Below are 43,798 nucleotides of genomic sequence, written 5' to 3'. Positions count from 1 at the left end.
TCGGGTGGCTCCAAAGAGGACAACCGAGTGCAACGGCGCCCGCGCCGGCGTTGTAACCCACCTGTTCGGAAGCCCCGCCAGGCCGCACCCGCGGGGCTTCTCATCGAGTGCCGCTCTCACACGCCTGTCACCAACTGCCTCGACTCCCCCGGACCGGGAGCCTCTGACCTGGCATTCCGCGCCCGTTTTGGACTGCCCGGACGCCCATGGACGGTATTTACAACCTGTGCCATGTGGTATCGCACACGCAGGCGACTCCCATAAGGCGTCGCCCTTCCTGCCCTCAGTTCCTCCCACGCACACGAAGCCGAGGGACAGGAAAGATCCGGACCATACGCGGACCAACCGAGACGCAAAGCCCACCGCCTACACCCTGCAGTTCAGGGGCTCGCAAGCGCTGAACCACCAGCAGACGAAGAATCTGCTGGGCCGAACGCGTACCACGCGCAGGCGCAACGCCTTGCCCTTGCCCGCAGAGCCGAGCGGCAAAGCCGGGTCGACCTCTCGGTCAGGTCGCCTACCACGCAACGTCCCTGAGCCGATCGGCCCCAAGATGTCCGAGTTCAACGGAGCGTAGTCGGCACCAAGCCAGCACGGGAGAGGTGAGCACGGGTGATGACGTGGGCTTGCGGTCAGCACCAAACCAGCACGGGAGTCAGCACCGCACCGTCAAATCACCCCGAACTGTGCGTCCCGGACAGCACTCGTTTCGACCACCTTCGAGCCCCTGAACCGCCCTTCCGTGAGCCGGCATGGTGGCCGCACGCATAGCCAATACTCGAACTATGTTGCCCCACCACATGGGCCCCTGACCTGCATCTTCCTACCGTGTGCCGACACGTACCCGTCCCCACCGCACACGAGGAAGTGGCGAACATGGCCTCCGGAATCACCGCTCCCCCACCCCCCGCCAGCCTCCCCAGAATCGTCGCCGCCAGTCTCATCGGCACCACCATCGAGTGGTACGACTTCTTCCTCTACGGGTCCGCCGCCGCACTCGTCTTCAACAAGCTGTTCTTTCCGGACTCCGACCCGCTCGTCGGCACCCTGCTGTCGTTCCTCACGTACGCGGTCGGGTTCGCCGCCCGTCCGCTCGGGGCCCTGGTCTTCGGGCACTACGGCGACCGGATCGGGCGCAAGAAACTGCTGGTGCTGAGTCTGCTGCTGATGGGTGGGGCGACCTTCGCCATCGGACTGCTGCCCACGCACGCCACGGTCGGGAGCGCCGCGCCCGTCCTGCTCACGACGTTGCGTCTGGTGCAGGGTTTCGCCCTCGGCGGTGAGTGGGGCGGCGCCGTTCTGCTTGTGTCGGAGCACGGTGACGCGCGGCGCCGCGGTTTCTGGGCCTCCTGGCCGCAGACCGGGGCACCCGCCGGGCAGCTCCTCGCCACGGGTGTGCTGTCACTGCTCACCGCCGTGCTGTCGGACGACGCGTTCGGCTCCTGGGGATGGCGCATTCCGTTTCTCCTTTCCGGAGTGCTCGTGATCGTCGGTTTGTGGATTCGTCTGTCTGTCGATGAATCACCCATGTTCCAGCAGGCGTTGGCGCAGGCCGAGGCCCGCAAGGAGGCCAGGGAAGCCGAGGCGGAGAAGCTGCCGCTGGTGTCCGTGCTCCGCCACCACTGGCGGGACGTTCTGGTCGCCATGGGCGCGCGCATGGCGGAGAACATCAGCTACTACGTGATCACCGCCTTCATCCTCGTCTACGCCACCACGTCGGCCGGTGTCTCCAAGCAGACGGCCCTCAACGCCGTCCTCATCGCCTCCGCCGTGCACTTCGCCGTCATCCCGGCGTGGGGCGCGCTCTCGGACCGGATCGGTCGTCGGCCCGTCTATCTGCTGGGCGCGGCCGGCGTCGGCCTGTGGATGTTCCCGTTCTTCTCGCTCATCGACGCGGGCGGTTTCGGCAACCTCGTCCTCGCCGTGACCGTCGGACTGGTGCTGCACGGGGCGATGTACGCGCCTCAGGCCGCCTTCTTCTCGGAGATGTTCGCGACTCGTATGCGCTACTCGGGGGCGTCCATCGGCGCCCAGTTCGCCTCGGTGGCGGCAGGCGCGCCTGCCCCGCTCATCGCGACCGCGCTGCTGTCCGACTACGGCAGTTCCACACCGATCGCCCTCTACGTCATCGCGGCCGCCGTCGTGACCCTGATCGCGGTGGGCGCCGCGAAGGAGACGCGGAACCGCGATCTCGCCCGGGTCGATGCCACGGCGGATGCCGAGCCGGCGGGAGCGAGGGCGGCGGACGCACGTACCGCCTGAGTCGACGCCTGACCGCAACCGGCCCCCTGCGCCCCTGCGCGCCGGGGGCCGGTGCGTGTGCGCGTACAGGGAGCGGATCAGCGTCTGGAGGTCGAGGACAACCGGTGCAGCCGCAGAGCCAGTTGTATCTCCAGGGCGCGCGCCGGGCTCTGCCAGTCGTCGCCCAGGAGGCGGCCCACCCGCTCCAGGCGTTGCGCCACCGTGTTCACATGGACGTGCAGTTCGTCCTTGGTGCGCGCCGGGCTCATCCCGCAGGCGAAGTACGCGTCGAGGGTGCGCACGAGGTCGGTGCCGCGCCGTTCGTCGTAGGCGACGACCTGGCCGATCGTCCGCTCGACATAGCCGGTGATGTCCCGGTCCCCGGCGAGCAGCAGCCCCAGGAATCCGAAGTCCTCGGCGGCGGCCCCGTCACCGGCGCGGCCGAGCAGGCGCAGGGCCTCGAGGCAGCGCTGTCCCTCCGTATACGCGGCGGCCACGGCGTCCGGGCGGGCGGCGAGGTCCTCGACGGGTGCGGAGGCGCCGACGGTCACCACCTCGTGGACGGCGGTGCCGAGCTGCCGGGCGGTGCGGCGGGCCAGGTCGGTCGCGGTGTCGCCCGGGCCCAGGGGCAGCAGCAGGACCGTACCGCCGTCGCGGGCGGCGGCGAGACCGTGGCGGGTGGCAGCGAGGTGGGATGCGGCGGACCACAGGCGGCGACGTGCGGCCGCCTCCTGGTCGGCATCCACCACCGCGCCGTCGAGGCGGGCTGCTAGCACCACATGGGTGGCGCCGAGGTCGGCACGCAGCCGGGCGGCACGCTCGCGCAGCAAGCGCGGGTCGCGGTCCCGGGCGTCCAGTAGGTCGTCCAACAGCTCACCGCGGACGCGATGTTCGGCCTCGGCTGCCGAGCGGCGGGCGAGCAGCAGCAGCGAGGTGACCATCGCGGCGCGTTCCAGAGTGCGCTGGTCGACGGGGTCGAGCCCGGGGTGGCCGCGCAGCACCAGCGCGCCGAGAAGCTCGCCGCCGGCCGTGACGGCGGCGATCCAGTCGTCCCCGTGCCGTACGGCGTGGCCTTCGGCGCGGGACGCCTCCAGGGCCGCGGTCGGGGCGGCGTCCTCCTCGGTGAACTCGACCGTGCCGTCGAGGACCTGGGAGACCGCCGCGGCCACATCGTGGACGCCGCCGCCGCGCAGGACAAGTTCGGCGAGGCGGTCGTGGACGTCCGAGGCGCGCTCGATGACCGCGCTGCGGTCGCGAATGATCTCGTTGGCGCGGGCGAGCCGGTCAAGGGCCGAACGGGTCTCGGTGAGCAGGTTCGCCGTGTCGATGGCCGCGGCGGCCAGCGCGGCGAACGAGCCGAGGAGAGCGATCTCCTCCCGCTCGAAGACCCGGGCACGTCGGTCGGCCGCGAACAGCACCCCGATGGCCTGCGGGCCGATCATGAGGGGCACGCCGAGGATCGCCACAAGCCCCTCGTCGCGGACCCCCGAGTCGATCGTCCGGGTGTGCTGGAAGCGATCGTCCTCGAAGTAGTCGGGCGTCACATAGGGCCGGGCGGTCTGGGCGACGAGTCCGCCGAGCCCCTCGCCCATGCCGAGGCGCAGCTGCTGGAAGCGTGCGGCGACCGAGCCCTCGGTGACCCTCATATAGGTGTCGCCCGCGGCCTCGTCATTCAGAGTCAGATAGGCGACGTCGGTGCTCAGCAGCGAGCGAGCCCGCTGGACGATCGCCTGCAGGACGGCGTCGAGGTCGCGCAGGCCGGCCAGGTCGTGGGCAGTCTCGAAGAGCGCGGACAGCTCCGCCTCGCGACGGCGTCTGCCCTCCATCTCCGCGCGCACGCGCAGCGCGAGCCGCTTGGCCTGCTCGAGCGCGCCGATGCGCTCGGGTGGCAGGCCCTCGGCACGGGCGAGCAGCACCGGCTGCTCGTACGCGTCGGCCGACGCACCCCGGGCCAGGAGCTCCAGGAACGGCGCCTCGGCACCGGTGCCGGGGCGCTCCGCGGACTGTACGTGATCGCGAGACATGGTCACAGGATGACCCACACCCGGGCCGGGGCAACCCGCCCTGTGGATAACTTCCGGCACCTCCCCGCTCAGTGCGCCGTCCAGCCGCCGTCGAGGACCAGCGACGTACCCGTGACGAAGGACGCCTGCGGGCTGCAGAGGTAGGCCACGGCCTCGGCGACCTCCTCGGGTTCGATCAGCCGTTTGACGGCGCTGTCCTGAAGCAGCACCTCGGACAGCACGCGCTCCTCAGGGATTCCGTGTGCCCGTGCCTGGTCCGCAAGCTGCTTCTCGACGAGGGGTGTGCGTACGTACGCCGGGTTCACGCAGTTCGACGTGACCCCGTGCTGGGCGCCTTCCAGGGCGGCGGTCTTCGAGAGGCCTTCCAGCCCGTGCTTGGCGGCGACGTACGCCGACTTGAACGCGGAGGCGCGCAGCCCGTGGACCGACGACACGTTGACGATGCGGCCCCAGCCCTGTCCGTACATGTGGGGCAGCGCCCCGCGGATGAGCCGGAACGGGGCCTCCAGCATCACCGTCAGGACGGTGTGGAAGACATCGGGCGGGAACTCCTCCAGGGGCCGCACCAGTTGGAGCCCGGCGTTGTTGACGAGGACATCGGTGCCCGCGGCGGCGAGTTCGGCGGCGTCCAGGTCGGTGAGGTCGAGGACACGCGGCTCGACGGTGCCCGTGAGGCCGCGGGCCGCATCGGTGAGGGCGTCGAGGCCGGACGCGTCCCGGTCGACGGCTCTCACTTTCGCGCCGGCGGCGGCGAGCCGCAGCGCGCAGGCACGGCCGATCCCGCCGGCGGCACCGGTGACGAGGGCGGTGCGTCCGCCGAGGTCGAGCGAGCAGACGTGGGGGCCGGGGTGGGGGTGGGGCACGGTCATGTGTCGACCCTAAGCAGCGCCCGTGCCCCACCCCATATGGTCACCGCCCATACTTCACCCTGGATTCGTGGGGTCGAACCATGTGGGTGCATCCGACAGTGCCTGCTTGATCCGGTACAGTCCGAACTCGTTCAGCTCCGGCAGCGCATCCACGGTGAACCAGCCGACCTCCAGCGACTCGTCGTCGTTGACCCGGGCCTCGCCGCCGACGGCCCGGCAGCGGAGCGTGATGTCCATGTACTGGCAGATGTCGCCGTTGGCGTAGGTCACCGGCTCCAGGGCCTGGACGAGGACGACGCGTTCCACGACGCACCGCACCGCCGTCTCCTCGTACACCTCGCGCACGGCGCAGGCCGCCGGCTGCTCCCCGGGCTCCGGGATGCCGCCGATCACCGCCCATTTGCGGGTGTCGGTACGGCGCCCCAGCAGCACTCTGCCCTCGTCGTCGAAGACGATGGCGGTGACACCGGGGAGCCAGAGCAGCTGATGGCCGGCGGAGGCCCGGAGGGTCCGGAGGAATTCGGGAGTAGCCATGGCCCGACCCTAACGGGCCGGTTCCGTCAGTTCCGGCTCATCGAGACGGATGTCCTGCATGCCGCGGTCACGTCGGCCCCGGACCGCTGCCACCGCAGCCCAGCACAGGCCGCCGGCCGCGACGAGCACGATGACCATCTCGGGCAGGGTGCCGAGCCGTGTGGCGGGGGTCTCCGAGGAGCGCAGCGGCACCTTCTGGACGAGGGAGTCGGCCACGAACATCCCGGTCCGCTGGGTGATCTTCCCGTCCGGCAGGATGATGGCGCTGACGCCGCTGGTCACCGGCACCGTGACCGTTCGGCTGTGCTCGACGGCGCGTACGCGGGACATGGCGAGCTGCTGGTAGGTCATCTCGCTGCGGTCGAAGGTGGCGTTGTTGCTGGGCACCGAGATCAGCTGCGCGCCGTCCGTGACGGTGCTGCGCACGGTCCAGTCGAAGGCAGCCTCGTAGCAGGTGACGAGCCCCACCTTGGCGTCCGCCATGGTGAACACGCCCGGCTTGCGTCCCCGGGTGAAGTCCTGGCGCACCATCGCGGTCCAGTTCTTGTTGATGGTGCCGAGGAACGAGCGGAGCGGGAGGTACTCGCCGAACGGCTGGATCTGCCGCTTGTCGTACGTGTCGACCGGGCCCTTGTCAGGGTCCCAAAGGATCTGCTCGTTGTAGAGCTTGCCACCGCGCTCCACCACACCGCCGACGGAGACCGGCACGCCTATCGCCTTGGCCGCACCTTCGATCACGGCGGCGGCGTCGGGGTTGGCGAACGGGTCGATGTCGGAGGAGTTCTCGGGCCACAGCACAAGGTCGGGCCGCGGGACCTTGCCCGCCTTGACCTTCGCGGCCAGGCGCACGGTTTCCCTCGCGTGGTAGTCGAGGACGGCGCGCCGCTGGGCGTTGAACTCGAGGCCGGAGCGCGGAACGTTGCCCTGGATGACGGCGACGGTCGTCGTGCCGTTCTCGGCCTTGTCGCTGACCAGGGAGCGCGCGGCAACGGCTCCCACCACCGGAACGGCAACGCTCAGCAGGGCCGCGACGGCAGCCCCGCGCCGCAGCACGCCCCCCGCGCGCCGCCCGTCCATGACGAGGCGCACGATCTCGCACAGCCCGAAGCCGCACAGCACCACCGCGAAACCGAGCACGGGTGTGCCGCCGACCGCGGCGAGCGGCAGAAAGATGCCGTCCGCCTGGCCGAAGGCGATCTTCCCCCAGGGGAAGCCGTGGAAGGGTGCGCGCGCGCGTGCCGCCTCTCCCGCGATCCAGAGAGAGGCCGCCCACACCGGCCAGGCGGGCAGCCGGGAGACCAGCACGATGCCCGCGCCGACGAGCGCGACGAAGATCGCCTCGATCGCGACGAGCGCCAGCCAGGGGCCGGGACCGACCTCGACGCCGGTCCACACGAGCAGCGGCAGCAGAAAGCCGAGACCGAACAGATAACCGAGGCCGAGGCCCGCCTTCCAAGTGCGGTCGCGCAGGGTCCAGCCGAAGACGGCGAAGGCCGGGAGGGCCAGCCACCACAGGGTCCGGGGCGGAAAACTGACGTAGAGCAGCACTCCGGAGAGTGCCGCGGCGACGGCCGGAACAAGGCGCCGCACCCGGTGGACACTCCTGGGTGCGGGTTCGGCCTGGGGCTCGAGCTGTTCCGGCTCGCCCACGGAAGTTGCGGTGACGGTCACTCGGGGAGTGTACGGCGCGTGACCAAGGCACCGACAGCGCCGTCCGCCCCGCACCTCGAGCGTTCCGTCCGCCCTTCAACCCCTTTGCCCACCCCTTCTGCTGCATCGTTCCTGCACAACCCGTCCACAAACCGGCGCATCACCCGTTACCGTGTGCCCGAGCCTCTGACGTGCGGCCGGATACGGCAGGGACGGTCGGGGCCCGTCACAGGGGAGCGGCGGGGTGGGATCCACGGGGACGGAGTCCGCGGCCGGGGCCGCGGACGCGGAAGACGACAGACGAAACGTTTCGGATGCGACGGGCTTTCTGGTGCTCGGCGCCTGCGCGGCCTGGTCTCTGATCACGGCCGCCGCACACGGGGGCCGGCCCGAAGGCGTCCTGCTCGCGGTGCTCGCGGTCGCCGCCGGGTATGCGTCGGGGCGGATCCTCGGAGCTCTCCTGCCGGTCGTGGCACCCGCCGCGGGCGCCTTGGCAGGTCTCGTACTCGCGGTCGCCGCCCCGCACGCCATGGCGGACCCGCAGTTCGTCTCGCCGCTCGGGCAGACCGGGGCTGTCGCCGCGCTGCTGACACTGTCCTCGGGGGCGGCGTGCTGCGCGGCATGGGCGGCACGCGCCGCGGTGCCGCGCCTCGCACTTCGGCTGTCGGCCGCCGCAGTCGCGGTGGTCGCGGCGGCGCTCGGCTCCACGACGGGTCTCGTCGCCTCCACCGGGGTACTGCTGTGCTCGCTGGCCGCCGACCGCATGCGGCGCCGCGCCCCCGCGCTGACGGCCCTCGCGCTCGTGGCGGCCCTGGTGACCGGGACGACCTGGGCGCTCGCCGAGGACGTAATGCCGGCGGGCCTGACGACCGTCCTGCAGGACCAGCTCGGCCCGCACCGCGTCCTGCTCTGGCATGACGCTCTCACCCTGGCCCACCGGGATCCGGCGCTTGGCGCGGGACCCGGACGGTTCGGCGAGCTGAGCCCCACGGCCACTCAGTCGCTGGTGCCGGACGGCAAGCCTCATTCCGCGCCGCTGCAGCTGGCCGCGGAACAGGGGCTGATCGGCGTGGCACTCCTCGCGGCGGTCTTCTGCTGGGTCCTGTACGCGCTGTGGCGAACTCCGCGACCCACACCGATCGCGCTCACGGCGGGCGCCACGCTGACGGCACTGGCGGTGATCGCGACGGTCGGCAACGCACTGAGCTTCACGATGGTGACAGCGGAGGCGGGCCTGCTGGCCGGGATCGCGACGGCCCGACCGCTGGCGGACGAGGGCACGGCGGGGAGGGATCACGCGGAGGAGTGACTCGGGGGTGCGTTTCCGCGCAGGTCAGTGCGTGGCCCCGGGCAGACTCGGGTGCAGCCGTTCACGGATGACCCGCACCGCCGTCTCGGCGTTGTCCACGGTGATCGTGAAGGTGTGACCGTCCCAGAGGCGCAGGACGAGGCCCTCACCTCGCCGTACGACGACGGCGGTGCCCTTCTCGGGCCGCCAGCGGTAGCCCCAGCCGCCCCATTGACGCGGGGTGACCCTGGGGACGAATTCGGCACCGGCGACGAGCGAGAGGGGGATACGGCGGCGCGGCACACCGATGTGGCCGCAGCGCACCTCGAGGCAGTCCTTGTCGACCTTCACGGCGACGTGCACGAACGCGAGCGTGCCGAAGAGGACCAGCAGCCCGGCCGCGATGCACCCGACGACGGACATGACGAGCGGGGCGATGCCGGATGTCCACGCGGAGTCGACGGCCAGCTCGATGCCGAGCGCCATGCAGGCGGCTCCGCCGAGCGCCAGCAGCCACTGCGCACGGTTGGTGGCGCGCCCGGTCCAGATTTCGGGCTCGCCATGGGGGTGGTCCCTCATGTCTTGAGGGTACCGAGCTTCCTGAGCGCGGGCACGAGGTTGCGGACAGTCACTGGTCCCGGCGGCGGTTCAGGGGGACCCTTCGGGGCACAGAGGCCGGGCCGACGGCCCGCTCTCACCGCGCCGGACTGACCGCCTGCAGAAGTCTGCCCTCGTCGTACGTCAGCGCCTCGGGAGGCAGCACTCCCTCCCGGCCGCTCAGCAGCACCGTCAAACCGCCCTCTGCGGAGGCTTCCGGCACCGGGTTCGCCCCGATGCGGCGCAGCGCCTGCGCGACCACCGCCCCCGCGGTCCCGTGCAGGATGAGCGGCGGGAGCCCGGGCTTCTGCACGGCCGCACGGATCCGGTGGGCGACCAGTTCGTAGTTGGTGCAGCCGAGCACGATGGTCGTGACGTCGTCGGGGGTGAGCGCGGCGGCCGCGGAGATCGCGGCGTCGATCGCCGCTTCGTCCGCGTGGTGCACGGCATCCGCAAGCCCCGGGCAGGGCACCTCGGTGACGGTCACGCCGTCGGCGAAGTCCCGGATGAGACCACGCTGGTAAGGGCTCCCCGTGGTGGCGGGCGTGGCCCAGATCGCGACGGGTCCGCCGCCCGCGGCAGCCGGCTTGATCGCCGGAACCGTACCGATGATCGGCAGGTCCGGTTCGAAGCGGGCACGCAACTCCGGCAGGGAGTGCACGGACGCGGTGTTGCAGGCGACGATCAGGACATCGGGACCGTGTGCGGCGGCGGCCTCGGCGACGGCCAGGGCGCGCTGCGTGATGTCTTCCGGGGTGCGCGGCCCCCAGGGCATCCCGTCGGGGTCCCAGGAGAGCACGAGATCCGCGTCGGGCCGCATACGGCGTACCGCGGCAGCAGCGGGAAGCAGGCCGAGTCCGGAGTCCATGAGCGCGATCTTCACCCGGCAACCATAGTCGATGCCCTCGAACGGACGGCCTCGGTGGGGCAGACTGCGACGGGTGAGTGCCGTTGTCTGGATCGTCGTCGCGTCACTGGCCACCTGGTTGTGGCTGCTGCTCGGCCAGGGCTTCTTCTGGCGTACGGATCTGCGGTTGCCGCCGCGCCGGGAGCCCGACGCGTGGCCGTCCGTGTGCGTCGTCGTCCCGGCGCGGGACGAGGCAGCCGTACTCCCGGACAGTCTTCCCTCGTTGCTGGCGCAGGACTATCCGGGGCGCGCCGAGGTCTTCCTGATCGACGACGGCAGTTCGGACGGAACGGGGGAGCTGGCCCGCGAGCTGGCGCAACGGCACGGCGGGCTGCCGCTCACCGTCGACTCCCCGGGCGAGCCTCCCGCGGGCTGGACCGGCAAGCTCTGGGCCGTACGCCATGGAATCGGCCTCGCACGCGCGCGTGCCCCTGAGTATCTGCTCCTGACGGACGCCGACATCGCCCACGCGCCCGACAGTCTGCGCGCGTTGGTGGCGGCGGCGCGTACCGGCGGCTTCGATCTCGTCTCGCAGATGGCCCGGCTTCGGGTGGAGAGCGTGTGGGAGCGGCTCGTCGTGCCCGCCTTCGTGTACTTCTTCGCCCAGCTGTATCCGTTCCGCTGGATCGCGGTGAGGGGATCACGGACCGCGGCCGCGGCGGGCGGCTGTGTGCTGCTGCGCGCCGATGCCGCCGAGCGCGCACGGATTCCCGACGCCATCCGGCAGGCCGTCATCGACGACGTGGCGCTCGCACGGGCGGTCAAGAACAGTGGCGGCCACATCTGGCTGGGGCTCGCCGACCGGGTCGACAGCGTGCGTCCGTATCCACGGCTGCACGACCTGTGGCGGATGGTCTCGCGCAGCGCGTACGCCCAGCTCCGGCACAGTCCGCTGCTGCTCGTCGGTACGGTGCTCGGGCTCGGCCTCGTCTACCTTGCGCCGACCGTGGCGTTCGTCGCCGGGCTCGTCACCGGCAACATCGCGGCGACGGTGATCGGCGGGCTCGCGAAGCTGGTGATGACGGTGACGTACGTCCCGATGCTTCGCTACTACCGTCAGCCGCTGTGGCTCGCGCCGCTGCTGTCGGTCACCGCGTTCCTGTACCTGCTCATGACGGTCGATTCGGCGGTGCAGCACTACAGGGGTCGCGGTGCGGCCTGGAAGGGCCGCACCTACGCGCGCCCGGACGCCGCGTTCGACGAGCAATGAGCCGGCCGCACGGGCGACGGGCCGGTCACTTCCTGCCGGGGGTCCAGTTCATGCCCCACCCGTAGGCATGGTCGATGGTGCGCTGCGGGCTGACGCCGCGGTCCGGGACCAGGTAGCGGGCCTCGCGCTGGACGACCAGGTCGCCGCCCGTGTTCGTGATGAGGGCGAGGGCGCACACGGTCGAGGGCACTGTGCACTCGTCGAGGAAGAATTCGACGGGTGCGCCGTACTGCGGCTGGAGGGTGACCGTGGCGTGCAGGTCGGCGAAGGAGCGGGCGCCCTCGTAGATGGTCACGAAGATGAGGATGCGCCGGAAGCTCTGCTTGTGGTCGAGGTTGATGGTGAGGTTCTCGCCGGTCTCGACGGCGCCGGTGCGGTCGTCGCCGTCGAGGTGGATGTACGGCGGCTGGTGCAGCGCCCCGAAAGCGTTGCCGAGGGCCTGGACGACGCCCTTGCTGCCGTCGGACAGCTCGTACAGGGCGCACAGGTCCAGGTCGAGGTCCGCGTGCATGGCGACCGCCCGGCCGCGCTTGCTGCCCCATCCCGTGAACTGCTTGCGCACCTGCCAGTTGAGGTTCACGCGCATGGCACCGGACGTGCCGCCCTGCTTGGCCAGCGAGACCACGGGTGCCTGCTTGGTGAGCGTGACCTTGGTGAGGCGGACCGGGGTCGACGGCGCCGAGGGCGGAACGGGAGGCGGGGGCGGCGATGCGCCGTACGGGGTCGTCGCCGGCGGCGCGGTCACCGGCGGATGAGGCATGGTGAACGGCGGCGCGGGCTGCTGAGGCATGGTGACGGGCGGTCCGGTCGGCGAAGACAGGCCGGCCGACGGGCTCGTCGGTGCGTTCGGCCAGTCGACGCGGGTGGCGGGCGCGGGCGGCGGCGCCGCGTGCTGCGGTTCGTCCACCGTGATCCCGTAGTCCGTGGCCAGCCCCTCCAGCCCGCTGCCGTAGCCCTGGCCGACGGCGCGGAACTTCCAGGCGCCCTGGCGGCGGTAGAACTCGCCGAGCACGAACGCGGTCTCGACGGTCGCGGCCGGGTCGAAGCGCGCGATCTCCGTACCCTGCTGGGCGTCGAGCACACGGATGTACAGACCGGGCACCTGCCCGAACGTGCCGCCGTCGGAGGAGGCGGCGAGCACCACGGTCTCGATCATGGATTCCATGCGCGCGAGGTCGACGAGGAGCGTGTCCGTCACCTGACCGCCCACGTCCCGTTTGCCCTCATGCCGTACCGCGCCGGAGGAGTGCCCAGGCTGGTTGTAGAAGACGAAGTCGCCGTCCGTGCGGACCTTCCCGGATACCAGCAGCAGCGCGGAGGCGTCCGCATCGGGCACGCCCGGGCCGGAACGCCAGCCCAATTCGACGCGCAGAGCCGTCGTCGGCACCTGAAGATTCGATCCTTTCGGCATTGACATGTCCGCCCCCATCACGTGTCGCCGCGCCGGGACCCAGGCCCGGGCCGTCCATCGGATCCGTTCGGGCCAACCTATTCCCCGGGGCCGCGAACTCCCATGACCCGCGCCGGAAGTCCGCCGCTCAACCCCGGGTAACCCATCAGGAACTCGGCCTTTACACGATCCAAACCCCACCTGCTGCCCTTTTTTGCCAAGTTCGCTCGCATTGGGGATCCCGCGTCACCCAGGGCGCAGAAAACAACCCTCTTATCGGTCTCCCCAACCAGCACATCGTGGGCTTAACTTATGTGCCATGACCTCCCCCCGCTCCACCTATGGCGGCGGTTACTACTCCGCGTCGCCCTTCCCGGACACTCCGATCTACGACTCGCTCGTCGCCGAGCGGGGGACCCCGCAGATCGCTCCGATCCGGGTCCCCTCTGCGTATGAGACGCCGGGCAGCAACCTGCCCGCACTGCCGTCGGCGCTCCCCGCGCTGCCGGCCGCACCGTCCCCCCAGGCCCCCGCCTACGGCTACCCGCAGGTTCCGCAGCCCGCGCCGCTGCAGCAGGCCCCGACGGCGTACATCCCGCAGCAGGCAGCGGGGCCGCGTGGTTACCCGGGTCCCCAGCAGATGCAGCAGCCGCGCCCGATGGCCACAGGCACGGGCTACGAGGCGATGCGCCCAGCGGCGCCCCGCCCGGCCCCTGCGCCGTACCAGGACCCGTACAACAACGGGCAGCAGTACCGCGGATACTGATCCGCCTCACGAGATGAGGCCATCGGTGTCCGATGGCACGATGGCCTCATGTCGAAAGCAGCGCTGCACTCGATTCACGTCCACCCGGTCAAGGCACTGCGGGGCCAGGCACTCCGCGAGGCCGCGGTGGAGCCATGGGGGCTGGCCGGGGACCGGCGCTGGGCGCTGATCGACGAGGCGGGCAAGGTCGTCACCCAACGCGAACATCCGCACCTTGCGCTGGCCGCCGCCGAGCTCCTGCCCGGCGGCGGTATCCGTGTGTCCGCGTCCGGCCTGGACCCGCTGACCGTTGCCGTACCCGATCCCGTCGGTACGACGACCGCGAGATGGTCTGGGGAGAAGATCGAGACGGTCCCGGCCGGATCCGAGGCGGCCGAGTGGTTCACCACGTACCTCGGTGAGGACGTGACCCTCGTCCACCTCGACGACCCCGCCGTCCGCCGCCCCATCGACGACCCGCCGTACGGGCGCCCGGGCGAGACGGTCAGCCTGGCCGATGCCTATCCACTGCTGCTCACCACTCTCGCGTCCCTGGACGCCCTCAACTCCCTGATCGCGCAGGGCGACCACCCCGACGAAGGTCCGCTGCCCATGAACCGGTTCCGGCCGAATGTCGTGGTGGCCGGCACCGCGCCCTGGGCCGAGGACGACTGGAAGCGCATCGCCATCGGCGAGGTCGTCTTCCGGAGCGCCAAGATGTGCGGACGCTGCGTCGTGACCACCACGGACCAGGCCACCGCCGAGCGCGGCAAGGAGCCGCTGCGCACCCTCGGACGGCATCGCCGCTTCGGTAACCAACTGGCCTTCGGGCAGAACGTGGTGCCGGAGACGACGGGTTTGGTCCGCATCGGCGATCCGGTCACTGTCCTCGAATAGCGACGGACCCACGCGCCCGGTCCCCGGATCCCGGGCCCCGGCCGATCCGTCGACCGAGCCGCCCCGCCCCCACTCTCCCGCGCCCCGGTACCCCTTCCGGCACCGGCTTCCGGAACGAGGCCCTCCGAATGAGGGCCGGGAAAGATCCTCGATTCGACGCCTGGTTGGGGAACCCGGGCAACGGATGCGCTCGTTGAGTCTGCATGAGAAGTTCATGAGAGGCCCATGAGGTGGGAGAGGGGTGATTTCGCTCTCTCTTCTCCGGCCGCGGAGGTGAACGGCCGGGCGCGGGGGTTATCACGGACGCTGAAGGGGGTGCGGGACGGTGCGAGCAATCGGCGGTCTCTGGCGTTGGCGGCACAATCCGATGCGCCGTACGACCGATCTGGTCGAGGCGTGGGTGGCACTGGTCGCCCTCCTGCTGATCCTCGTCGTCACACCCGTCGCCGGGGCCGTGATCGGATCGTTCGCCCAGGGCGCCCTGCAGAAGTCCGTGCGGGACCAGCAGCGCACCCGCCATCTTGTGCCGGCCACCGTCGTCAAGAAGCTCAACCGCAGCCCGTTGGAACCGGATCCGGAGTCCTCGACGACGCGGGACGCGCGCAGCCGCGTGCTCGCCGACTGGACCGCGCCGGACGGCACCGCACAGCACGGCACTCTCCTGGCCGACCTCAAGTCCCCCCATCGCGGGGACCACTTCACCGTCTGGACCGACGACCACGGCCGAATAGTGGCCCGTCCCCTGGACAGTGTCACCGCGACGACACACGCCGTGCTGGCGGGATTCGGCGCGGCCATGATGACCGTGGGGCTCATAGAGGGCGGCCGCCGGCTCATCGTCTGGCGCATGGTCCGTCGCCGGTATGCGCGCTGGGACCAGGCATGGGACAAGGCGGGCCCCGACTGGGGCCGGACCGGGACGGGCAGTTGACGGCCTTACGCCTCCGGTCAACCAGCCGCCTCCATGCACGCTACGGTGGACCGGCCGGACCGTTCGGCCGTCCGGCATCTTCGCGAGAACCCGCGTGAGTACGAGGTGGGGGCACAGCAGCGCCATGGCACAGGGCACGGTCCAGGTGACGCACGCCGGCACATCGCGGTGGCGGCGCCGCACGGGTGAGTACGCATCGCTCGCGGCCGCCCTGGAGGCCGCGGGCGACGGCGACGTCCTCACCGTCGCTCCCGGTACCTACCGGGAGAACCTCGTCGTCCAGCGGGCGGTGACGCTGCGTGGGCCCGAGGGCTCCCCCGGCTCAGTGCGCATCGCTCCCGTGGACGGCGTGCCGCTGACCGTACGGGCCTCCGCCATCGTCCAGGACCTGCACGTCGAGGGCCAGGACGCGGCCGCTCCCGCGGTGCTCGTCGAGGAGGGCACGCCCGAGTTGGTGGACGTGCGGATCATGACGCGGTCCGCGGCCGGCATCGAGGTCCGTGGCAGCGCGCGCCCCACGGTCCGGCGCTGCACGGTCGACAACCCGGCCGGCATCGGCATCGCCGTAGTGGACGGCGGCGGCGGGGTGTTCGAGGAGTGCGAGGTCGTGGCGGCGGCGCAGTCGGGCGTCGCGGTCCGCGGCGGCGGGCACCCGCGGCTGGACCGCTGCCGGGTGCATCACACCTCGGGCGCCGGTCTGTCGGCCACCGGTGAGAACTCCTCGCTGGAAGCGGTCGGTTGCGAGGTGTACGAGGTCCGCGGCTCCGGAGTCCAGGTCACCGCCCGCGCCACCGCGCACCTCACGGACTGCGATGTGCACCGCACGACCGCGGACGGCGTCACGCTCGACACGGACGCGGTGCTGACGCTCGCCGACTGCCGCATCCACGACATCCCGGAGAACGCGGTCGACCTGCGGTCCCGCTCGGTGCTCACGCTGACCCGCACCACCGTGCGGCAGTTCGGACGCAACGGTCTGTCGGTGTGGGACCCGGGCACCCGTGTGGACGCCAACCAGTGCGAGATCTTCGACAGCACCGGCGACTATCCGGCGGTGTGGGTGAGCGACGGCGCAACCGCCGTGCTCGACTCGTGCCGGGTGCACGACGTGCCGGACGCCCTGTTCGTCCTCGACCGCGGCTCGCGCGCGGACGTCGTGGACAGCGACCTCACGCAGGTACGCAACACGGCGGTGTCGGTGAGTGACGGTGCCACGGCGCAACTGGACGACTGCCGGATCCGGGACGCAGCGACGGGTGCCTGGTTCCGGGACCACGGCAGCGGCGGCACGCTGTCCGGCTGCACCATCGACGGCACCCAGACGGGCGTGATCGTCACCAAGGGCGCCGACCCCACCATCGAGCGCTGCACGGTGACATCACCGGCGGAAGCGGGCTTCTACGTCTCGGCAGAGGGCCGGGGAAGCTTCCTGAACTGCCGGGTCACCGGCAGCAGCGGCTACGGCTTCCATGTGATCGACGGCTGCCGTGCCACGCTCAAGAAGTGCCGCACGGAGCGGTGTGCGCGCGGCGGGTACGAGTTCGCGGACGGCGGCCCGGGTGCGCCCGGCGGTGGCGGCGCGGTCGTCGAGGACTGCACCAGCGACGAGAGCGCGGGGCTGCGGTCTCCCGTGGCCCGGGAGACCGCGGTGCAGACGGCCCGCCAGTCCCCCGGCCTGCTGGGCGCCATCCCCGGTCAGCGCACCACCGAGCAGGAACCCCTCGTCACGGCCGTCCCGGAACCGGAGGAGCCAGCGCGCACGTCGAAGGCCGTGCTCGGGGAACTCGATGCGCTGGTGGGCCTGGAGAGCGTCAAGCGCGAGGTGCGCGCCCTCACCGACATGATCGAGGTGGGGCGCCGCCGGCAGCAGGCGGGCCTGAAAGCGGCGTCCGCGCGGCGGCATCTGGTGTTCACGGGCTCCCCCGGCACCGGCAAGACGACGGTGGCCCGTCTGTACGGCGAGATCCTGGCCTCGCTCGGCGTGCTGGAGAAGGGCCACCTCGTGGAGGTGTCCCGGGTCGACCTGGTCGGCGAGCACATCGGCTCCACCGCCATCCGCACCCAGGAGGCCTTCGAGCGGGCGCGCGGTGGAGTGCTGTTCATCGACGAGGCGTACGCGCTGTCGCCGGAGGACTCCGGACGCGACTTCGGGCGTGAGGCGATCGACACGCTGGTGAAGCTGATGGAGGATCACCGGGAGGCGGTCGTGGTGATCGTCGCCGGTTACACGGCGGAGATGGAGCGGTTCCTGTCGGTCAATCCCGGAGTGGCGTCTCGTTTCTCACGGACCATCACCTTCGGTGACTACGGCCCCGAGGAGCTGCTGCGGATCGTGGAGCAGCAGGCCGAGGAGCACGAGTACCAGCTGGGTTCCGGGACCGCGGAGGCGCTGCTGAAGTACTTCACGGCGATCCCGAAGGGACCGACGTTCGGCAACGGTCGCACCGCGCGCCAGACCTTCGAGGCGATGGTTGAGCGGCATGCGGGCCGGGTCGCCCAGCTCGCGGAACCGAGCACGGACGACCTGACCCTGCTCTACCCGGAGGACCTGCCGGAGCTGCCCTGAGCCGCGTCCCCAGGCTCCGCACCGGGCTCCGAGGACGCGCCCCGGGGCTCCGCCCCGGATCCTGGAGACGCGCCCCCGGGCTCCGCGCCGGACCCGGAGGACCCGTCCCCAGCTTCCCCACCGACTCCCGACGATGCACCCCCAGGCTCCCGGCCGGACCCGGACGATGCACCCCCGGACCCCACGCCGGACCCGGAAGACCCGTCCCCAGCTTCCCCACCGACTCCCGACGATGCACCCCCAGGCTCCCGGCCGGACCCGGACGATGCACCCCCGGGCTCCATGACGGACTCCGAAAACGCGTCCCCGGGCTCCGGGCCGGACCCGGAGGATGCGCCCCCGGGCTCCCTGCGCGGCCTTGAGGATGCGTTTGCGGGCCTGGGTCCCGGTAAGCCCGACCGCAGTCGCGCCAGCAGCCGTGCGCGCTCCTCGGCGAAGGCGGGGTCCGCCTGGTAGTCGCCGTGTCCGAGGATCGGCGCGGGCAGCGGATGCTCCTTGGTTCGGCCGTATGCGAGCGGGTCCTTGAGGGGTGCGCGGTCCACTTGCGGGCCGCACTCGCCGGGCAGCCGTATCGAGCCGCCGATCGGATCGGTGAGGCGGTACAGATTGCGCCAGCAGTCGACCTCGCGATGCAGGGAACTGAGCGCGGCCGGGCCGAAGTACGCCGGGAACCAGCGCCCGTACCGCTCCAGGGGCGAGCCGTACGTCAGGACGGCCACCCGTCTGCGTACGGAGGGCTCCAGCTGCCAGGCCGCGGCCGCCGCCAGGACGCTGCCCTGGGAGTGCCCCGACAGGACGAGCCGTCCGCCGGTGGCGCGCGTCCAGGTGGCCATGCGCCAGGTCAGGTCGGGCACGGCCCGCTCGGCGTAGCAGGGCGGGGCGAAGGGGTGGGCGGCACGCGGCCAGAACGTGCCGACGTCCCACAGGATGCCGATCGTACGGCGTGCCGCGGCGTCCTTGTAGGCGCGGCGCCCCAGGGTGACCAGGAGAAGGAAGCCGAAGCCGATCAGCCAGGAGCCGAGGGCCTGTGCGGTCTCGGCGACACCCTGGACGAAGGGCTGGGCCCCACGCGTGGCACCGTACGGCGTGTCCTTGGAGACGATGGCTCCCGCCAGGGCCACCGCGCCCAGCAGCAGGGTCACGGCCGAGGTGATGCCGACGACGAGCGGGGTCCGGTCCGTGAGGGTGGCCATCGCTCGTGTGCTCGCGATGCGCAGGGTGCGGGCCGTGTCCGTGGGCTCGCCCGGGTGGTCCAGCTCAACCAGGGCCGTCTCGGCGCGTCGCAGCAGCCAGGTGCGCCAGGACAGCCAGCCGACGAGGACGAGCAGGACGAGCAGCAGTGGCGGGATCGCGGACGCCTGCCAGGTGAGCAGGACGGGCGGGCCGGTCATGGTGTGCCCGGTGCCGTCCAGCCAGTCGGCGACCCGTTGGGCCACGCCCCCGGACATCACACCGCCGAGCGCACAGGCCAGCATCGCCACGGCGGGTCCGGCCAGTCCGCGCATCGCGGTGCGCGTGTCGGGGTGGGCGCGGTAAAGGACGTGCGCCACGACGCCGAGCGCGATGACGAGGAGTCCCTGCGCCAGGGTCAGTGCGCCGAACGTCGTGTCGCCCGGCAGCCGGCCCGCCGATCGCCAGCCGGGGCGGGACCAGCCGGCGTAGACCATGGCCACGACGAGCAGGGCGAGCGCGCCGGTGGGCAGCCACCGCACCAGTGTGCGGTCGAGTTCCTTGTCGAGCCGGTTCTCGGTGCGGCCACGGCTGCACACCACCCACGCCACAACCGCCGCGCCCCCGAGCAGAGTTGTGCCCAGCAGCCAGCCCAGCGCCTCGAGTTCGACCGAACCGTGGCGGCGGTCGTAGTGGGCGGCGGAGCCGCCGAGCGCGGCGGCGACGGTCAGGAACCCCGCGGCGGTGTGCGCGGCGCGCAGCCTGGCCACCAGTCGGCGTCCGTACCAGAACCCGGGGCGGCCCAGGGCGGTGCGATGGGACGGTTCGTCGGGCTCGGGTCTGCGCGACATCGGCTGCTGGGACTCGTATGCGCTCCAGGTGCGGTGCGAGAGGTACCAGAGCAGGCCGGTGAGCGCGGTGGGCACCAGCGACGCCAGGGCGAGCCGCCGTCCCGGCTGGCTCCACCAGCCGCGATCGGAGACGACGGGCGAGAGGAAACCGAGCCACGAGTGACGCCCGGCACACGCGCGCGTGCCCGCACACTGCCAGGCCCCCAGGTCCAGGGCCACCTCGCAGGCGGCGGCGACCAGCAACACGGTCAGGGTGAGCCCGATCAACCGGACGATCACTCCGTACAGGCGCACGGTCCGCTGCCGGCCCGTTGTCGTGGGGCGCATCCAGTGCACGAGGTTGGCCACCATGAACGGCAACAGCAACAGCCACAGGGCGCGGGCGGCGTTCCCGGAGGTGAGGTTGCACCAGACGTAGGCCTCGGGCACCGGACGACCGCGGTGGTCGTCGGGAAGCCGTTCCGCGTCGGCGTCGGAGGCACGCCGGTACACGGCGGCCGTGTCGTCACCGGTGATGCGGACCGTCCGGGGATCGCCCAGCATCTCCTCGGGCGTGGTGCCGCCGACTCCGTGGATCAGGAGTTCCAGGGCAGTCCCGGCCTCGGCGGACCGCTCCCCCGCCTCGTTCCGCTCCCCTTCGTGTTCCCGTGCACGCTCCACTGTTCTGCACTTCCCCCGCGCTGCATACGGTGTGTCCTGGGTAGGCAGAGGATCTCCGCCGACACGGATGTGCACACCCCTTGTCACGGAATCTCCCCGATACGTGTGACGGCGGCGGACAGCCGATGGTGATCTTTGAGGTACGAGGGGTGGCGCCATCAGCGGCGACCCATGCGAGGATGAGACGTCCTCGGCACGGGTGGCGGGAGAATGGCCTCGTCGGAGCCGGTACCGATGACATTTCCGACATTATCGGACGAAAGGGAGCGGAGCGGACGTGAGTGAGAATCAGAACCTCCTCGCGGAGCAGCGCCGTGCCCTGATCCTGGACGAGGTGCGACGGCGCGGCGGAGTCCGCGTGAACGAGCTGACGCGCAAGCTGGGCGTGTCCGACATGACCGTCCGCCGCGACCTGGACGCGCTCGCCCGCCAGGGCGTGCTGGAGAAGGTGCACGGCGGTGCGGTTCCCGTAGTGGAGGCGAGCACGCACGAGCCCGGGTTCGAGGCCAAGTCCGGCCTGGAGCTGACGGCGAAGGAGGACATTGCGCGGACGGCGGCCGAGCTGGTCGCACCGGGTACGGCGATCGCCCTGTCCGGCGGGACGACGACGTACGCGCTGGCCCACCACCTCCTCGACGTGCCGGACCTGACCGTCGTCACCAACTCGGTGCGGGTGGCCGATGTCTTCCACTCGGCGCAGCGCACCTCGGGTCCTCGGCAGGGCGCCGCCACGGTCGTGCTGACCGGCGGGGTGCGGACGCCGTCGGACTCGCTGGTGGGACCCGTGGCCGACCAGGCGATCGCGTCCCTCCACTTCGACGTGCTGTTCCTCGGTGTGCACGGGATATCGGTGGAGGCGGGCCTGTCGACGCCGAACCTCGCGGAGGCCGAGACCAACCGGCGGCTCGTGCAGTCCGCCCGGCGTGTCGTGGTGGTCGCCGACCACACCAAGTGGGGCACGGTGGGTCTGAGTTCGTTCGCCGCGCTGGAGCAGGTCGACACGCTGGTGACCGACGCGGGGCTGCCCGCCGGGGCACGGGCGGAGATCTCGGAGCACCTCCGGCGGCTGGTGGTGGCCGGGGAACCCGAGGACGGTACAGACATCTGACGGCCCGCCAGCTATGGTGACGCCGACCCGGCACCGTCGCTTCCGTTCGGGAATTCGTCTCCCGTAAGGAGGTTCAGCCCATGGCACGTGCGCTGCGCCCGGTGGGACTCGACTTCAAGCGGACCGCTCAAGTGCGGCTGGTGTTCGCGCGGGAGATCACGGCGCCCCCGGAGGCGGTCTTCCGGGCACTGGCCGAGGACGTTCCCGGCTGGAGCGAGTGGTTCACCGCGGTGTCCTCCGCCCGGCCGGTCGACGGGGACGCCGGGCGCGAGGTGCGCCTCATGGGCGGCACCCGCTTCCGGGAGACGGTCGTCGCGGCCGAGCCGAACGCGGTGTACGCGTACCGGGTCGACGAGACGAACACGCCCGGGGTGCACGCGCTTCTGGAGGAGTGGCGGCTGACGCCCGCCGGCACCGGCACCCGGGTGCAGTGGACCTTCGCGGCCGACGGTGCCGCGGTCTTCCGGTTTCTGCTGAAGTGCGCACGCGGGGGCCTGGGACGGTCGTTCCGCGGCGCGGTGACGGCATTGGACCGCAGGCTGAACTCCGCGGGTGTCCGTCCGGGATCAGCCCGGCCACACCCCGGTCGCCAGCAGTGACTCGATCGCCGCCGAGTACGGCGCGATGTCCAGCCCCTGCTCGGCGAGCCACGCGTCCGAGTAGTACTTGTCCAGGTAGCGGTCGCCCGGGTCGCACAGCAGGGTCACCACGCTTCCCGTGCGCCCCTCGGCCACCATCTCCGCAACGATCTTCAACGAACTCCACAGACCGGTGCCGGTGGAGCCGCCCGCCTTCCGCCCGATCGCCCGCTCCAGGGCCCGTACGGCGGCGACGCTGGCCGCGTCCGGGACCTTCATCATCCGGTCGATGGCGCCCGGCACGAAGCTGGGTTCCATCCGGGGCCGGCCGATTCCCTCGATGCGCGAGCCGCAGTCACAGGTGACGTCCGGATCGCCGGTCGTCCACCCCTCGAAGAAGCACGAGTTCTCCGGATCGGCGACACAGATGCGGGTGTCGTACTGCATGTAGTGCACATAGCGGGCGATGGTCGCCGAGGTGCCGCCGGTGCCGGCCGTGGCCACGATCCACGCCGGCTCCGGGAACCGCTCCAACTCCAGCTGACGGAAGATGGATTCGGCGATGTTGTTGTTGCCGCGCCAGTCCGTGGCCCGTTCCGCGTAGGTGAACTGGTCCATGTAGTGGCCGCCGGTCTCCGCCGCGAGGGCGGCCGAGGCCTCGTACATCTTCCGTGAGTCGTCCACGAAGTGGCACTGCCCGCCGTGGAATTCGATGAGGCGGCACTTCTCGGCGCTCGTCGTGCGCGGCATGACGGCGATGAAGGGCACGCCGATGAGCCCCGCGAAGTACGCTTCGGAGACGGCCGTCGAGCCGCTGGACGCCTCGATCACCGGGCGGCCAGGCCGGATCCAGCCATTGCACAGGCCGTAGAGGAACAGGGAGCGGGCCAGGCGGTGCTTGAGGCTGCCGGTGGGGTGCGTCGACTCGTCCTTCAGGTACAGGTCGATGCCCCAGGACTCGGGCAGCGGGAATCGCAGCAGATGGGTGTCGGCCGAGCGGTTGGCATCGGCCTGGACCTTGCGAACGGCTTCTTTGAGCCAGGTACGGTACTCGGCGTCGCTGCGGTCGACGTCGAGGGTCTCGCCGGGGCGGGTCATCTGGGGGGTGCTCACGGCGGGGCTCCTTACGGGGGTGTGCCGACGCCGGGTTCACGCGGTCGGACGCCTCGATCATAAACACCTTTCGCACGCTTCTCACCTGCATAAACGCATCTTTGGGCAGCTCAAAGGCGCCCTGGGGAGGCGGCGGAAAACGGTGGGGGCGCATCCGTGCGAGTGCGCCGGATACCCGGCGCGACCTCGTCATGCACACTGGTGCAAGACGCCGGGTGCAGGCAGACTGCACGGCGAGGAACGCCGGTCGGTGCAGCCTGGCGCCGCCGGGACACGGGCCTGTGCGCAGTTGCACACTGGATCACGACCGAACTCGATCAGAGCCACGCCGGATCGCGTCCCATGCGGGATCCGGACCGGGCACAGCCGAACGCGCGAGGGGGAGGGGCATCATGGCGGAGTCGGAGTTCACGGCCATGGGCGTGCGGATCGGGAAGGGGCTGCGATCGCTCACCCGGGCCGGACAGGTCCGGATCAGTGACGGCAGGCTCCGGCTGCTCACCAGCTACGGCAGCGAGATCGACAGCGCGCCGGTGCAGTCGGTGCGTGCCTCGAAGCCCTGGTTCGCCCCGGAGGACCGGGCGTTGGCCGATGTCAACGGCACCCGTTACTCGCTGACCCTCGGCGAGCACGACCCCGCACCGGGGCAGCCGGGGCCGCCTTCGGCGCGACGGTTCATAGAGGCGGTCCGCAGGGCGGCCGGACGCAGCGGCTGATCCCGGCGCGAGTTGCAGGACATCACCCGCTGAGTCACGCTGGTCTCACATCACTCTGGGTTTACCGGCGATTACGCTGAAGAACCAGCCCGCCGGTCACGACAGCGGGCGGCCCCCGTACGAAGCCGTTCCGCACCAAGCGGCCGGAGTACTCAGCCGCACAGCAGGCGGCACGTACGACCGGCCATCCTGCTGGATCCGATCTCCGTCTTCTTCCGGACCTCAATTCGGGGAGTCGCAGCCGTGATCAGCCAGCCAAGCAGGCACTGCACGGTGGAGCTCCAAGCCCTGCCGTCGCGGATCGGCCAGGTCCGCAGAATCGTATCGGCGCAGTTGCGCTACTGGCACCTCGATCCCTTGATTGACCGGGCGGCGCTCGGTGTGACGGAGCTGTTGACGAACGTCCACCAGCATGCCCGGCCCGACAAGACGTGCACCGTGGAGATGGAACTGCTGCTCGACCGGCTCACCGTCTCGGTGCACGACCACGACCCGCGCCTGCCGGAGCTGCGCGACGCGGATCCCTCCGCCACCAGCGGACGCGGCCTCGCGATGCTTGCCGCGGTCGCGGACAGCTGGGGGGCGCGCCCGGACGGCGACTCGGGCAAGGTCGTCTGGTTCACGCTTCCCGCGCTGTCGTCGGCGCTGACCGGGCCGGTGCCGAGCCGTACGCCGTACGACAAGGCTCTCGAGGCGCCCGCCCGCGCGCTCGCTGTCGGGGAGCGGACGACCGAACACGCTCCCGCCCGGTCCGCCGTTGCCGGCTGACCGGGCGGTGACCCCACCTTCCGCACCTCCCTGGCGCGGGCGTCGCGCGGGTCATTCCGTGGCGATGGCGCGCAGTACGTCCAGGCGGGCCGCCCGCCGGGCCGGACGCAGACCGGCAAGAGCACCGGCCGCCAGCCCCACCAGCGCCACCACCAGGAGTTGCGGGGGCGGCAGCGCGAAGGCGAAGGCCGTGTCGGACGCGCCGTCGGACGCCGTCACCAGCACCCAACCGAGGAAGGCGCCCAGGGCCAGCCCTCCCGTTGTGCCGAAGGCGGCGACGAGGACGGACTCCCAGCGGACCATGGCCCGCAACTGCGACCGGGTCTGGCCGACGGCCCTGAGCAGGCCCAGCTCGCGGGTGCGTTCGTGGATCGCCAGCGTGAGGGTGTTGGCGATGCCGAGCAGGGCGATGAGCACCGCGAGGGCGAGGAGCGCGTAGACCAGGGTGAGCATCGTGTCGATGCCTCCGGCCGAGGACTTGGCGTACTCGTCGCGGGTCTGCACCGATGGATTCCCGTACCGGTCCGCGACCTTCTGCACCGCGGCCTTCCCCTCGGCCGTGCCGACGCCGGGCTTGAAGGAGACGGCGACGAGCGTGTCGGAGTCCTGGGTCCGGTGCGGGGCCCAGGCGGCGCGGGTGATGACGTAGTCGCCCGCGAGTTGGGACTGCCCGTAGACCGCGCGGACGGTGAACGGTTCCGTCCGGCCGTCGGTGAAGGTGAGCCGGGCCGTGTCGCCGACGGTCAGGTGCTGCTTGCCCGCCTCTTTCTCGGCGACCGCGATGCCGTCGGTCCCGAGACGGCCGAGCGAGCCGCGTACGGTGCCGAGGTCGAAGACCTTGCCGAGCACAACGGGGTCCGTGACGGTCAGCGCCCGGCCCTTGCCGTCGATCTTCGCCACTCCCTGCCCCAGTCCGACGGCGTTCTCGACGACGGACTGCCGGGCGATGGCCGGGGCCAACTCCGGACTGAGCCCACTGCCGCCCGCTCCGAACGACGGGGTGCTGACGGCGACGTCACCAGCGAAGGAGCGGGAGACGGTCTGGTCCATGGTGGCCTTGAGCGATGCGCCGAAGACCGTGAAGAGGGAAACAACGGCAACCCCGATCATCAGGGCGCTCGCGGTGGCGGCCGTCCGCTTGGGGCTGCGCAGGGCGTTGCGGCGTGCGAGGGCGCCGGTGACTCCGCGCAAGCCCTCGAGCGGGGCGCCGAGGGCGCGGACGGCCGTCGAGGAGGCCACGGGGCCGAGGACCACGAAAGCGGCGAGGGCGAGCACAGCGCCCAGCCCGGCGAGCCACAGGGAAGGGCTCACCAGCACCCCGGTCAGGGTGCTGGCAACGGCGAGTGCCGCGAGTGCACCGCCCGCCACCGCACGGGTGCGCGAGGCACCGGACTGGTCGACGGCGGTCTCCCGCAGCGCAGCCAGCGGCGCTACGCGCCCCGCGCGCACGGCGGGCAGGAGGGCGGAGCCGAGGCAGACGGCGATGCCGACCGCGAGGGGAAGCAGGAGCGACAGGCCGCCGATCACCAGGTCGCCCTTGGGGAACGGGAATCCGATGGCCGGGAAGAGGGCCTGCAGTCCGGCCGCGATGCCGATGCCGCCGGCGAGCCCGAGGGCCGACGCCGCGACGGCGACGGCACTCGCCTCGACGAGGGTCGCCACGGTGACCTGTCGGCGCGAGGCGCCGAGTGCGCGCAGCAGGGCGTTCTCCCTGGTGCGCTGGGCGACGACGATCGCGAACGTGTTGTGGATCGAGAAGGTCGCCACGAGCAGCGCGATGCCGGAGAACACGAGGAGGAAGGTGGTGAAGAGGGTCAGGAACTGACTGGAGATCATGTCGGTGTTCTCCTGCGCCGACTCCTGCCCGGTGATGGCCTCGATTCCCTTGGGCAGCACGGGAGTCAGTGCGGAGACGAGCTTGGCCTGGCTCACCCCGGGCCCTGCCCGCACCTGGATGCTCGCCGCCTGGCCGGGCTTCGCGGTGAGGTACTTCTCGGCGTCGGCCTGGGTCATGCCGGTGAAGGTCACCTGGGCCATGCCGTCCTCACCGCCGAAGGTCGCAAGGCCGACGATGGTCACCTTGACCGGGCCGGGTGTGCGCAGGGTCGTCGTGTCGCCGATTTCCAGGTGTCCCTTCTTGGCGGCGCCCCTGTTGACGACGACCTCGCCGCTCCTGGCCGGGGCCCGGCCTTCGGCGAGCCGGTACGGGTTGAGCTGCGGATCCGTGATCCAGTTGCCCGCGAGGGTGGGCGGTCCCTGGCCGCCGACGGGCTTGCCGTCGGCGCCGACGAGCTGGCCTCGGCCCTGGATCTGCGGCGCCACGGCGGCCACGCCGGGGACCTTCGCGATCGTGCGGACGAGAGAGGTGTCGACGGGCTGCCGCACGCCCTGGCTCTCGCCGGGCGTGGTGATGGTGTCGGCGCTGCGGACGACGGCGTCGGTCCCGGCGGTGGCGTCACCGAACATGGTGCTGAAGCTCGCGCGCAGCGTGTCGCCCATGACGAGCGTGCCTGCCAGGAAGGCGACACCGAGGAACACCGCGAGGAACGTACCGGCGAAGCGCCTCTTGTGGGCGCGCAGCGAGGAGGCGCTGAGGCGTACGGAGGCGTTCATGACCTCACCGCCTCGAAGGCCTTCATGCGGTCGAGGATCTGGTCGGCCGTCGGCGAGTCCATACGGTCCACCAGGCGCCCGTCGGCGAGGAAGACGACCTCGTCGGCGTGGGCAGCGGCGACCGGGTCGTGGGTGACCATGACAACGGTACGGTCCATCTGGCGCACCGCGCGGCCGAGCAGGCCCAGCACCTCCTCGCCGGATCGGGAGTCGAGGTTGCCGGTGGGTTCGTCGGCGAAGACCACATCGGGCCGACCGGCAAACGCCCGGGCCACGGCGACGCGTTGCTGTTGGCCGCCGGAGAGTTCGGCGGGCCGGTGGTGGAGCCGGCCGCGCAGTCCGACGACATCGACTAGGGCGTCCATCCACTCACGGTCGCCCTTGCCCCCGGCCAGGTCGATCGGGAGGGCGATGTTCTCCGCGACGGTCAGCGTCGGCACCAGGTTGAACGCCTGGAAGACAAAGCCGATCCGATCGCGGCGCAGGAGGGTGAGACGGCGGTCGTCCAGGCTGCTCAGCTCGGTCTCGCCGATGAAGGCGGAGCCCGAGGTGAGCGTGTCGAGGCCGGCCGCGCAGTGCATCAGGGTCGACTTGCCGGAGCCCGAGGGGCCCATGATCGCGGTGAAGCGGCCCGCGGCGAACCCGACACTCACCCCGTCCAGGGCCCGCACGGCGGTGTCGCCGCCGCCGTACACCTTGACGGCGTCGACGACCCCGGCGGCCGTCCGCGTGGTGGTCGCGATCGTCATATCGCACCGCCCTTGCCCGTACGGCCGAACTGCTCGTCCAGCACGGAGAGCCGGCGCCAGTACTCGTCCTCGTCGATCTCGCCGGAGGCGAAGCGGCGGCCGAGAACGGCGATCGGCGAGTCGCCCGCCGGACGGCCGTCCACACCGCGCCACGGCGCTCCACGGCCCCGCCAGGCGATGCGGCGCAGGACGGTCACGACGCCGAACACGACGGCCGCCCAGATCAGCGGGAAGAACAGGATCCACGGGCCGGGACCGCCGTCCCAGTGAGCCAGGGTCTGCATCTCGGGTCATCTCCTCGGTGGGTGTTCCGGTGATGCCTCGAGAGTCGCGCCGGGAGGGGGTCCGGGTCGTCGTACGGCCAGCGGCAGTGGGCGTACCTCCTGGGGAGTACGCGGGCGTCCCCGCCCTGCTCCTCGAAGACCTCGCACACTGTACCTACTAGTATGTACAGTAGGAGCATGAGCACCCAGGAGCGATTGATCGAGACCACCCGCGAACTGCTGTGGGAGCGCGGCTATGTGGGGACGAGCCCCAAGGCGATCCTGGAGCGTGCGGGCGCCGGCCAGGGCAGCATGTACCACCACTTCAAGGGCAAGCCGGACCTGGCGCTGACCGCGATCCGCCGCACCGCCGAGGAGATACGGGCTACTGCGCAGGGCGTACTCGCCGGGCCCGGGACGCCGTACGAGCGGATCGAGGGGTATCTGCAGCGCGAGCGTGACGTGCTGCGCGGCTGCCCCATCGGCCGGCTGACGATGGACCCGGATGTGATCGCGAGCGACGACCTGCGGGCCCCTGTCGACGAGACGCTCGACTGGCTGCGCGAACAGCTGGCCGTAATCGTGGAAGAGGGCAAGGAGCAGGGCGGGTTCGCGCAGTCCCTGGACGCGGAGGAGATCGCGGCGACGATCCTGGCGACGCTGCAGGGCGGCTATGTGCTGGCCCGCGCGTCGGGTTCACCGGCGGCCTTCGACGCGGGAGTCCGGGGTCTGCTCTCGCTTCTGCGTCCGGCTCACTGACCGAACCGGCCCCACCCCACCCAAGGAGGCAACCGATGCACGCCATGCAGTACGAGCTGACCTTTCCCGCCGACTACGACATGGGCATCATCCGCGGTCGCGTGTCCCGCATCGGGCATCTGCTCGACGACTGGGACGGACTCGGCTTCAAGACGTTCCTGATGCGCGAGCGCGGTGCGCACGGCTCTCCCGTCAATCAGTACGCGCCGTTCTATCTCTGGAACACCATGGAGGGCATGAACACCTTCCTCTGGGGAGGCGCCTTCCAGCGGCTGGTCGACGACTTCGGACGCCCGGTGGCCCAGCAGTGGACAGGGCTGGCGTACGAGGAGGGCGCCGCCACCGGCTCCGCCGCCGCGTTCGCGGTGCGTCGCCGTCAACAGGTGCCGGAAGGGGTGCACTTGGCCGAGGCCATGGAGGACGCCGTGCAGGAGACCCGGCTGCTGGCCGCGGAGGACGGTGCGGTGCTGGCGGCGGCCGCCGTGGACACACGTGGCTGGGAGCTGGTCCACTTCTCGCTCTGGGAGCACGACACGCCCAAGGCCGAGGGCGACGTGTTCCAGGTGCTGCACATGTCGGCGCCGGGGCGGGTCGAACTGCCGCGGGGACGGCAGTGGTGAGAGCGGTCCGTAGGGCCCTCGGCGACGTACGCCCCGAGGGCGCGGGCGTGTGCAACGCCCACGACCACCTCCTTCTCCGCAGTCGACCGGCTCTGAGCCCCGGGCCCGCGCCTGGCCCGATGCCTTCGGCCCTTGTCCCGTACTGCGGCGGCTATCTGATTGCGAGGCCCCGCCGCCCCGCAACCGCGTGACAGGACGCGGCACATGCATGGCCTACCGGGCCAACGCCCGGTGATCCGACCGGCGTTCAGGCGAGTGCCGCCAGCGGGTCGTCCAGTACCGGCTGCCACGCCAGCTCCGCCGCCCCCACCAGGCTGTTGTGGTCGAGTGTGCAGGCGAGGATGGGGACTCCGCCGCTGCGGCCCCACAGGCTGCGGTCGGCAACGACGGCGCGCAGCCGCTCGGGGTCGGCGTCCAGCAGGGTGCGGTGCAGTCCGCCGAGGATGATGCGGTCCGGGTTGAGGATGTTGACCAGACCGGCGAGGCCGAGGCCCAGCCGGTCGATCAGCACCTCGACGGCGTTTCGGACGGCCGGGTCGGTCGGGTACTCGGTGCGGATCAGGTCGTTGGCCTGCTGGAGTTGTGAGACTTCGGGGCCCGCCTCACGGCCCGCCGCCGCCAGGAAGGCCTGCGGGTCGGCCTCCACATCGAGGCAGCCGCGGCTGCCGCAGTGACAGGGACGTCCCTCGGGGTTGACGGTGAGGTGCCCCACCTCGAGCGCGAGCCCCGAACTGCCAGTGTGCAGGCGCCCGTCGAGAACGAGCGCGCCACCCACGCCCCGATGCCCGGTGGCCACGCACAGCAGGTCGCGGGAGCCTCGGCCCGCGCCGTGCCGGTGCTCGGCGAGCGCCGCGAGGTTGACGTCGTTGCCGGCGAAGGCGGGCCCGGTGATACCCGCGGCGCGCACCCGTTCGGCGAAGATCTCCCGCACGGGCGCGCCCGGCGGCCAGTCGAGGTGCAGGGGGTTGAGCGCGAGGCCCTCGGGTTCGGCGACCGCGGACGGTACGGCGAGCCCGGCGCCCACACAGCGCCGCCCGGTCTCACGCAGCAGCTCGGCGCCCGCCTCGACCACCGAGCCGAGCACCTTGGCCGGATCGGCGTCGACGGTCTCGCAGCCGGGCGCGGTCGCGACGATCCGGCCGCCGATCCCGACAAGCGCAGCCCGGAAGCCGTCCGCGTGCACCTGGGCGGCGAGCGCGACGGGCCCGTCCTCGGCGACCTCCAGCCGGTGCGAGGGCCGACCCTGCGTTCCGGCGGCGACACTCGGGTGCGCATCGACCCGGATCAGGCCCAGCGCCTCCAGCTCGGCGGCCACCGCACCGGCGGTCGCCCGGGTGACGCCCAGCTCGGCGGTGAGTACGGCACGCGTCGGCGCACGTCCGGTGTGCACCAGCTCCAGCGCGGGACCGAGCGCACCGCGCCCCCTGTCCAGCCGCGTCCGTGTGTTCCCTTCCCCTGTTGCCCGGGGGGCCGCCTTGCCGTTCATGAGGGCGAGTCTCCCATGATCCGCTCGGGGTCCGGCCGGAAGCCGCTGACGCGCAGCGTGATGTTCAGCCGGCCGGTCAGCCCCAGCGCGGGCGGGGCCGTACCCGGATGCACCCGCGGCACCCCGTGGTGGGCGAGCCGCGCCGGGCCGCCGAAGACGAAAAGATCGCCACTGCGCAGTTCCACGTCCGTGTAAGGGCGCGCCCGGGACTCCGTGTTGCCGAAGCGGAAGACGCAGGAATCGCCGAGGCTCAGCGACACCACCGGGGCGTCGGACTTCTCGTCGCTGTCGCGGTGCATGCCCATGTGGGCACCCGCATCGTAGAAGTTGATCAGGGCGATGTCGTACGGCTCGGGCGGGACCGCCTGCGGTCCGAGGGCGGACTCGACCGCCTCGCGGCCCAGCGCGGCCAGCCACTGCGGGAGCGGCTTCACGGGGGTGCCGTCGCCGTCGACGACCGTGCGGGCGTACCCGTACGGATACCAGTGCCGGCCGAGGCAGACCTGCCGGGACGTCATCGTGCCGCCGCCGGGGGTGCGCACGGTCCGCAGGCCGGCGGGCGGTCGGGCCCACTCCCGGCAGGCCTCGAGGAGCCGGCGCTGACGGGCCGCGTCCAGCCAGTCCGGCACATGGACCGCGCCGGGTGCGACCTGCCTGCGGCTTCGCGGGAACAGCTCGGCGTCCATGGCCCCATCATCACGTATCCCGCCCGGCAGAGGGGTCCCGGCGCTGCGGCCGGGGACCGGGGCTGAGCTGCGGCTCGGCTAGCCTTGACGCACGATGAACGACCGTATGACCACGCCCTGGGGCGAGTACGCGCTGATCCGCTTCCCCGAGGACCCCCGCGACCGGCTGCGCGCCTGGGACGCGTCCGACGCGTATCTGCTGCGCCACCTCGCGGCGAGCGGCACCCCGCTGAGCGGCGCGGTCGTGGTCGTCGGCGACCGGTGGGGCGCGCTCACCACGGCACTCGCGGCGCACCGCCCGGTGCAGATCACCGACTCCTTCCTGGCCCGCGAGGCGACCCGGGCGAATCTCGTCCGAAACGACGTCGACGTGGACTCCGTACGGCTCCTCACCACCCAGGACGACCCGCCGCTCCGGATCGACGTCCTGCTCGTCCGCGTCCCGAAGAGCCTCGCGCTGCTCGAGGACCAGCTTCATCGGCTGGCGCCCGGCGTGCACGAGGGGACCGTGATCGTCGGGACGGGGATGGTCAAGGAGATCCACACCTCGACGCTGCAGCTGTTCGAGCGGATCCTCGGCCCGACCCGAACCTCGCTCGCCGAACAGAAGGCCCGGCTCATCTTCTGCACCCCCGAGCCGGGGCTCGAACGGGGCACAAACCCGTGGCCGTACCGGTACCGACTGCCCGACGACATCGGCCAGTTGTCCGGCCGGACCGTCACCAACCACGCGGGGGTCTTCTGCGCCGACCGCCTCGACATCGGTACCCGGTTCCTCCTGCAGCACCTGCCGCGCGTCCGGGGCGCCGAGCGGGTCGTGGACCTGGGCTGCGGCAACGGGGTCGTCGGTCTGGCCGCCGCGCTGGCCGATCCCGAGGCCGAGGTGCTCTTCGTCGACGAGTCGTACCAGGCAGTGGCCTCGGCGGAGGCGACGTACCGGGACAACGCGCAGGGGACTGCGGAGTTCCGGGTGGGCGACGGACTGTCCGGGGTGCCCGCCGGGAGCGTCGACCTCGTTCTCAACAACCCTCCCTTCCACTCCCACCAGGCGACGACGGACGCCACGGCATGGCGCATGTTCGCCGGGGCGCGGCGCGCCCTGCGGCCGGGCGGTGAGCTGTGGGTGATCGGCAACCGTCATCTCGGCTACCACGTGAAGCTGCGGCGGCTCTTCGGCAACAGCGAACTGGTCGCGAGCGACGCGAAGTTCGTGATCCTGAAGGCCGTCAAGAAGTAGCCGGTCCGGCGACTGCGGTTTCACCGCCGTGGAGCACGGCGATCAGGTGGGCCACCGTCCGGACCATCGCCTCCCGTCCCACGCCGAGATAGCTGCGTGAGTCGACCGCCTCCGGGTGCCCGGCCAGGAACTCCCGGATCGCGCCCGTCATGGCGACGTTCAGGGCGGTCCCGATGTTGACCTTCGCGATGCCCCCCGCGACCGCAGCCGTGAGTTCGTCGTCCGGCAGTCCGGAGGAGCCGTGCAGCACGAGCGGCACGTCGAGCGCGGCGTTGAGCCGCTTGAGCAGACCATGGTCGAGCGCGGCCGTGCGCGTGGTCATCGCATGGGTGCTGCCGATGGCGACGGCCAGGGCATCGACCCCCGCATCGGCCACGAAAGCGGCGGCCTCACCCGGGTCGGTCCGGGCGCCCGGTGCGTGCGGATCGGGCGCCGGTTCGCCGTTCTTGCCGCCGACCTGTCCCAACTCGGCCTCGATCCAGAGCCCTTGGGCATGGGCCCAGTCGGCGGCGGCACGGGTGGCGGCGAGGTTCTCCTCGTACGGAAGCCGGGCCGCGTCGTACATCACGGAGCTGAACCCGGCGCCGGGCGCCTGGCGCAGCAGCCCGTCGCTCTGCACATGGTCGAGGTGGAGGGCGACGGGCACGGCGGCGCAGGCGGCTGCCGCGGCAGCGGCACGGGCGAGCGGGAGCAGGCGCCCGTAGCGGAACGTGACCGCGTTCTCGCTGACTTGGAGCACGACCGGAGCATCAGCGGCCTCCGCGCCCGCGATCACGGCCTCGACGTGTTCGAGCGTGACGACGTTGAACGCGACGACGGCACCGCGTGCCGCGGCGGCAGCGGCGATCAGCTCGCCGGTGGCTGCGAGGGGCACGGCTCCTCCTTATCGGCGGGCGCCCGGATCGGCGGCGGGGGCGAGGACGACCGAGCGGGTCAAATGGCGGGGCCGGTCGGGGTCGAGCCCGCGGGCGGCGGCCACGGCGACGGCGAGCCGCTGGACGCGGACGAGTTCGGCGAGCGGGTCGAGGCCGTCGGCCACCCACATGGCTCCGGTCTCCCGGACCTGCCGGGCGAGTCCTTCGGGCGCCTCGCCGAGCATCCAGGTGGCGGTGGAGCGGCTGGTGATGCTGATGGGTCCGTGCCGGTACTCCATCGCCGGATAGGACTCCGTCCAGGCCAGGGCGGCCTCGCGCATCTTCAGTCCGGCTTCGTGCGCGAGACCTACGGTCCAGCCGCGGCCGAGGAAGGTGAACTGCGTGCGGTCGACGAGCCCTTCGGGCAGCGGGGTCTCCAGCGCCGTGCGGGCATCGGCGACCACGGCGTCCGAGTGCAGGCCGAGGTGTGCGCGGAGCAGGGTGAGCGCGGTGGTGGCGAACCGGGTCTGGACGACGGACTGTTCGTCGGCGAAGTCGAGCACGACCACGTCGTCGGCGGACTGCATCACGGGCGTGCGCGGGTCGGCGGTGATCGCGGTCGTCCGCGTCCGCCTCCGGATCCGGCCGAGGAGGTCGAGGACCTCGGTGGTGGTGCCGGACCGGGTGAGGGCGACGACCCGGTCGTAGGCCCGCCCGTCCGGGAACTCTGAGGCGGCGAAGGCGTCCGTCTCGCCCTGTCCGGACCGCTCGCGCAGTACGGCGGCGGACTGCGCCATGAAGTAGGAGGTCCCGCACCCCACGATCGCGACCCGCTCCCCCGCGGCGGGCAGCGCGGCCTTGTGCTCATCCGCGTCCCCGGCGGCGCGGACCCAGCACTCGGGCTGGCTGTTGAGCTCGTCCTCGACATGAGTCATGCCGCACCCCTCCCGGGCTATGCGCTTTCTTGCAAGATATAGCCGATTTTCGAGCACAATCAAGCATTCAGCCGAAGGTGAGGTGCGCTAGGGTCGCCGGAGGGAGAGGAACGGAGAGTGCGGATGTCGCGCGACGCCCGCTGGAAGGCGCTGCTGGAACTGCTCGTCGAGCGGGGCCGGCTGGATGTCGAGGAGGCGGCGGCCGAGCTGGAGGTGTCGGCGGCAACGATCCGCCGCGACTTCGACCAGCTCGCGGAGCAGCAGATGCTCGTACGCACCCGGGGCGGCGCGGTGGTGCACGGCGTGTCGTACGAACTGCCGCTGCGCTACAAGACGGCCCGTCATGCCTCCGAGAAGCAGCGCATCGCGAAGGCGGTGGCGGCTCTGATCGCACCCGGCGAGGCGGTGGGCCTCACGGGCGGCACCACCACGACGGAGGTGGCGCGGGCCCTGGCGGTACGCGGCGACCTGGCGTCGGGCTCCCCCGCGCTGACCGTCGTCACCAACGCACTGAACATCGCCAATGAGCTTGCCGTACGCCCCCAGTTCAAGATCGTGGTGACGGGCGGTGTGGCGCGCGCGCAGTCGTACGAGCTCATCGGCCCGCTCGCGGACGGCGTGCTCGGCCAGATCACCATCGACGTGGCGGTCCTCGGCGTGGTGGCCCTCGACGTCGCACACGGCGCGGCGGCCCACGACGAGGCGGAGGCCGCGATCAACCGTCTGCTGTGCGAGCGCGCCGAGCGTGTGATCGTCGCGGCGGACTCCAGCAAGCTGGGGCAGCGCGCGTTCGCGCGGATCTGCGCGGTGGACACGCTGGACACGCTGGTCACGGACACGGCGGCGGGGACCGACGCGGTGCGGCAGTTCGAGGAGGCCGGCGTCCGGGTGATCACCGTCTGACGCCCGGCCGCGTGCCCGGACGGAGGTGAAGACCGCCCAGGGCACCCGCGCTCCCCATGCTCCCGCCTCCCCCTGCGCCTAAGCTGGCATCACTCGGTGCGCGCACCGGGTGATCAGGGAGACTGCGATGGCCGACACACCGATTGATCAGTATGTTCCCGGGGGTTCCCGGTACCTGCCGATCGCCGAACACGGTCTGATCGGCGATCTCCGCAGCGTGGCTCTGGTGGGAAGCAACGGCACCATCGACTGGTACTGCTCCTCGGCCTTCGACGCCCCGAGCGTCTTCGCCGCAATCGTGGACGCGGATCGGGGCGGATCCTTCGAGCTCTCCGCGACCGTACCGGCGCGGACCAAGCAGTTCTACTTCCCCGACACCAATGTCCTGATCACGAGGTTCTTCACCGAGGACGGCGTCGGCGAGGTGCAGGACTTCATGCCCGTCGGCGCCGGGTCGGTCGAGGCCGAGCGCCACCGGCTGATCCGGCGGGTCGTATGCGTGCGCGGTTCGATCCCGTTCCGGGTGCGGGTGGCCCCCCGGTTCAAGTACGGCACCCAGCCGCACACCGTCAGGCTGCTGGGCGACGTGGCGGTGTTCGAGTCCGCGGATCTGTCGCTGGCCCTGACCGCCACCATGGCCCTCGAAGGCGACGACCTGGACGCGTGGGCGGATTTCAAACTCGCCGAGGGCGAGTCGGCGGTGTTCGCGCTGGACCAGGTCGGCGCCCATCTGCCACCGCGCATGTGCGCACGGGCCGAGGCACAGAGGCAGTTCTGCACCACGGTGGCGTACTGGCGCAACTGGCTGCACGCCTCCCGCTATCGCGGCCGGTGGCGGGAGATGGTGCACCGCTCCGCCCTTACGCTGAAGCTGCTCACCTATGCACCGACCGGCGCGATCGTCGCGGCGCCGACGACCAGCCTGCCCGAGCAGATCGGCGGCGAGCGCAACTGGGACTACCGGTACGTCTGGGTGCGCGACGCGGCCTTCTGCGTCTACGCCCTGCTGCGGCTGGGCTTCACCGGCGAGGCCGAGGCATTCATGCAGTTCGTGACCCGGCACATCATTCCGGGGGACGGCGGACCGTCGGGCCCGCTGCAGATCATGTACGGGATCGACGGCCGTACGGACCTGCCGGAGCACGAACTCGACCACCTGGAGGGCCACCGGGGATCCGCGCCGGTGCGCATCGGCAACGCCGCCGCAGACCAGCTCCAACTCGACATCTACGGCGCCCTCATCGACTCGATCTACCTCTACGACAAGTGGGCACAGCCCATCTCCAGTGACCAGTGGGACAACGTGTGCGCGCTGGTGGACTGGGTCTGCGCACACTGGGACCAGCCCGACGAGGGAATCTGGGAAACCCGCGGCGGCCGCAAGAACTTCCTGTACTCACGGTTGATGTGCTGGGTGGCGATCGAACGGGCCATCCGGATGGCCAACCGTCGTGGCCTGCCCGCCGATCTGCCCCACTGGCGGCAGTGCCGTGACACGATCTACCGGCGGATCATGCAACGGGGCTGGTCCACCACACGCCGGGCCTTCGTCCAGCACGAGGGCGGCGACGTGCTCGACGCGGCGGTGCTCATGATGCCGCTGGCCAAGTTCATCGCGCCCACCGACCCCAAGTGGCTGTCCACGCTCGACGCCCTCACCCAGGACCTGGTGTCCGACTCCCTGGTCTACCGTTACGACCCGCAGGCGAGCCCGGACGGCCTGCGGGGCGACGAGGGAACGTTCTCCATCTGTTCGTTCTGGTACGTCGAGGCGCTGGTCCGGGCCGGCCGCGTCGAGGAGGCACGGCTGGCCTTCGAGAAGATGCTGACCTACGCCAACCATCTGGGTCTGTACGCCGAGGAGATCAGCCACACCGGCGAACAACAGGGCAACTTCCCGCAGGCGTTCACGCATTTCGCCCTGATCAGCGCGGCGTTCAACCTGGACCGGGCCCTGGGCTGACGAGCCGCTCGTCGCGCCCGACCGTCAGTGTGAGCGTCGCCGGGCGCAGTCCGGGGGCCCTGGCGGTGAGCGACGCGACCCGGTCTCTTCGCCGGCCTCAGGACGGCGAGCGCCTGCCCGTGCCACGTGCTAATGGCGCGGCTGCCGTATGGCGACGCTGTGAGGGTTGCCGTTGCCGGCGGCCGCGAGCTCTCCCGCGCCGTCGGCCTCGAACGTCACTTCGAGCGCTGCGTCGGGGACGAGACGGCCACGGCTGTCGAGCACCTCGACGAGCACATGCGCGAGGTCGTCGGGGCTTGTGGTGAGTCGCCTGACGTCGGGGACGAGCCACAGCGCGACCGGAGCACCCACCGTCCTGAGCGTCTCCCGGCCGATCTCCTTGCCGTTCCGGCCGGCGACGGCCGTCGGCTCCGCGGGTTCGTACCGCACGGTGAAGGTGGCCATGGCCCGCTCGGGAGCCCTCGGGGCGCCGCCGGGGATCTCCGCGCCGTTGACCAGCAGCCGCACGCTGTCGCCCGGTGTGTAGACGCCAAGCATGACGCCCTGGTCCCCGATACCCGCGGCCGCCCCCTCGGGGGCCATCGGTGTCTTCCCGATTCCGGACTCGCCGAGGCAGTCCCAGGCGGCCCAGACCCAGTTTCCGACGGCCCAGGCGTTGTCGTTCACGAACTTCGTGTCCTGGTGGATCGTCGCGGGAAAGCCTTCGCTCCGTGTCATCGCCCGCTCGGGAAGGGGCCGGTCCGGCACGTCGGCAGGCGGCACAGCCAGAGACCCATCGACCCTGACCATGATCCGTTCGGCCCCGCACCCGCGGAACCACCCGGGCGGGTCCGGCAGGCCGTTCACCGCCCCGAGCCCCCGCCAACTCCCTTGCCGTGCTCGGAACTCGCTCCTAACCTGATTTTGTGCCGCAAATAAACAAATCCCGACCCCACAGCGTTGTGCCGGGTGACGACCTCACCCGGCTCCGCATCGCCATCACCGCCTTCTTCGCCCTCGACGGCTTCGTCTTCGCCGGCTGGGTCGTCCGCATCCCGGCCATCAAGGAGCAGACCAACGCCTCCACCGGCGCCCTCGGACTTGCCCTCCTCGGCGTCTCCGCAGGCGCGGTGATCACGATGACGCTCACCGGACGGCTCTGCCGTCGCTTCGGCAGTCACCCCATGACCGTGGTCTGTGCGATCCTGCTCTCCCTCGGCGTGGCCCTGCCCCCGCTGACGCACTCGGCACTCACGCTGGGGCTCGTACTGGTGGTCTTCGGAGCGGCCTACGGCGGTCTGAACGTCGCGTTCAACAGCGCCGCCGTGGACCTCGTGGCCGCGCTCCGGCGGCCGGTCATGCCCACCTTCCACGCGGCGTTCAGCCTGGGCGGCATGGTGGGCGCCGGGCTCGGCGGGCTGGTCGCGGGATCCCTGTCGCCCACCCGGCACCTTCTCGGCCTCACCATGACCGGTCTGCTTGTGACCGCGGTCGCCGGGCGCACGCTCCTACGGCAGGAGCCGCCGCTGCCGCAGGACCGCGTACGGCCCCGGGACCGCGCGCCGCACCGACCGGCCGCCCGCACCCGGGGCTTGGTGACCGTCTTCGGGCTCATCGCGCTGTGCACCGCGTACGGCGAGGGGGCACTCGCGGACTGGGGCGCACTGCACCTGGAACAGGACCTTGACGCGCACCCGGCGGTGGCCGCGGCCGGCTATTCCTGCTTCGCGCTCGCCATGACCGTCGGCCGGCTCAGCGGCACAACACTCCTGGAACGGCTGGGGAGGGTCCGTACGGTGGTGGCGGGTGGCGCCACGGCCGCAGTCGGGATGCTGCTCGGCTCGCTGGCGCCGACCGCCTGGGCGGCCCTGCTCGGCTTCGCCGTCACCGGGATCGGGCTCGCCAACCTCTTCCCGGTCGCCGTCGAGCGCGCCGGCGCGCGCGCGGGCCCCGGCGGAGTCGCGGTCGCCTCGACGTTCGGCTACGGCGGCATGCTCCTCGGGCCGCCCGCCATCGGGTTCATGGCCGACTGGTACTCGCTGCCCGTCGCGCTCACCAGCGTCGCGGTGCTGGCCGCGGTCGCGTCGGCGATCGGATACGGGGCGCGCGGTGCGACCGCCGGCCACCAGTGAAACCATGGTGAAACCGCCGTGAAGGCATGGGTCCGCAGGCTGTGCGCCATGACCTCACACCACAGCAGCGCTCCCGTCCACCTGACCCCCGAACTGGTCGAGAACCCCGTCGGCGCCTACGCGGACTTCCGCTCGCAGGACCGGCTCCCTCAGGTGGTGCTTCCGGGCCTGCAGACCCCGGCCCGGCTTGTCACCCGCTACGCCGACGTCAAAGCCGCCCTCACCGAGCCCCGGCTCATCCGGGACCGCTCCAAGGTCCCAGGCGGCGCCGACGGCGGGGACCCGCAGACCGAGCTGGTGGAGGCCGCGTTCGAGGGCTTCCCGGCCGAGTACACCAAGTACGTCTCCGGGCACCTGGCGCTGTTCGACGGCGAGGAGCACGCCCGGCTCCGCTCCCCGCTCACCCGGGCATTCACCGCCCGGCGCACAGCGGCCCTGCGGTCGTTCGTGGAGCGGGCCGCCGAAGACCTGCTCGGGCAGTCGGCCATCAAGGGCGAGGCGGATCTCCTGGGCGAGTTCGCCTATCCGCTGACCACCTTCGTCGTCTGCGAGCTCGTGGGCGTCGACGAGGCCGACCGGGACCAGGTGTGCGCATGGATCCGCGACTTCGCCCACGGCGACGGCAGCCGGACGGTCGACGGGCTCGTCGGCATCGTCGACTACGTGAAGGAGCTGATCGCGCGACGGCGGGCCGAGCCCACCGAGGACCTGATCTCCGCGCTGATCGAGGGCGGCCGGGGCGACGGGGAGCCACTCACGGAGGACGAACTGGTCACCGTGGTCTTCCTGCTCATCAACACGGGGATCACCCCGCCCGCCCTGTTCCTGGCCCATGCGCTCCTCGCCCTCTTCGACCACCCGGACCAGCTGGCCAGGCTCCGCGCCGAGCCCGAACTGCTCGGACGCGCCGTACCCGAACTCCTCCGCCACGTCACCCTCGTACGCATCGGTGCCTCGATGTACGCCACTGAGGACTTCGAGTTCGCCGGGACCGCCCTGAAGAAGGGCGAGACGGTGACCGTGGCTCTGCTCGCCGCCAACCACGATCCACAGGAGTACGGCGAGGCGCCCGAACGCCTGGACATCACCCGGGAGTTCGGCCGCGGGGACGGCCACCTCGCCTTCGGCCACGGCGCCCACTACTGCCTGGGTGCGGCCCTCGGCCGCCTCGTCGCCTCCGTGGTGATCGACCAAGTGCTCATCCGGCGCCCGGACGCCGAGCTCGCCGTGGACCGGGCCGAGCTGGAGTTCGGGCACTGGCCGGGGGACGGGTTCCATCTGCTGCGGCTTCCGGTACGGCTGTGAGCAGCCGGGGCGGCGCACCCCCGGTGGCGCGCCCTTCCCTTCGACGGCACTCCATCAGGCACACTCGCCCCATGGAGACTGCCGAGTTCGTACGGATCCTGGACCGGGAAGGCCCGCTGCTGGCCACGGCCGCCGAGGAGGCGGGTACCGACGCGAAGGTGCCGACCTGTCCGGAGTGGCAGGTACGGGATCTGGTGCGGCACACCGGCAGGGTGCACCGCTGGGCTGCGGCTTTCCTCGCCGAGGGGCACACCTCCTACCACCCCGGCGGCGGGCTGCCGGACCTCGACGGCCCCGAGCTGGTGGCCTGGTTCAGGGAGGGGCACCGGTATCTCGTCGACACCCTCTCCTCCGCCGCGCCGGACGTGCAGTGCTGGCAGTTCCTGCCGGCGCCTTCGCCGCTGGCCTTCTGGGCCCGGCGGCAGGCGCACGAGACGACCGTGCACCGGGTCGACGCGGAGTCGGCGCTGCGCGGTACACCCACGGCGATCGGCCCGGACTTCGCCGTCGACGGCATCGACGAACTGCTGCGCAGTTTCCACGCCCGCTCCAAGAGCAAGGTCCGCAGCGAGAAGCCGCGGGTGCTGCGGGTACGGGCGACGGATGCCGACGACGCCGTGTGGACCGTACGGCTGTCGGCCGAGCCGCCCGTCACCGAGCGGGACGACGCCGGGGACGCGGACTGTGAAATCACCGGGCCGGCCGCGCAGTTGTATCTGTCACTGTGGAACCGGCGCCCGTACCCGAACGTGACCGGAGACACCTCGGTCGCCGCCCTGTGGCGCGAGAGGTCCGCCATCACCTGGAGCTGAGTCCGAGCCGTTCCCCTGGACCCGAGCACACCCCACCGGTCCCGAACACCTGGACTTCGTTGCACGCGAATTAAATGCGCTTGCATTCAATGCACGCGCATGCGAGTCTCTGATGCATGACCTCTCCGCTCACCACCCCCGCGTCCGACGGGCGCTGGACCCCCCGGTTGTGGGGCACCCTGCTGGTGCTCTGTGCCGCGATGTTCCTGGACGCGCTCGACGTGTCGATGGTCGGCGTCGCCCTGCCGTCCATCGGTGCCGACCTCCATCTGACGACCTCGACGCTGCAATGGATCGTCAGCGGCTACATCCTGGGATACGGCGGGCTGCTCCTCCTCGGCGGACGCACCGCGGACCTGCTCGGCCGACGCCAGGTCTTCCTGGTGGCCCTGGGCGTCTTCGCGCTCGCCTCGCTGCTCGGCGGGCTCGTCGACTCGGGTCCGCTGCTGATCGCCAGCCGCTTCGTCAAGGGCCTGAGTGCCGCGTTCACCGCGCCCGCCGGCCTGTCCATCATCACCACGACATTCGCCGAGGGCCCGCTGCGCAACCGCGCCCTCTCCATCTACACCACCTGCGCGGCCACCGGCTTCTCCATGGGCCTGGTGCTGTCCGGCCTGCTCACCGAGGCCAGCTGGCGCCTGACCATGCTGCTGCCCGCGCCCATCGCCGTGATCGCGCTCATCACCGGTCTCAAGCTGCTGCCGCGCAGCGAACGCGAGAAGGACCACGACGGCTACGACATCCCCGGCGCCGTCATCGGCACGGCGTCGATGCTGCTGCTCGTCTTCACCGTCGTCCAGGCGCCGCACGTCGGCTGGGCGTCCGCCCGCACGCTGCTGTCCTTCCTCGCCGTCGCCGTGCTCCTCACCGCGTTCGTCCTCGTCGAGCGACGCTCGGCAGGTCCCCTGATCCGGCTGGGCGTGCTGCGCTCCGGCCACCAGATCCGCGCCCAGCTCGGGGCGATGGCCTTCTTCGGGTCGTACGTCGGCTTCCAGTTCCTGGTCACGCTGTACATGCAGTCGCTGCTCGGCTGGTCGGCGCTGCACACCGCGCTCGCCTTCCTGCCCGCGGGCGCGCTGGTGGCGGTCTCCTCGACGAAGGTGGGCGCGATCGTCGACCGCTTCGGCACTCCGCGGCTGATCGCAGCGGGCTTCGCGCTGATGGTGGCCGGGTACGCACTGTTCCTGCGCGTCGACCTCAATCCTGTGTACGCGGCGGCCGTCCTGCCGAGCATGCTGCTGATCGGCGCGGCCTGCGCCCTGGTCTTCCCCTCGCTCAACATCCAGGCCACGAGCGGGGTCGAGGACCATGAGCAGGGCATGGTCTCCGGTCTGCTCAATACCTCGGTGCAGGTGGGCGGCGCGATCTTCCTGGCCGTGGTGACCGCGGTGGTCACCGCGAACGCGCCCGCGCACGCCTCGCCGCAGGCCGTCCTCGACAGCTACCGGCCCGGTCTGATCGTGGTCACGGGCATCGCCCTGGCGGGCCTGCTGATCACACTGACGGGAATGCGCACGCGCCGGACGCAGCGGTCCATCGTGGTCGCGAAGTCCCTTCAGGAGGAGGCGGACGTGGAGCCCGTGGCGGTCCGCGACTAGGTCCTGTCGTCAAACTCCCGTCGTCCGCCCGGAGGGCGGGCCCTGCGGCGTCAGGTGCGTGCTCTGGGGGTCCCCCCGGCCGGAGGCTGGG

Annotated in this window: 37 protein-coding genes; 20 read left to right on the top strand and 17 right to left on the bottom strand. The window is 71.5% G+C overall.

Annotated features, from left to right (window positions below; all coding sequences use genetic code 11):
- The first annotated feature begins 876 nt into the window (after positions 1-876).
- Positions 877-2,262, top strand: coding sequence for an MFS transporter (locus tag ABT186_RS36640; RefSeq protein ID WP_351237557.1), 1,386 nt, complete (start codon positions 877-879; stop codon positions 2,260-2,262).
- A gap of 77 nt (positions 2,263-2,339) precedes the next feature.
- Here the strand turns inward: ABT186_RS36640 and ABT186_RS36635 are convergent, their stop codons facing one another.
- The 4 genes from ABT186_RS36635 to lnt all read right to left on the bottom strand — a co-directional run bounded on the left by ABT186_RS36635 (position 2,340) and on the right by lnt (position 7,339).
- Positions 2,340-4,265 carry a helix-turn-helix domain-containing protein gene (locus tag ABT186_RS36635; protein ID WP_351928791.1) on the bottom strand — a complete coding sequence of 642 codons (1,926 nt, stop codon included), beginning with the start codon at positions 4,263-4,265 and terminating at the stop codon, positions 2,340-2,342.
- 68 nt (positions 4,266-4,333) lie between these two features.
- The gene (locus ABT186_RS36630; protein WP_351233481.1) at positions 4,334-5,134 is read right to left on the bottom strand and encodes a 3-hydroxybutyrate dehydrogenase; all 801 of its coding nucleotides are present in this window, start codon (positions 5,132-5,134) and stop codon (positions 4,334-4,336) included.
- Positions 5,135-5,188: 54 nt separating this feature from the next.
- A complete protein-coding gene (locus ABT186_RS36625) occupies positions 5,189-5,668 on the bottom strand; it encodes an NUDIX hydrolase (protein WP_351233483.1) in 480 nt (159 codons plus the stop codon).
- 9 nt (positions 5,669-5,677) lie between these two features.
- Positions 5,678-7,339: an apolipoprotein N-acyltransferase gene (gene lnt / locus ABT186_RS36620; protein ID WP_351233484.1), complete on the bottom strand. Its 1,662-nt coding sequence runs from the start codon at positions 7,337-7,339 to the stop codon at positions 5,678-5,680.
- 223 nt (positions 7,340-7,562) lie between these two features.
- Between lnt and ABT186_RS36615 the strand changes: the two genes are divergently transcribed.
- A complete protein-coding gene (locus tag ABT186_RS36615) occupies positions 7,563-8,627 on the top strand; it encodes an O-antigen ligase family protein (protein ID WP_351928789.1) in 1,065 nt (354 codons plus the stop codon).
- A 24-nt stretch (positions 8,628-8,651) separates the two neighbouring features.
- Here the strand turns inward: ABT186_RS36615 and ABT186_RS36610 are convergent, their stop codons facing one another.
- Complete coding sequence (locus tag ABT186_RS36610) at positions 8,652-9,185, bottom strand: hypothetical protein (RefSeq protein WP_351233488.1); 534 nt, start codon at positions 9,183-9,185, stop codon at positions 8,652-8,654.
- Between the two features lie 115 nt (positions 9,186-9,300).
- Complete coding sequence (locus tag ABT186_RS36605) at positions 9,301-10,086, bottom strand: glutamate racemase (RefSeq protein WP_351233490.1); 786 nt, start codon at positions 10,084-10,086, stop codon at positions 9,301-9,303.
- Positions 10,087-10,144: 58 nt separating this feature from the next.
- Between ABT186_RS36605 and ABT186_RS36600 the strand changes: the two genes are divergently transcribed.
- The gene (locus ABT186_RS36600) at positions 10,145-11,320 is read left to right on the top strand and encodes a glycosyltransferase (RefSeq protein WP_351233492.1); all 1,176 of its coding nucleotides are present in this window, start codon (positions 10,145-10,147) and stop codon (positions 11,318-11,320) included.
- A 25-nt stretch (positions 11,321-11,345) separates the two neighbouring features.
- Here the strand turns inward: ABT186_RS36600 and ABT186_RS36595 are convergent, their stop codons facing one another.
- A complete protein-coding gene (locus ABT186_RS36595) occupies positions 11,346-12,737 on the bottom strand; it encodes a TerD family protein (protein ID WP_351233494.1) in 1,392 nt (463 codons plus the stop codon).
- A 292-nt stretch (positions 12,738-13,029) separates the two neighbouring features.
- Between ABT186_RS36595 and ABT186_RS36590 the strand changes: the two genes are divergently transcribed.
- From ABT186_RS36590 to ABT186_RS36575, 4 genes are all read left to right on the top strand, one after another.
- A complete protein-coding gene (locus ABT186_RS36590; protein WP_351233496.1) occupies positions 13,030-13,476 on the top strand; it encodes a DUF6643 family protein in 447 nt (148 codons plus the stop codon).
- Between the two features lie 48 nt (positions 13,477-13,524).
- Positions 13,525-14,352: an MOSC domain-containing protein gene (locus ABT186_RS36585; RefSeq protein ID WP_351928787.1), complete on the top strand. Its 828-nt coding sequence runs from the start codon at positions 13,525-13,527 to the stop codon at positions 14,350-14,352.
- Positions 14,353-14,677: 325 nt separating this feature from the next.
- A complete protein-coding gene (locus ABT186_RS36580; protein WP_351233500.1) occupies positions 14,678-15,283 on the top strand; it encodes an Rv1733c family protein in 606 nt (201 codons plus the stop codon).
- A gap of 124 nt (positions 15,284-15,407) precedes the next feature.
- Positions 15,408-17,849 carry a right-handed parallel beta-helix repeat-containing protein gene (locus tag ABT186_RS36575; protein WP_351233502.1) on the top strand — a complete coding sequence of 814 codons (2,442 nt, stop codon included), beginning with the start codon at positions 15,408-15,410 and terminating at the stop codon, positions 17,847-17,849.
- Here ABT186_RS36575 and ABT186_RS36570 read toward each other — a convergent pair.
- The gene (locus ABT186_RS36570) at positions 17,819-20,530 is read right to left on the bottom strand and encodes a hypothetical protein (protein WP_351928783.1); all 2,712 of its coding nucleotides are present in this window, start codon (positions 20,528-20,530) and stop codon (positions 17,819-17,821) included. The two genes, ABT186_RS36575 and ABT186_RS36570, sit on opposite strands and share 31 nt — an antisense overlap.
- 277 nt (positions 20,531-20,807) lie before the next feature.
- Here ABT186_RS36570 and ABT186_RS36565 point away from each other — a divergent pair, with 277 nt between their 5' ends.
- Complete coding sequence (locus ABT186_RS36565; protein WP_351233506.1) at positions 20,808-21,638, top strand: DeoR/GlpR family DNA-binding transcription regulator; 831 nt, start codon at positions 20,808-20,810, stop codon at positions 21,636-21,638.
- Positions 21,639-21,718: 80 nt separating this feature from the next.
- Positions 21,719-22,237 (top strand): SRPBCC family protein, encoded by a 519-nt coding sequence (locus ABT186_RS36560; protein WP_351233508.1) that lies wholly within the window; start codon positions 21,719-21,721, stop codon positions 22,235-22,237.
- Here the strand turns inward: ABT186_RS36560 and cds1 are convergent.
- Positions 22,205-23,314, bottom strand: a complete 1,110-nt coding sequence (cds1, locus tag ABT186_RS36555) for an L-cysteine desulfhydrase Cds1 (RefSeq protein WP_351233514.1) — start codon at positions 23,312-23,314, stop codon at positions 22,205-22,207. The two genes, ABT186_RS36560 and cds1, sit on opposite strands and share 33 nt — an antisense overlap.
- Before the next feature lie 407 nt (positions 23,315-23,721).
- On the opposite strand from cds1, the gene ABT186_RS36550 reads away from it, so the two are divergent.
- Together ABT186_RS36550 and ABT186_RS36545 are read left to right on the top strand one after the other, a co-directional pair.
- Positions 23,722-24,045, top strand: a complete 324-nt coding sequence (locus ABT186_RS36550) for a hypothetical protein (RefSeq protein WP_351233510.1) — start codon at positions 23,722-23,724, stop codon at positions 24,043-24,045.
- A 243-nt stretch (positions 24,046-24,288) separates the two neighbouring features.
- Positions 24,289-24,813, top strand: a complete 525-nt coding sequence (locus ABT186_RS36545; RefSeq protein WP_351233512.1) for an ATP-binding protein — start codon at positions 24,289-24,291, stop codon at positions 24,811-24,813.
- A gap of 51 nt (positions 24,814-24,864) precedes the next feature.
- Here the strand turns inward: ABT186_RS36545 and ABT186_RS36540 are convergent, their stop codons facing one another.
- From ABT186_RS36540 to ABT186_RS36530, 3 genes are read right to left on the bottom strand one after another with little or no spacing between them, the layout of a single operon-like run.
- Complete coding sequence (locus ABT186_RS36540; protein WP_351928781.1) at positions 24,865-27,426, bottom strand: ABC transporter permease; 2,562 nt, start codon at positions 27,424-27,426, stop codon at positions 24,865-24,867.
- Positions 27,423-28,175, bottom strand: coding sequence for an ABC transporter ATP-binding protein (locus ABT186_RS36535; RefSeq protein ID WP_351234744.1), 753 nt, complete (start codon positions 28,173-28,175; stop codon positions 27,423-27,425). The genes ABT186_RS36540 and ABT186_RS36535 overlap by 4 nt, the downstream gene beginning before the upstream one ends.
- Positions 28,172-28,459 carry an SHOCT domain-containing protein gene (locus ABT186_RS36530; protein WP_351234746.1) on the bottom strand — a complete coding sequence of 96 codons (288 nt, stop codon included), beginning with the start codon at positions 28,457-28,459 and terminating at the stop codon, positions 28,172-28,174. The genes ABT186_RS36535 and ABT186_RS36530 overlap by 4 nt, the downstream gene beginning before the upstream one ends.
- A 177-nt stretch (positions 28,460-28,636) precedes the next feature.
- Between ABT186_RS36530 and ABT186_RS36525 the strand changes: the two genes are divergently transcribed.
- On the top strand, positions 28,637-29,197 hold the full coding sequence (locus tag ABT186_RS36525; RefSeq protein WP_351928779.1) for a TetR/AcrR family transcriptional regulator: 561 nt from the start codon (positions 28,637-28,639) through the stop codon (positions 29,195-29,197).
- 35 nt (positions 29,198-29,232) lie between these two features.
- Positions 29,233-29,817: a DUF4865 family protein gene (locus ABT186_RS36520; protein ID WP_351234750.1), complete on the top strand. Its 585-nt coding sequence runs from the start codon at positions 29,233-29,235 to the stop codon at positions 29,815-29,817.
- Between the two features lie 247 nt (positions 29,818-30,064).
- On the opposite strand, the gene ABT186_RS36515 is transcribed toward ABT186_RS36520, so the two are convergent.
- Together ABT186_RS36515 and ABT186_RS36510 are read right to left on the bottom strand one after the other, a co-directional pair.
- Positions 30,065-31,303: an ROK family protein gene (locus ABT186_RS36515; RefSeq protein WP_351928777.1), complete on the bottom strand. Its 1,239-nt coding sequence runs from the start codon at positions 31,301-31,303 to the stop codon at positions 30,065-30,067.
- Positions 31,300-31,989, bottom strand: a complete 690-nt coding sequence (locus ABT186_RS36510; protein ID WP_351928775.1) for an alpha-ketoglutarate-dependent dioxygenase AlkB family protein — start codon at positions 31,987-31,989, stop codon at positions 31,300-31,302. Before ABT186_RS36510 ends, ABT186_RS36515 begins: the two co-directional genes overlap by 4 nt.
- 94 nt (positions 31,990-32,083) lie before the next feature.
- On the opposite strand from ABT186_RS36510, the gene ABT186_RS36505 reads away from it, so the two are divergent.
- Positions 32,084-33,226 (top strand): methyltransferase, encoded by a 1,143-nt coding sequence (locus ABT186_RS36505; protein ID WP_351234756.1) that lies wholly within the window; start codon positions 32,084-32,086, stop codon positions 33,224-33,226.
- Here the strand turns inward: ABT186_RS36505 and ABT186_RS36500 are convergent.
- Together ABT186_RS36500 and ABT186_RS36495 are read right to left on the bottom strand one after the other, a co-directional pair.
- Positions 33,216-34,100, bottom strand: coding sequence for a class II fructose-bisphosphate aldolase (locus ABT186_RS36500; RefSeq protein ID WP_351928773.1), 885 nt, complete (start codon positions 34,098-34,100; stop codon positions 33,216-33,218). The two genes, ABT186_RS36505 and ABT186_RS36500, sit on opposite strands and share 11 nt — an antisense overlap.
- 9 nt (positions 34,101-34,109) lie before the next feature.
- Positions 34,110-35,015 (bottom strand): SIS domain-containing protein, encoded by a 906-nt coding sequence (locus ABT186_RS36495; RefSeq protein WP_351928771.1) that lies wholly within the window; start codon positions 35,013-35,015, stop codon positions 34,110-34,112.
- A gap of 123 nt (positions 35,016-35,138) precedes the next feature.
- Here ABT186_RS36495 and ABT186_RS36490 point away from each other — a divergent pair, with 123 nt between their 5' ends.
- Together ABT186_RS36490 and ABT186_RS36485 are read left to right on the top strand one after the other, a co-directional pair.
- Positions 35,139-35,918 (top strand): DeoR/GlpR family DNA-binding transcription regulator, encoded by a 780-nt coding sequence (locus ABT186_RS36490; protein ID WP_351234762.1) that lies wholly within the window; start codon positions 35,139-35,141, stop codon positions 35,916-35,918.
- 127 nt (positions 35,919-36,045) lie between these two features.
- Positions 36,046-37,881, top strand: a complete 1,836-nt coding sequence (locus ABT186_RS36485; protein WP_351928769.1) for a glycoside hydrolase family 15 protein — start codon at positions 36,046-36,048, stop codon at positions 37,879-37,881.
- A gap of 129 nt (positions 37,882-38,010) precedes the next feature.
- On the opposite strand, the gene ABT186_RS36480 is transcribed toward ABT186_RS36485, so the two are convergent.
- Positions 38,011-38,598: a DUF4982 domain-containing protein gene (locus ABT186_RS36480; RefSeq protein ID WP_351928767.1), complete on the bottom strand. Its 588-nt coding sequence runs from the start codon at positions 38,596-38,598 to the stop codon at positions 38,011-38,013.
- Positions 38,599-38,822: 224 nt separating this feature from the next.
- On the opposite strand from ABT186_RS36480, the gene ABT186_RS36475 reads away from it, so the two are divergent.
- The 4 genes from ABT186_RS36475 (at position 38,823) to ABT186_RS36460 (ending at position 43,707) form a co-directional block, all read left to right on the top strand.
- Positions 38,823-39,992, top strand: coding sequence for an MFS transporter (locus tag ABT186_RS36475; RefSeq protein ID WP_351928765.1), 1,170 nt, complete (start codon positions 38,823-38,825; stop codon positions 39,990-39,992).
- A gap of 48 nt (positions 39,993-40,040) precedes the next feature.
- Positions 40,041-41,297: a cytochrome P450 gene (locus tag ABT186_RS36470; RefSeq protein WP_351234768.1), complete on the top strand. Its 1,257-nt coding sequence runs from the start codon at positions 40,041-40,043 to the stop codon at positions 41,295-41,297.
- A 71-nt stretch (positions 41,298-41,368) separates the two neighbouring features.
- Positions 41,369-42,109 carry a maleylpyruvate isomerase family mycothiol-dependent enzyme gene (locus ABT186_RS36465; RefSeq protein WP_351234770.1) on the top strand — a complete coding sequence of 247 codons (741 nt, stop codon included), beginning with the start codon at positions 41,369-41,371 and terminating at the stop codon, positions 42,107-42,109.
- Positions 42,110-42,225: 116 nt separating this feature from the next.
- The gene (locus ABT186_RS36460; RefSeq protein WP_351928763.1) at positions 42,226-43,707 is read left to right on the top strand and encodes an MFS transporter; all 1,482 of its coding nucleotides are present in this window, start codon (positions 42,226-42,228) and stop codon (positions 43,705-43,707) included.
- The last annotated feature ends 91 nt before the right edge of the window (positions 43,708-43,798 follow it).

It is taken from the genome of Streptomyces sp. NPDC001634 (genome assembly GCF_040298185.1).
In the GTDB taxonomy this organism is placed as follows: Bacteria; Actinomycetota; Actinomycetes; order Streptomycetales; family Streptomycetaceae; genus Streptomyces.
This window is presented reverse-complemented; position numbering and strand designations above follow the sequence as displayed.

Coding starts and splice junctions, on each gene's coding strand:
- ABT186_RS36640 (WP_351237557.1), top strand. CDS start 877: ATGGCCTCCGGAATCACCGCTCCCCCACCCCCCGCCAGCCTCCCCAGA.
- ABT186_RS36610 (WP_351233488.1), bottom strand. CDS start 9,185: ATGAGGGACCACCCCCATGGCGAGCCCGAAATCTGGACCGGGCGCGCC.
- ABT186_RS36585 (WP_351928787.1), top strand. CDS start 13,525: ATGTCGAAAGCAGCGCTGCACTCGATTCACGTCCACCCGGTCAAGGCA.
- ABT186_RS36460 (WP_351928763.1), top strand. CDS start 42,226: ATGACCTCTCCGCTCACCACCCCCGCGTCCGACGGGCGCTGGACCCCC.
- ABT186_RS36540 (WP_351928781.1), bottom strand. CDS start 27,426: ATGAACGCCTCCGTACGCCTCAGCGCCTCCTCGCTGCGCGCCCACAAG.
- ABT186_RS36595 (WP_351233494.1), bottom strand. CDS start 12,737: ATGTCAATGCCGAAAGGATCGAATCTTCAGGTGCCGACGACGGCTCTG.
- ABT186_RS36560 (WP_351233508.1), top strand. CDS start 21,719: ATGGCACGTGCGCTGCGCCCGGTGGGACTCGACTTCAAGCGGACCGCT.
- ABT186_RS36630 (WP_351233481.1), bottom strand. CDS start 5,134: ATGACCGTGCCCCACCCCCACCCCGGCCCCCACGTCTGCTCGCTCGAC.
- ABT186_RS36550 (WP_351233510.1), top strand. CDS start 23,722: ATGGCGGAGTCGGAGTTCACGGCCATGGGCGTGCGGATCGGGAAGGGG.
- ABT186_RS36625 (WP_351233483.1), bottom strand. CDS start 5,668: ATGGCTACTCCCGAATTCCTCCGGACCCTCCGGGCCTCCGCCGGCCAT.
- ABT186_RS36525 (WP_351928779.1), top strand. CDS start 28,637: ATGAGCACCCAGGAGCGATTGATCGAGACCACCCGCGAACTGCTGTGG.
- ABT186_RS36485 (WP_351928769.1), top strand. CDS start 36,046: ATGGCCGACACACCGATTGATCAGTATGTTCCCGGGGGTTCCCGGTAC.
- cds1 (WP_351233514.1), bottom strand. CDS start 23,314: ATGACCCGCCCCGGCGAGACCCTCGACGTCGACCGCAGCGACGCCGAG.
- ABT186_RS36515 (WP_351928777.1), bottom strand. CDS start 31,303: ATGAACGGCAAGGCGGCCCCCCGGGCAACAGGGGAAGGGAACACACGG.
- ABT186_RS36635 (WP_351928791.1), bottom strand. CDS start 4,265: ATGTCTCGCGATCACGTACAGTCCGCGGAGCGCCCCGGCACCGGTGCC.
- ABT186_RS36490 (WP_351234762.1), top strand. CDS start 35,139: ATGTCGCGCGACGCCCGCTGGAAGGCGCTGCTGGAACTGCTCGTCGAG.
- ABT186_RS36575 (WP_351233502.1), top strand. CDS start 15,408: ATGGCACAGGGCACGGTCCAGGTGACGCACGCCGGCACATCGCGGTGG.
- ABT186_RS36480 (WP_351928767.1), bottom strand. CDS start 38,598: ATGACACGGAGCGAAGGCTTTCCCGCGACGATCCACCAGGACACGAAG.
- ABT186_RS36495 (WP_351928771.1), bottom strand. CDS start 35,015: ATGACTCATGTCGAGGACGAGCTCAACAGCCAGCCCGAGTGCTGGGTC.
- ABT186_RS36590 (WP_351233496.1), top strand. CDS start 13,030: ATGACCTCCCCCCGCTCCACCTATGGCGGCGGTTACTACTCCGCGTCG.
- ABT186_RS36510 (WP_351928775.1), bottom strand. CDS start 31,989: ATGGACGCCGAGCTGTTCCCGCGAAGCCGCAGGCAGGTCGCACCCGGC.
- ABT186_RS36520 (WP_351234750.1), top strand. CDS start 29,233: ATGCACGCCATGCAGTACGAGCTGACCTTTCCCGCCGACTACGACATG.
- ABT186_RS36470 (WP_351234768.1), top strand. CDS start 40,041: ATGACCTCACACCACAGCAGCGCTCCCGTCCACCTGACCCCCGAACTG.
- ABT186_RS36530 (WP_351234746.1), bottom strand. CDS start 28,459: ATGCAGACCCTGGCTCACTGGGACGGCGGTCCCGGCCCGTGGATCCTG.
- ABT186_RS36465 (WP_351234770.1), top strand. CDS start 41,369: ATGGAGACTGCCGAGTTCGTACGGATCCTGGACCGGGAAGGCCCGCTG.
- ABT186_RS36535 (WP_351234744.1), bottom strand. CDS start 28,175: ATGACGATCGCGACCACCACGCGGACGGCCGCCGGGGTCGTCGACGCC.
- ABT186_RS36505 (WP_351234756.1), top strand. CDS start 32,084: ATGAACGACCGTATGACCACGCCCTGGGGCGAGTACGCGCTGATCCGC.